56 protein-coding genes and 2 pseudogenes (2 of these 58 running past the window's edge) are annotated in these 57,671 nt (G+C 38.9%); 46 read left to right on the top strand and 12 right to left on the bottom strand.

What is annotated here, in order from left to right; all coding sequences use genetic code 11:
* Window positions 1-33, bottom strand: the 5' end (the start) of a protein-coding gene (locus tag LACDD01_RS05115; RefSeq protein ID WP_019293090.1) for a Cof-type HAD-IIB family hydrolase. Its footprint begins 792 nt before the window's first position; only the first 33 of its 825 coding nucleotides appear in the window; its start codon is at window positions 31-33; the stop codon falls past the left edge of the window.
* A 363-nt stretch (window positions 34-396) separates the two neighbouring features.
* Here LACDD01_RS05115 and LACDD01_RS05110 point away from each other — a divergent pair, with 363 nt between their 5' ends.
* From LACDD01_RS05110 to alaS, 7 genes are all read left to right on the top strand, one after another.
* A complete protein-coding gene (locus tag LACDD01_RS05110) occupies window positions 397-1,818 on the top strand; it encodes an NCS2 family permease (RefSeq protein ID WP_061413537.1) in 1,422 nt (473 codons plus the stop codon).
* A gap of 76 nt (window positions 1,819-1,894) precedes the next feature.
* Window positions 1,895-2,995, top strand: coding sequence for a YdcF family protein (locus tag LACDD01_RS05105; RefSeq protein WP_061413535.1), 1,101 nt, complete (start codon window positions 1,895-1,897; stop codon window positions 2,993-2,995).
* A 75-nt stretch (window positions 2,996-3,070) separates the two neighbouring features.
* Window positions 3,071-4,075, top strand: coding sequence for a competence protein CoiA (locus LACDD01_RS05100; RefSeq protein ID WP_061413533.1), 1,005 nt, complete (start codon window positions 3,071-3,073; stop codon window positions 4,073-4,075).
* The gene (gene pepF / locus LACDD01_RS05095; RefSeq protein ID WP_061413531.1) at window positions 4,059-5,864 is read left to right on the top strand and encodes an oligoendopeptidase F; all 1,806 of its coding nucleotides are present in this window, start codon (window positions 4,059-4,061) and stop codon (window positions 5,862-5,864) included. The genes LACDD01_RS05100 and pepF overlap by 17 nt, the downstream gene beginning before the upstream one ends.
* Window positions 5,864-6,547 (top strand): O-methyltransferase, encoded by a 684-nt coding sequence (locus LACDD01_RS05090; protein WP_019292044.1) that lies wholly within the window; start codon window positions 5,864-5,866, stop codon window positions 6,545-6,547. The genes pepF and LACDD01_RS05090 overlap by 1 nt, the downstream gene beginning before the upstream one ends.
* Window positions 6,548-6,644: 97 nt before the next feature.
* Window positions 6,645-7,553, top strand: coding sequence for a peptidyl-prolyl cis-trans isomerase (locus LACDD01_RS05085; protein ID WP_019292043.1), 909 nt, complete (start codon window positions 6,645-6,647; stop codon window positions 7,551-7,553).
* Window positions 7,554-7,802: 249 nt separating this feature from the next.
* Window positions 7,803-10,421 (top strand): alanine--tRNA ligase, encoded by a 2,619-nt coding sequence (gene alaS, locus LACDD01_RS05080; protein WP_061413529.1) that lies wholly within the window; start codon window positions 7,803-7,805, stop codon window positions 10,419-10,421.
* Between the two features lie 140 nt (window positions 10,422-10,561).
* Here the strand turns inward: alaS and LACDD01_RS05075 are convergent, their stop codons facing one another.
* A complete protein-coding gene (locus LACDD01_RS05075; protein WP_061413527.1) occupies window positions 10,562-11,884 on the bottom strand; it encodes a PTS sugar transporter subunit IIC in 1,323 nt (440 codons plus the stop codon).
* A 277-nt stretch (window positions 11,885-12,161) separates the two neighbouring features.
* Here LACDD01_RS05075 and LACDD01_RS05070 point away from each other — a divergent pair, with 277 nt between their 5' ends.
* Window positions 12,162-12,953 carry a MurR/RpiR family transcriptional regulator gene (locus LACDD01_RS05070; RefSeq protein ID WP_061413525.1) on the top strand — a complete coding sequence of 264 codons (792 nt, stop codon included), beginning with the start codon at window positions 12,162-12,164 and terminating at the stop codon, window positions 12,951-12,953.
* Window positions 12,954-12,970: 17 nt separating this feature from the next.
* On the opposite strand, the gene LACDD01_RS05065 is transcribed toward LACDD01_RS05070, so the two are convergent.
* Entirely contained in the window at window positions 12,971-13,681 is a 711-nt protein-coding gene (locus LACDD01_RS05065; RefSeq protein ID WP_082779266.1) for an MIP/aquaporin family protein, read from the bottom strand.
* Window positions 13,682-13,750: 69 nt separating this feature from the next.
* Window positions 13,751-14,308, bottom strand: a complete 558-nt coding sequence (locus tag LACDD01_RS05060) for a histidine phosphatase family protein (RefSeq protein ID WP_061413523.1) — start codon at window positions 14,306-14,308, stop codon at window positions 13,751-13,753.
* A gap of 303 nt (window positions 14,309-14,611) precedes the next feature.
* On the opposite strand from LACDD01_RS05060, the gene LACDD01_RS05055 reads away from it, so the two are divergent.
* The 9 genes from LACDD01_RS05055 to phoU all read left to right on the top strand — a co-directional run bounded on the left by LACDD01_RS05055 (window position 14,612) and on the right by phoU (window position 22,872).
* The gene (locus LACDD01_RS05055) at window positions 14,612-16,045 is read left to right on the top strand and encodes a 6-phospho-beta-glucosidase (RefSeq protein ID WP_061413521.1); all 1,434 of its coding nucleotides are present in this window, start codon (window positions 14,612-14,614) and stop codon (window positions 16,043-16,045) included.
* 67 nt (window positions 16,046-16,112) lie between these two features.
* Window positions 16,113-16,580 carry an SsrA-binding protein SmpB gene (smpB, locus tag LACDD01_RS05050; protein ID WP_019292037.1) on the top strand — a complete coding sequence of 156 codons (468 nt, stop codon included), beginning with the start codon at window positions 16,113-16,115 and terminating at the stop codon, window positions 16,578-16,580.
* 179 nt (window positions 16,581-16,759) lie between these two features.
* Window positions 16,760-17,653, top strand: a complete 894-nt coding sequence (locus tag LACDD01_RS05045) for a PstS family phosphate ABC transporter substrate-binding protein (RefSeq protein WP_061413519.1) — start codon at window positions 16,760-16,762, stop codon at window positions 17,651-17,653.
* Window positions 17,654-17,889: 236 nt separating this feature from the next.
* Window positions 17,890-18,741, top strand: coding sequence for a phosphate ABC transporter substrate-binding protein (locus tag LACDD01_RS05040; protein ID WP_061413517.1), 852 nt, complete (start codon window positions 17,890-17,892; stop codon window positions 18,739-18,741).
* 14 nt (window positions 18,742-18,755) lie between these two features.
* Window positions 18,756-19,679 (top strand): phosphate ABC transporter permease subunit PstC, encoded by a 924-nt coding sequence (gene pstC, locus LACDD01_RS05035; RefSeq protein WP_004258934.1) that lies wholly within the window; start codon window positions 18,756-18,758, stop codon window positions 19,677-19,679.
* A complete protein-coding gene (gene pstA / locus LACDD01_RS05030) occupies window positions 19,679-20,566 on the top strand; it encodes a phosphate ABC transporter permease PstA (RefSeq protein WP_014024391.1) in 888 nt (295 codons plus the stop codon). Before pstC ends, pstA begins: the two co-directional genes overlap by 1 nt.
* Window positions 20,567-20,584: 18 nt before the next feature.
* On the top strand, window positions 20,585-21,388 hold the full coding sequence (pstB, locus tag LACDD01_RS05025; RefSeq protein ID WP_014024392.1) for a phosphate ABC transporter ATP-binding protein PstB: 804 nt from the start codon (window positions 20,585-20,587) through the stop codon (window positions 21,386-21,388).
* Window positions 21,389-21,401: 13 nt separating this feature from the next.
* Complete coding sequence (pstB, locus tag LACDD01_RS05020; RefSeq protein ID WP_004258923.1) at window positions 21,402-22,163, top strand: phosphate ABC transporter ATP-binding protein PstB; 762 nt, start codon at window positions 21,402-21,404, stop codon at window positions 22,161-22,163.
* Window positions 22,164-22,218: 55 nt separating this feature from the next.
* Window positions 22,219-22,872 carry a phosphate signaling complex protein PhoU gene (gene phoU / locus LACDD01_RS05015; RefSeq protein WP_003134981.1) on the top strand — a complete coding sequence of 218 codons (654 nt, stop codon included), beginning with the start codon at window positions 22,219-22,221 and terminating at the stop codon, window positions 22,870-22,872.
* 33 nt (window positions 22,873-22,905) lie between these two features.
* Here the strand turns inward: phoU and serS are convergent, their stop codons facing one another.
* On the bottom strand, window positions 22,906-24,177 hold the full coding sequence (gene serS, locus LACDD01_RS05010; protein ID WP_061413516.1) for a serine--tRNA ligase: 1,272 nt from the start codon (window positions 24,175-24,177) through the stop codon (window positions 22,906-22,908).
* Between the two features lie 341 nt (window positions 24,178-24,518).
* Between serS and LACDD01_RS05005 the strand changes: the two genes are divergently transcribed.
* On the top strand, window positions 24,519-25,196 hold the full coding sequence (locus LACDD01_RS05005; protein ID WP_061413514.1) for a YitT family protein: 678 nt from the start codon (window positions 24,519-24,521) through the stop codon (window positions 25,194-25,196).
* A gap of 71 nt (window positions 25,197-25,267) precedes the next feature.
* Here LACDD01_RS05005 and LACDD01_RS05000 read toward each other — a convergent pair whose 3' ends face one another.
* The 5 genes from LACDD01_RS05000 to LACDD01_RS11520 form a co-directional block, all read right to left on the bottom strand.
* Window positions 25,268-25,648 (bottom strand): DUF956 family protein, encoded by a 381-nt coding sequence (locus LACDD01_RS05000; RefSeq protein WP_061413512.1) that lies wholly within the window; start codon window positions 25,646-25,648, stop codon window positions 25,268-25,270.
* Window positions 25,649-25,753: 105 nt separating this feature from the next.
* On the bottom strand, window positions 25,754-26,851 hold the full coding sequence (locus LACDD01_RS04995; RefSeq protein ID WP_017368922.1) for a PTS system mannose/fructose/sorbose family transporter subunit IID: 1,098 nt from the start codon (window positions 26,849-26,851) through the stop codon (window positions 25,754-25,756).
* Window positions 26,852-26,873: 22 nt separating this feature from the next.
* Complete coding sequence (locus tag LACDD01_RS04990; protein ID WP_003134975.1) at window positions 26,874-27,677, bottom strand: mannose/fructose/sorbose family PTS transporter subunit IIC; 804 nt, start codon at window positions 27,675-27,677, stop codon at window positions 26,874-26,876.
* Between the two features lie 30 nt (window positions 27,678-27,707).
* A complete protein-coding gene (locus LACDD01_RS04985) occupies window positions 27,708-28,697 on the bottom strand; it encodes a mannose/fructose/sorbose PTS transporter subunit IIB (protein ID WP_017368923.1) in 990 nt (329 codons plus the stop codon).
* Window positions 28,698-28,949: 252 nt separating this feature from the next.
* Entirely contained in the window at window positions 28,950-29,153 is a 204-nt protein-coding gene (locus tag LACDD01_RS11520; protein WP_017368924.1) for a ferredoxin, read from the bottom strand.
* Window positions 29,154-29,198: 45 nt separating this feature from the next.
* Here LACDD01_RS11520 and LACDD01_RS04980 point away from each other — a divergent pair, with 45 nt between their 5' ends.
* From LACDD01_RS04980 to LACDD01_RS04965, 4 genes are all read left to right on the top strand, one after another.
* Window positions 29,199-29,708 carry an SAG1386/EF1546 family surface-associated protein gene (locus LACDD01_RS04980; protein ID WP_004258888.1) on the top strand — a complete coding sequence of 170 codons (510 nt, stop codon included), beginning with the start codon at window positions 29,199-29,201 and terminating at the stop codon, window positions 29,706-29,708.
* Window positions 29,709-29,737: 29 nt separating this feature from the next.
* Complete coding sequence (gene cmk / locus LACDD01_RS04975; protein WP_061413510.1) at window positions 29,738-30,400, top strand: (d)CMP kinase; 663 nt, start codon at window positions 29,738-29,740, stop codon at window positions 30,398-30,400.
* Window positions 30,401-30,473: 73 nt separating this feature from the next.
* Window positions 30,474-30,998 (top strand): GNAT family N-acetyltransferase, encoded by a 525-nt coding sequence (locus LACDD01_RS04970; protein ID WP_061413507.1) that lies wholly within the window; start codon window positions 30,474-30,476, stop codon window positions 30,996-30,998.
* A gap of 125 nt (window positions 30,999-31,123) precedes the next feature.
* On the top strand, window positions 31,124-32,170 hold the full coding sequence (locus LACDD01_RS04965) for a VanZ family protein (protein ID WP_061413505.1): 1,047 nt from the start codon (window positions 31,124-31,126) through the stop codon (window positions 32,168-32,170).
* 53 nt (window positions 32,171-32,223) lie between these two features.
* Here LACDD01_RS04965 and LACDD01_RS04960 read toward each other — a convergent pair whose 3' ends face one another.
* On the bottom strand, window positions 32,224-32,493 hold the full coding sequence (locus LACDD01_RS04960; protein WP_061413503.1) for a bacteriocin immunity family protein: 270 nt from the start codon (window positions 32,491-32,493) through the stop codon (window positions 32,224-32,226).
* A 59-nt stretch (window positions 32,494-32,552) separates the two neighbouring features.
* Between LACDD01_RS04960 and msrA the strand changes: the two genes are divergently transcribed.
* Complete coding sequence (msrA, locus tag LACDD01_RS04955) at window positions 32,553-33,095, top strand: peptide-methionine (S)-S-oxide reductase MsrA (RefSeq protein WP_040086548.1); 543 nt, start codon at window positions 32,553-32,555, stop codon at window positions 33,093-33,095.
* Window positions 33,096-33,172: 77 nt separating this feature from the next.
* Window positions 33,173-34,543, top strand: coding sequence for an LCP family protein (locus tag LACDD01_RS04950; RefSeq protein WP_061413501.1), 1,371 nt, complete (start codon window positions 33,173-33,175; stop codon window positions 34,541-34,543).
* Window positions 34,544-34,583: 40 nt separating this feature from the next.
* Here LACDD01_RS04950 and LACDD01_RS11825 read toward each other — a convergent pair.
* A pseudogene (locus tag LACDD01_RS11825) lies at window positions 34,584-34,676 on the bottom strand (sugar ABC transporter permease); the annotation flags it as partial.
* Here LACDD01_RS11825 and LACDD01_RS04945 point away from each other — a divergent pair.
* The 22 genes and pseudogenes from LACDD01_RS04945 to LACDD01_RS04835 form a co-directional block, all read left to right on the top strand.
* Window positions 34,675-35,820 (top strand): annotated as a pseudogene (locus LACDD01_RS04945) (glycoside hydrolase family 13 protein); the annotation flags it as partial. The pseudogenes LACDD01_RS11825 and LACDD01_RS04945 overlap by 2 nt on opposite strands.
* 254 nt (window positions 35,821-36,074) lie before the next feature.
* Window positions 36,075-37,682: an alpha-glucosidase gene (locus tag LACDD01_RS04940; RefSeq protein WP_061413499.1), complete on the top strand. Its 1,608-nt coding sequence runs from the start codon at window positions 36,075-36,077 to the stop codon at window positions 37,680-37,682.
* A 24-nt stretch (window positions 37,683-37,706) separates the two neighbouring features.
* A complete protein-coding gene (locus LACDD01_RS04935; protein WP_061413497.1) occupies window positions 37,707-39,971 on the top strand; it encodes a glycoside hydrolase family 65 protein in 2,265 nt (754 codons plus the stop codon).
* Complete coding sequence (pgmB, locus tag LACDD01_RS04930) at window positions 39,964-40,629, top strand: beta-phosphoglucomutase (RefSeq protein WP_061413495.1); 666 nt, start codon at window positions 39,964-39,966, stop codon at window positions 40,627-40,629. The genes LACDD01_RS04935 and pgmB overlap by 8 nt, the downstream gene beginning before the upstream one ends.
* Before the next feature lie 26 nt (window positions 40,630-40,655).
* Window positions 40,656-41,636, top strand: coding sequence for a LacI family DNA-binding transcriptional regulator (locus tag LACDD01_RS04925; RefSeq protein ID WP_061413493.1), 981 nt, complete (start codon window positions 40,656-40,658; stop codon window positions 41,634-41,636).
* 179 nt (window positions 41,637-41,815) lie between these two features.
* Window positions 41,816-42,484 carry a response regulator transcription factor gene (locus tag LACDD01_RS04920; RefSeq protein ID WP_213438991.1) on the top strand — a complete coding sequence of 223 codons (669 nt, stop codon included), beginning with the start codon at window positions 41,816-41,818 and terminating at the stop codon, window positions 42,482-42,484.
* Between the two features lie 5 nt (window positions 42,485-42,489).
* Window positions 42,490-43,902, top strand: coding sequence for a sensor histidine kinase (locus tag LACDD01_RS04915; RefSeq protein WP_061413491.1), 1,413 nt, complete (start codon window positions 42,490-42,492; stop codon window positions 43,900-43,902).
* A gap of 63 nt (window positions 43,903-43,965) precedes the next feature.
* A complete protein-coding gene (locus LACDD01_RS04910) occupies window positions 43,966-45,708 on the top strand; it encodes a 1-deoxy-D-xylulose-5-phosphate synthase (protein ID WP_061413489.1) in 1,743 nt (580 codons plus the stop codon).
* Window positions 45,709-45,717: 9 nt separating this feature from the next.
* Complete coding sequence (gene yidD, locus LACDD01_RS04905) at window positions 45,718-45,984, top strand: membrane protein insertion efficiency factor YidD (protein WP_019293801.1); 267 nt, start codon at window positions 45,718-45,720, stop codon at window positions 45,982-45,984.
* A gap of 291 nt (window positions 45,985-46,275) precedes the next feature.
* The gene (locus LACDD01_RS04900) at window positions 46,276-47,058 is read left to right on the top strand and encodes an ABC transporter ATP-binding protein (protein ID WP_061413487.1); all 783 of its coding nucleotides are present in this window, start codon (window positions 46,276-46,278) and stop codon (window positions 47,056-47,058) included.
* Window positions 47,048-47,998 carry a FecCD family ABC transporter permease gene (locus LACDD01_RS04895; RefSeq protein WP_061413485.1) on the top strand — a complete coding sequence of 317 codons (951 nt, stop codon included), beginning with the start codon at window positions 47,048-47,050 and terminating at the stop codon, window positions 47,996-47,998. The genes LACDD01_RS04900 and LACDD01_RS04895 overlap by 11 nt, the downstream gene beginning before the upstream one ends.
* Window positions 47,995-48,933 carry a FecCD family ABC transporter permease gene (locus LACDD01_RS04890; protein ID WP_061413483.1) on the top strand — a complete coding sequence of 313 codons (939 nt, stop codon included), beginning with the start codon at window positions 47,995-47,997 and terminating at the stop codon, window positions 48,931-48,933. Before LACDD01_RS04895 ends, LACDD01_RS04890 begins: the two co-directional genes overlap by 4 nt.
* Window positions 48,934-48,944: 11 nt before the next feature.
* The gene (locus LACDD01_RS04885) at window positions 48,945-49,886 is read left to right on the top strand and encodes an iron-hydroxamate ABC transporter substrate-binding protein (RefSeq protein ID WP_061413481.1); all 942 of its coding nucleotides are present in this window, start codon (window positions 48,945-48,947) and stop codon (window positions 49,884-49,886) included.
* A 437-nt stretch (window positions 49,887-50,323) separates the two neighbouring features.
* Complete coding sequence (locus LACDD01_RS04875; RefSeq protein WP_004258807.1) at window positions 50,324-50,764, top strand: MarR family winged helix-turn-helix transcriptional regulator; 441 nt, start codon at window positions 50,324-50,326, stop codon at window positions 50,762-50,764.
* Complete coding sequence (locus LACDD01_RS04870; RefSeq protein WP_061413478.1) at window positions 50,764-51,741, top strand: beta-ketoacyl-ACP synthase III; 978 nt, start codon at window positions 50,764-50,766, stop codon at window positions 51,739-51,741. The genes LACDD01_RS04875 and LACDD01_RS04870 overlap by 1 nt, the downstream gene beginning before the upstream one ends.
* Window positions 51,742-51,828: 87 nt before the next feature.
* A complete protein-coding gene (locus LACDD01_RS04865; protein ID WP_003135454.1) occupies window positions 51,829-52,050 on the top strand; it encodes an acyl carrier protein in 222 nt (73 codons plus the stop codon).
* 98 nt (window positions 52,051-52,148) lie between these two features.
* Window positions 52,149-53,072 carry an ACP S-malonyltransferase gene (fabD, locus tag LACDD01_RS04860; protein ID WP_061413476.1) on the top strand — a complete coding sequence of 308 codons (924 nt, stop codon included), beginning with the start codon at window positions 52,149-52,151 and terminating at the stop codon, window positions 53,070-53,072.
* A gap of 78 nt (window positions 53,073-53,150) precedes the next feature.
* Complete coding sequence (fabG, locus tag LACDD01_RS04855; protein WP_061413474.1) at window positions 53,151-53,882, top strand: 3-oxoacyl-[acyl-carrier-protein] reductase; 732 nt, start codon at window positions 53,151-53,153, stop codon at window positions 53,880-53,882.
* A 58-nt stretch (window positions 53,883-53,940) separates the two neighbouring features.
* Window positions 53,941-55,158, top strand: a complete 1,218-nt coding sequence (gene fabF, locus LACDD01_RS04850) for a beta-ketoacyl-ACP synthase II (protein ID WP_019293792.1) — start codon at window positions 53,941-53,943, stop codon at window positions 55,156-55,158.
* 92 nt (window positions 55,159-55,250) lie between these two features.
* On the top strand, window positions 55,251-55,724 hold the full coding sequence (gene accB, locus LACDD01_RS04845; protein ID WP_019293791.1) for an acetyl-CoA carboxylase biotin carboxyl carrier protein: 474 nt from the start codon (window positions 55,251-55,253) through the stop codon (window positions 55,722-55,724).
* A gap of 13 nt (window positions 55,725-55,737) precedes the next feature.
* On the top strand, window positions 55,738-56,172 hold the full coding sequence (gene fabZ / locus LACDD01_RS04840; protein ID WP_004258779.1) for a 3-hydroxyacyl-ACP dehydratase FabZ: 435 nt from the start codon (window positions 55,738-55,740) through the stop codon (window positions 56,170-56,172).
* Window positions 56,173-56,367: 195 nt separating this feature from the next.
* Window positions 56,368-57,671: the 5' portion of an acetyl-CoA carboxylase biotin carboxylase subunit gene (locus LACDD01_RS04835; protein ID WP_019293790.1), read on the top strand. It continues 61 nt past the right edge of the window; the window shows 1,304 of its 1,365 coding nt (coding positions 1-1,304); it begins with the start codon at window positions 56,368-56,370; the stop codon falls past the right edge of the window.

The following is a 57,671-nucleotide window of genomic DNA, read 5'->3' as shown; positions in this document are numbered from 1 at the left end:
AATGGCAATCAATTTTCTATCTTTGTTTTCCATACTTAATCCTTTAAAATATTTCTTATTTTTTATTATACCAGAAAAGCAGTAAAGCTGCTTTTGGTCTAGGTTACTTTTTAAAAAATAAGATGTGGAGTGTTCATTATTAAGTAATCTACAAGACACTATGAAAAATAAAATTTATGTTTTTGACAACAATTATTAAAATGGACGAACTTTTATAAATATTTATAAGCCTTTAGTTCGGTATTTACGAACATATACGGACTTGTTTTTTTAAATGACTCGAAATTCCTTGTTTCAAACTTAAAATTTATTTATACTGAACATGTATCATTTTATGACGTGTGTCACGAAAAACGAATGTGGCATGCAACTTTTTATTAAAAGGAGAATTTATTCGTGAACAAGTTCTTTAAACTTGAAGAAAACGGCACTACTGTGGGCCGTGAAATTATGGCAGGTATTACTACCTTCTTTGCTATGAGCTACATCTTGTTTGTCAATCCTGATGTTTTAGGATCAACAGGGATGCCCGTTCAGGCAGTTTTCTTAGCTACTATCTTAGCTTCAATTGTGGGTTCGGTAGCTATTGGTTTAATCGCCAATGTTCCTTATGCCCTTGCACCAGGTATGGGAATTAACGCCTTCTTTGCTTATACTGTTGTTCTTTCATTAGGCTACACTTGGCAAGAAGCTTTAGCAATGGTCTTCATTTGTGGTATTGTCAATATTATTATTACATTTACTTCAATTCGTAAAGCAATCGTTTTAGGAATTCCTGAGAGCTTACAACACGCTATTGGTGGTGGTATCGGTATTTTCATCGCTTATATCGGTATTAAAAACGCTGGTATTCTTGAATTTATTGCATCACCAGGTACTTATACGGATAACCACGGCACTATCACTGCAGATTCAACAATTGTACCTGGCTTAGTTAAATTTGATGATCCTGGTGTTCTTGTTGCTTTAGTTGGTATTTTAGTAACAATGTTCTTTGTTCTCCGTAAATGGAAAGCAGGGATTCTCTTGTCAATCGCAGTAACGACTGTACTTGCACTTTTAACAGGTGTTACAAAAGTTGATATGTCTACACTTTTTGCAGACAACAATCTCGGGACAGCAATCAAAGAGATGGGAACAACTTTTGGTGCTGCTTTTGGTCCTAAAGGTTTTGGTAGTTTATTTTCTGATTCATCTCGAATTATTGAAGTTTTGATGACAATTTTGGCCTTCTCGTTAACCTCAATCTTTGATCCGATTGGTACGTTCATTGGTACAGGTCGTAGCACAGGAATCTTTACAGATCAAGATTTTGTGGATATGGCAAATAGCAAAGGTTTCTCATCTAAAATGGACAAAGCACTCTTTGCTGACATGATTGCTACACCAATCGGTGCGATTTTCGGAACTTCAAATACAACTGTTTATGTAGAATCAGCAGCTGGTATTGGAGCAGGCGGACGTACAGGATTGACTTCGATTGTCGTTGCTGTGATGTTTGCGATCTCAAGTCTTTTCTTACCATTACTTGCCATTGTTCCAACGCAAGCAACGGCTCCAATTTTGATCATTGTAGGTATGATGATGTTGTCATCATTCAAGGAAATCAACTGGTCTGAATTGAGTGAAGCTATTCCAGCCTTCTTTGCTTCAGTATTTATGGGTCTTGGCTACTCCATCTCATATGGTATTGCTGCTGGCTTTATCACTTATATCTTCTCAAAACTCTTTACAGGTAAGATTAAAGAAGTAAAACCAATTATTTGGGTTGTCGCAATTGCATTTGCCTTAAATTTTGCAGTACTTGCTATTCTCTAAAAATAACTCTATAATTTGTACACTATCATGAGAGAAATCCGCTTTTATCAGCGGATTTTTATGTTAAAATAAAGACATGGAGACACCACTTATTATTGCATTTTCGGTGATTAGTTTTTTAGCTTTAATCCCGACCGTCATTTTTTACACAAAGTCGCATCGTTTGAAGGATATGAGAACTTTACGTTTAGGACGACTTACTATTGGTTTTTTAGCCAGTCTTTTTGTACTGTTTAACGGTATTATGGGGATTCTTTTTTCGGCTAATTATAATTCACATTCCAATATCATTTTAGTCATAATTATTATTGAGCTTGCCCTCTTTTTGATTCCTACTTTTATGATTAGTTTTGTCGTACCTGTGGGGATTGTGGTTTTAACGATTAAAATGTGGCGGCGTGAATCACATAGTTTAGCGAATTTGATTTTGCCGGCCATTATGTTTGTCTTTTTTCTAGTCGATTGGCTCTATATTCGAGTTTCTACTTTATCTGAAGGTTGGCTTTGGCTACAGCTCTTGAGCTACGTTTATCCTGTGTTGGCCTTTTATCTTGTCTGGCAATTCACGGTTTTCTTTTTTGCTAGCTGGACATATGGACGTCGTTTCCGTAAAAAGTCTTCAAAATATCACGTGGTTCTAGGCTCTGGACTGATTAATGGCCAGTTTGTTAGCCCCCTTTTAGCTAACCGTATCCGTGCAGGAATAAAGGCTGCAAATGATAAAACTATAATGGTTTTCTCTGGGGGACAAGGTAGTGATGAACAACTTGCGGAAGCACTAGCGATGCAAAAATACGCTGTCGAAGAACTGGGCTTTCCCAAAGAACGAACCTTGGTTGAAGATCAATCAAAAACAACTTTTGAAAATTTAAAATTTTCATCTCAGTTGATTGAAAAAATTGAACAGAAAGCCGATGAAGAATTTCTCTTTTTCTCTTCGGACTATCACGTTTTCCGAGCGGCTCTCTTTGCTGCTCAACAAGGATTAAATGCGCAAGGAGGGATTGGAGGAAAAACACCTTTGTACTTCCGTCTTCCAGCATTTATTCGTGAGTTTATCGCAGTGATGAACAGTCAAAGACGTAAACATATTTTTTGGGTTGGCTTAATCACAGGTGTATTCATAGCATTTGCTCTTTTTATTCTTTTTATGGATCACTTTGTACTTAACCGTTAAGATATAAAGACTCGGATTTTCCGAGTTTTTTTGTTTGCCTTGTGACTTTTAGAGCTATTCTTCGTACTATTTGATATGTTAATAGCTTTGGATAAAGACGGAAAAACAATTAATCTCCTTGACAATTCTTCAATTAGTGGCCCTTTTTATTGCCCAGCCTGTAAGTCGCCCCTTCGTTTAAAAAAAGGGAAGATAAAAATTCCTCACTTTGCTCACATATCCGTAAAAAATTGTGACTCTTGGAGCGAAAATGAATCTGCACAACACTTGGGCTTAAAACTCAGTTTGTATCAATGGTTTAAGAAAAAAGAGAAAGTTGAGTTGGAAAAGTATGTGCCAGAGATTAAGCAAACGGCTGATTTGTTAGTAAATGATAAACTTGCTATTGAAATACAGTGTTCGCCGCTTTCTTTGCAACGTTTAGAAGAGAGAACGGTAAGTTACAAAGAAAAAGGATATTATGTCCTTTGGCTTCAAGGAAGGGACTTATGGCTTAAGAATAACCTATCATCTTTGCAGAAAAATTTGCTCTATTATTCAGCAGTGAGAGGTTTTTATTTTTGGGAATTAGACTGGAACAGAAAAAAACTACGGTTGAAATCATTGATTTATCAAGATTTGAAAGGACGACCGATTTATCTTACTGAAGAGTTTGACTTCTTTCAAGAGAATCTCTTAGAGATCTTACGCCAACCCTTTCGAGAAGGAGAAGATCTTAGTTTAGATGCTCCAAAACAGGAAGAGTTACAGTTGTTTGTTCAGAAACAACTGTATTATCAAGTGCCAAAATGGCTTAAAATGCAAGAAAAATATTATGAACAAGGAAAAAATTTGCTAGACCTCAATTGGAATAAGAGCTACTGGAGTCCTCCAGGCTTAAACTTATTGACCTTTGACTTTTCCGATGATACGAGAGAAAGCTTTTTTCAAGTAGATACTCCCTTGGAAAAATATTATCACAGCTTCTATGAAAGTTTTCAGTTACAAGAACACGAAAAACTGCATACACCAAGCTTCTATGCTATAATTAAAGATAAAAATAAAGTGAAAAACGGAGAATGGAATGGCAAAAAAACGTGATGAAATAGCTGAAAACTTAACTTGGGATTTGTCAACTGTGTTTGAAAACGATGCCGCCTGGGAACTAGAACTTAAAAGAGTTTCGGAAAGATTAGGGACGGTAAAGCACTACGAAGGACATCTTCTAGATAGCGCTCAAAGCTTATTAGAAATCACGGAAATTGAGCTGGAAATCTCGCGTGCTGTGGAGAAGGTTTATGTTTATGCCTCAATGAAACATGACCAAGATACGCAAGTGAGTCGTTACCAAGAATACGAAGCCAAAGCCACAAATTTATATGCCAAGCTTGGTGAAACCTTTGCTTTTTACGAGCCGGAATTCTTAGCTTTAACGCCAGAACGTTATGCAAGCTTTAGAAGAGAAGAACCCAAACTGGAGCAATATTCTCATATGTTTGAGCGCCTTTTTGCTAAAAAGGAGCATATCTTAAGTCCAAAAGAAGAAAAACTCTTAGCCAGTGCTAGTGAGATTTTTGGTGCAGCCGCCGAAACTTTCGAAATTTTTGACAATGCTGATATTGAGCTTCCGATGATTAAAGATGAAAAAGGGCAGGAAGTACAGCTGACACACGGTAATTATATCTCGCTCATGGAAAGTAAGGAACGTCAGGTGCGAAAGGCAGCTTATCAAGCCCTTTATAGCAACTATAAACAGTATCAGCACACTTATGCGAAAACGCTACAAACAAATGTAAAAGTCCATAATTTTAAGGCGAAGATGCGTGGCTACCATTCAGCCCGTCAAGCAGCTTTATCAAGTAATTTTATTCCGGAAGAAGTTTACGATAAGCTTTTGGAGTCGGTTAATAAATATTTGCCTCTTTTACATCGTTATATTAAATTGCGTGAGCAAATTTTAGGGTTAGAGAACGATTTAAAGATGTATGATGTCTATACACCCTTATCGGACTTGGATTATAAGTTTAACTACTCCGAGGCAGTGGAGAAAGCAGAAGAAGTTCTTCAAATTTTTGGACCTGAATATGCGAACCATGTTAAAAAAGCCTTTGAAGAGCGGTGGATTGATGTAGCTGAAAATAGCGGTAAACGTTCGGGTGCTTATTCAGGGGGATGCTATGATACAAATGCTTTCATGCTGTTAAACTGGCAAGAAACTTTGGATGATTTGTTCACCTTAGTACATGAAATGGGCCACAGTATGCATTCCACATTTACACGAGAAAATCAACCTTATGTTTATGGGGACTATCCAATCTTTCTTGCAGAAATTGCTTCAACAACCAATGAGAATATCTTGACTGAAAGTTTACTTGCGGAGTCGACAGATGAAAAAGTGCGATTTGCTATTTTAAACCACTGGCTTGATGGTTTCCGTGGCACTGTTTTCCGTCAAAGCCAATTTGCTGAATTTGAACATGAGATTCATAAAGCTGATCAAGAAGGAAAAGTTCTGACTAGCGAATTCATGAACCAGCTTTATGCGGGGCTGAATGAAAAATACTACGGTTTAGCTGCTCAGGAAAATCCTGAAATTCAATATGAGTGGGCTCGCATTCCGCACTTCTATTATAATTTTTATGTCTTCCAATACGCAACAGGATTTGCCGCAGCAACTTATCTTGCTGAGGCTATCGTTAATGGTGGCCCAGATGCGCGTGAAAAATACCTCACTTATCTCAAAGCAGGATCAAGTGATTATCCGCTGGCTGTGATTGCTCAAGCAGGTGTGGATATGGAAGAAACAACATATTTAGAATCAGCATTTGCTGTTTTTGAAAAACGTTTAATTGAGCTAGAAAAATTAGTCGAAAAAGGAGCCCATTTATAATGGTTTTAACATACAAGAGAACAAGTAATCCGATGATGAATCGTCCCGTAGTCAAGGAGGAAATTGTTGACTTCATGCGCGAGCGTCAAACGCAAATTACTGGTCCACTAAAGAATGTTGAGACCTTTGCTCATGAGAACAATATCCCGATTATACCTCATGAAACAGTAGTGTATTTCCAAATGCTTTTGGATTTAATGAAGCCCCAAAGAGTTTTGGAGATAGGAACTGCTATTGGTTTTTCTGCACTTATGATGGCAGAAGCAGCACCAGATGCTGAAATAATTACTATCGATCGTAACCCAGAAATGATTGCCTTGGCTAAGGAAAATCTAGCTACCTATGATTCAAGAAAACAGATCACTCTCTTAGAAGGTGATGCTGCCGATCTTTTGGCAGATTTGCAAGGGGAATTTGATTTTATCTTCATGGATTCAGCGAAATCAAAATATGTAGAATTTCTGCCTCGTGCCATGGAGTTGCTTTCGGAAAATGGTGTGATTATCATGGATGATATTTTCCAAGGCGGAGAAATACTTATTCCAATTATGGAAATTAAACGGACGCAGCGTGCACTTGAACGTGGGCTTCGTCGTCTCTTTGATGAAGTTTTAGACAACCCTAAATACCGCGCAAGTATGGTTCCTTTAGGAGATGGAATATTAATGATTAAGAAAGTTTGACATTGTAAATCAGTTTAGGTTTATTTAATGTTTTGTGTTATAATATTGTTACAAGAAACAAATGTATCAAGGGAATATACCCAACAAGGAGAAAACTTTGAAATTTAAAAAATTGAACATCTTACTCGCAACAGCTGTTGCGGCTTTAGGACTTGTCACACTTTCAGCTTGTGGAAATAATAACTCTACTGGAGCTAATATTATCACAATGAAGGGTGACACAATCAATGTAGAAGATTTCTACAGTGAAGCTAAAACTTTTCCAAATATGCCTGCCACATCTCTTTTACAAAATTTGACAATGTCGAAAATGTTTGAAAAAGATTTTGGCGATAAGGTTTCAGATAAAGATGTTCAAGCGAAGTTTGACGATACTAAAAAACAAATGGGCGAACAGTTTGCTGCAGCTTTGCAACAACAAGGATTTACTGAAAAAAGTTATAAATCTTACGTTCGTCTTCAACTCTTGCAAGAATATGCCATTGAGAAAAAAATCTCAGACACACAATTTACAGATGCTAACTTGAAGGCAGCTTGGGCAGATTTCCATCCAGAAGTTGAAGCGATTGTTGTTCCAGAAACAACTAAAGATGCAGCAACTAAGGCAGTAAAATCTGCGAAATCAGATGCAGCTAAGTTTGAGAAAGACAATGCAAGCAACAAGCAAAAATTTGATTCAACAAGTACTACAATTCCAAAAGAAGTTCAAACTGCAGCCTTCAAATTGAAAAATGGTGAAGTTTCTGATGTTATCGAATCAGCAAATGCCTCAACTGGTGCAACAAGCTACTATGTTGTGAAAATGATTAAAACTTCAGATAAAGGTTCAGATATGAACAAGTATAAAGATAAACTTAAAGATGTAATCAAGGCAGAAAAAATGGCAGATACAACTTATGTTGCTGGTGTGATTGGTGAATACCTTAAAGCACATAATGTCACTGTGAAAGAAGAAGCCTTCTCAACAATCTTCTCACAATTTACATCAAGTTCATCATCAAAATAAATGAATGAAATGACTTTACAGAGAGTCGACATGTGGTGAAAGTCGATAAGTCAACGTGCTGAAAACCTCAAGGTTTTCAAATAGCAGGGAAACTGCTTTACCAAGCAAAAAGAGACGATGGATTCATCGTGAATGAGGGTGGTACCGCGTGAGTGACGCCCCTCGTTTACGATGAATTTTTTGTTTTTATATTGTGTTTTTATTCACAAATCGAAAGTAAATGAAAATTATTTTATTAGGAGAATAGCTATGAAAAAAATGACTTCAACAGAAGTACGTCAAATGTTCCTTGATTTCTTCAAATCAAAAGGGCATTCTATTGAACCTTCACAATCTTTAGTACCAGTGAACGACCCAACTTTACTCTGGATCAACTCTGGTGTTGCGACATTGAAACAATATTTTGACGGTTCAGTTGTGCCAGAAAATCCACGTATTACAAATGCGCAAAAATCGATTCGTACAAATGATATTGAGAACGTAGGTAAAACAGCGCGTCACCATACAATGTTTGAAATGCTGGGGAATTTCTCAATTGGTAATTATTTCCGTGAAGAAGCTCTAGCTTATGCTTGGGAGATGCTTACAAGTAGTGAATATTTTGATTTTCCAGCAGAAAAACTTTACATTACTTACTACCCTGATGATAAAGATACATTTAACCGTTGGGTGGAGCTCGGTGTTGATGCAAGTCATTTAGTTCCAATCGAAGACAACTTCTGGGAAATTGGTGCAGGACCTTCAGGACCAGATACAGAAATTTTCTTCGATCGTGGTGAAGCTTACGATCCTGAAAACATTGGCTTGAAACTCTTGGCTGAAGATATCGAGAACGACCGTTATATCGAAATCTACAATATCGTTTTGTCACAATTTAATGCTGATCCAGCTATTCCACGTAGCGAATATAAAGAGTTGCCACAGAAAAATATTGATACGGGAATGGGACTTGAACGTATGGTTTGTATCATCCAAGGTGGTAAAACAAACTTTGATACGGATCTTTTCCTCCCTATCATTCGTGAAATTGAACGTATTTCTGGTAAAACTTACAATCCAGATGGCGACAACATGAGTTTTAAAGTTATTGCGGATCATATCCGTGCACTTAGCTTTGCTATCGGTGACGGTGCTTTGCCAGGAAATGAAGGACGTGGCTATGTTCTTCGCCGTCTCCTTCGTCGTGCTGTTATGCACGGTAAAAAATTAGGCATTGAAGGTAAATTCTTGGCTCAATTTGTACCCGTTGTAGGTAAAATTATGGAGTCATACTACCCAGAAGTCCTTGAAAAACAAGATTTTATCATGCAAATTATTGACCGTGAAGAAGAAGCTTTTGGCCGTACAATTGATGGTGGAAGCAAACTCTTAGATGAATTGCTTGCCAAACTTAAAGAAGAAGGCAAGACAATGCTTGAAGGGCAAGATATCTTCCGTCTTTATGATACTTATGGTTTCCCAGTAGAGTTGACTGAAGAATTAGCTGAAGATGCTGGTTTCAAGATTGACCATGAAGGTTTTAAAGCAGCGATGAAAGAACAACAAGATCGTGCACGTGCTGCTGTCGTTAAAGGTGGTTCAATGGGCGCACAAAACGAAACACTTCAATCCATCAAAGAAGAATCTGAATTCCTTTATGATGTTGAAAAATATGATGGCAAACTTCTTGTGGCAGTTAAAGATGATGAAAAAGTGGATACCGTCAGCGGTGAAGCGCAACTTATTTTCGATAAAACACCATTCTACGCAGAAATGGGTGGACAAGTTTCTGACCACGGTGTAATCAAAAATGCTGCAGGCAAAGTTGTTGCAGAAGTTAAGGATGTTCAACATGCACCAAATGGTCAAAATCTTCATATGGTTGACATTCTCTCTACTCTTGTAGTCGGTGAAACTTACACACTTGAAATTGATGCAGAATGCCGTCATGGTATCATTAAAAACCACACAGCAACTCACTTGCTCCATGCAGCATTGCACAATATTGTAGGTGAACATGCACTTCAAGCAGGATCACTTAACGAAGTAGAGTTCCTTCGCTTTGACTTTACACACTTTGCTCCTGTAAGCAAGGAAGAATTGGCTGATATCGAACGTCAAGTTAACGAAGTGATTTGGCAATCATTAGCTGTGGAAACGGTAGAAACTGATATTGAAACTGCTAAAGAAATGGGCGCAATGGCTCTCTTTGGCGAAAAATATGGTAAAAATGTCCGTGTCGTTAAAATTGGTGATTACTCTGTCGAACTTTGTGGTGGTACACATACAGCAACAACAAGTGAAATTGGTCTCTTCAAGATTATCAAAGAAGAAGGTATCGGATCAGGCGTTCGCCGTATTGTTGCCGTAACAGGCCAAAAAGCTTATGAAGCATTTAAAGATGCTGAAAATACGCTCAATGAAGTCGCAGCAGTTGTGAAAGCACCACAAGCTGCTCAAGTCGTGTCAAAAGTAACAGCTATGCAAGAAGAACTTAAAGCGGCTCAAAAAGAAAATGACGCATTAGCAGGTAAATTAGCTGCAAGTCAATCTGATGAAGTCTTTAAAAATGTTCTCAAAGCAGCAGGTACAAGTTATATTGCTAGTGAAGTTGCAGTACCAGATGTAAATGGTCTACGTAATCTTGCAGACATCTGGAAACAAAAAGAGTTGTCCGATGTTCTTGTCCTTGTTGCGAAGATTGGTGAAAAAGTGAGCCTATTAGTGGCAAGTAAAACAGCTGATGTTAAAGCTGGAAACTTGATTAAAGAGCTTGCACCTTACATTGACGGCCGTGGAGGTGGTAAACCAGATATGGCCATGGCCGGTGGATCTAAAGCCGCTGGAATTCCAGAACTTATCGAAAATGTAGGTTCAAAACTTTCTTAATAATAAAATAAAAAACTTTTAGTGGCAAATCAAGCCTAACTAAAAGTTTTTTATGTTCTCCGGATATCTCAGAATATTAATATGGGATACAGAGGAAAAGCGCGACCTAAAAAGCTCCGAAGTGGGAGCTTTTATTCAATTTAGTTTTCCTTTTTCACTTCTGCTTCTTGCTCGAGCAAGATATTATCGTATTTCTTAGCGAATGGCCAGTAGATGACGATAGATAGAAAGAGCATAGCAGCTTGCCAGATGGATAATTGCCAACCTCCAACCAATAAACCGGAGAGGATTGGTGGAGTCGTCCAAGGAGCGACCATACCTGTAAACGGTGGAATAATTCCCATACTCATCGCAAAGTAAGTCAGCAGTCCTAAAATTGTTGGTGTGAAGATAAAAGGAATTGCAAGAAAAGGATTCAAGACTACTGGCATACCAAAGAGGACGGGTTCGTTAATATTGAAGACACCGGGCCCAGCACCCAGTCGACCAATAGATTTCATTTGGTCAGACTTTGCACTGAACAAAGTAAAGATCAGTAAACCGATGGTGATGCCGGCACCGGACATGGTCATGATTTGATCCCCCATAGCAGCCGTTACGATATGTGCACCATTTTCAAGAGACAAGCGGCCTTCAGCCAAGAGTGCCGCATTGTCTGCTGCATTAGCCAGAAGAAGTGGGCCCATAACACCTGAGATAATCGCAGAGCCATGAACCCCAAACCACCACATGACTGGACCAAGTCCCATCATGAGAATCCCACCAGGGCCATCTACTGCGTGTTGCAAAGGTATTTGGATAACTTCGTAAACCCATTCAATAAAAGTAGTATTTAAGACAATTGTGAAGAGACCGTGAAGTGCGCCGAAGAGTGAAATAACAACTGCCGCGGGAATTAAAGCTGTAAATGAAGCGGCAACGTTTGATGGTACGGAGTCAGGCAACTTGACAGTAATGTTTTTCTTGACTAAAGTTGAGAAAATCCACCCTACCAAGAGTCCAACAATGATTGATAAAATCATTCCTTGTCCACCCAACCAAGTACGGTCAATGATACCTGAAACTTGCCAAGCATCTGAAGTCTGTGTGGGATCTGCAATATTGACGACATTCGCAATAGAATTTGGTTGCAATAGGATATGGACGATAACAGCAGTAAGGCCAGCACTAGCTCCTTCTAGTCCCTCCTCTTTCATCCATGAGTAAGTAATACCAAAGGCTGCGATAAGCGCCATAATACCGAAAGAGGCATCATTGATTTGCAAGAAAAGTGTCCCCAATCCAATAGAGAAGAGATAATCCTGTGCCGCTTGGATAGGCAACTGTCCCAAAATTAAAAATACGGAACCGACAATGATAAAGGGAATCGGGTATATCATCCCGTTCTTGATGGCCACCATAGGTTTGGTGTTCAAGAATTTCATAATTGGCGGCAGTACTTTTTCATTAATAAATCCATTCATAAAGTAACTCCTTTGTAATAAGTTCTATGTGACGAAATGTGTCACACGTAATTAATAAATCGATAAACTAATTGTAATCTAACTGACACGTAAATGCAAGCGTTATCATTGTATTTTGTTCCATAAAAGATTTTTTCTATGAAACACGTTTAAAGAGCTATTTTTAAAGGATGTTTATAAAAGATTGAACTTGATTCTTTTTATTTGTTCCTGAATTTTGTAACAAAAATGTGATATACTGGAAGTAAAGCTAGGAAGAAGTGGAGGAGAGAAAAAGATGCTTGAAGATAATAAGCTTAATGCGCTCAATGATTTGGAAAGTAAAATTTTTGAGGAAGTTGTTAAAGCACCAGAAATTATCATGAACATGACCATTCGTGAATTTGCTTCGACTGTCCATGCTTCGCCTACGACAATTGTACGTATGACACATAAGTTAGGTTTTTCAGGCTGGAATGAACTCAAGACTTATTTGCAAAAACAAAAACACCAAATTTCGCTGAAAGCAGAAGATCCAAAGTATGATAATCTTCTTGCCTTTGAGCTCTTTACTAAACGTTTATTGAGTCCTGAATATACTGCTCTTATTGGTGAGGCTGCAAAGCTTCTAGAAGAAACCGAGTATACGGTTTTTATGGGTGTTGGAACTTCAGGTGCCTTAGCGGATTATGGCACAAAATATTTTAATAATGCCGGATTACCTGCTTTTGAAGTCATTGATCCTTATCAACCACTAATGACAAATAATGCCAAAACAATGACAGTTGTAGCACTCTCTATTTCTGGGAAGACCAACTTTATTATTGCTCAGATTGTTGCCTATAAAAGAGATGGCGTTAAGGTTATTGCAATCACTAATGAAGTAAATAACACAATGGCTAATATGGCCGATATTTCTATCCCCTATAATGTGGCACATGAGGGTTCAAAGGTACACGCATTGGGGAATTTAACGACACAACTTCCTGTGATGGCTATTTTAGAACAATTAGCGCATAAGACACAGGAAATACGTCAAAATAAGAAAAATAAACTGATCGATGACACATTTAAAAGCAACTTTGTTTAAAGTTGCTTTTTATTTGTTTAATAAATCAGTTGCTTGAATAATAAAGCGGCCAGAACAGCGCCAACAAGAGGTGCAATTGCCGGAATCCAAGCATATGCCCAATCAGAAGTCCCCTTATGTTTAAGTGGTAAGAGTGTATGCACAAGACGAGGACCTAAATCTCGTGCAGGATTAACTGCAAAGCCTGTTGTTGAACCTAAAGATAGGCCTAAAGACATGATAATAGCGGCGATAAAACCAGTACTTACTCCTGAAGGAAGTTCGCTTTGTCCCACAGCTAATACAGCCAGAACAAGAAGTGCTGTCCCCATAGCTTCTGCAAAAAAGTTAGATAAGCTATGTTTAATGGCAGGTGCTGTTGCAAAAACAGAAAAGATCGCTTCAGCATCTGTTGTTTGTTCCCAATGAGGATAGTAATGCAACCAGACCAAGAAGGCTCCGAACATTGCGCCTAAAAACTCCGCAATAATAAAAAGAAAAGCTGAAATTAAAGAAATTTCTTCGAGAACAACCATTGCAAAGACAATAGCGGGATTGAGGTAGGCAGGAGAAAAGAAACCCACTACAAGAGAAGCAAACATTACGGCTAAGCCCCAGCCGAAAATAATCACGAGCCATCCTGCACCTTCTGACTTTGTCTTACGGAGCATATTTGCTGCGATAACGGCACCACCGAGATAGAGCAGAATAGCTGTTCCCAGTAATTCTCCCAAAACTTCACTTATCATTTTTATATCCTTAAAATTTTCTAGAAAGTTCAAAAGGCACCGGCTATGCTCGATGAGAAAGATGCCTTTTTATAACAGTGAGATTGATTCGATAAAGGTAAAGATTCCTTCATCATAAGTAAAATGAAGACAAGCCAAGTTACCGAGTGGCACAGGAGGTTGACTCTCAAAGTTAAAAACCTTCTCCTGAGTAAAAAAATGCATTGCTGCACCGTGAGAAAGGGCGAAAACCTTATCGTGCTTGTTTAAACATTCTGATAAACTTTGGTACATCCGCTCAGAGACCTGATGACTGCTTTCACCACCAAAATTTTTGAAGTATGTCGTTTTATCTATAGGTTCCAAGTAATCACTATGCCCCTCATAGGCTCCAAAATTCATTTCTTTAAGACCTTTCAGGCGGCTATATTCTTGATTGGGAAATAACAATTCTAGAGTGTCAGAAGCCCGCTCTTGTGTGGAAGAGTAGAAGGCATCAAAGCAAAGTCGTTTTGCTCGAAGTCGTTCTCCTGCCTTAAGCGTATCATCGATTCCTTTTGGTGTCAGTGGCGAATCACTCCAACCTTGCGTGCGCCCTTGCACATTAAATAGAGTTTGAGCGTGGCGCATTAAATACAATTCTTTCATTAAGAGCTCTCCAGTTTTTTATTTGTGCATTTATTATACTTTTTTCAAAAAATGGAAGCAAACGCTCTCAGGTACTCTTTCGTATTATTAAGGAATTGGTTGGAACAGCGTGATATGTATATTTAAGAGAAGTTAACAAAATAATATGGGTTGTTTTTTAGCCTTTTGTTTCGAGAAATAGGAACAGACTTTCCATATTTCCGACAGATTGCTCTGATAATTTTTGCTATAATGAAAATATTGATAACGCATACATTCCGATGATGTATCTACAATAATCTAAATTATACAAAGGAGCATATAATGCCATTATCTAAAGATTTTCTCTGGGGCGGTGCAACAGCTGCCAACCAATATGAAGGCGGCTGGGATCAAGGTGGTCGCGGACTTGCCAATGTGGATTTGGCCCCACATGGCTCACGCCGTGAAGCTATTATTTTAGGACTTGAAAAGCATTTGCAGCCAGAAGAAGGACTTTTCTATCCTGGACATGAAGCTATTGATTTTTACAATCACTGGCAAGAAGATATTGCCTTGTTTGCTCAAATGGGATTTAAAACTTTCCGTATGTCTATTGCTTGGTCGCGGATTTTCCCAAAAGGTGATGAAACTCAACCTAACGAAGAAGGCTTAATGTTTTATGAAAAGGTCTTTAAAGAGCTACGTAAGTATGATATCGAGCCTTTAGTGACCATTACGCATTTTGACATTCCAATGCACTTGGTAACAGAATATGGGGGCTGGCGTAATCGTAAGTTGGTTGGTTTTTATGAAAACTTAGTCACTGTCCTCTTTACACGCTACAAAGGTCTGGTCAAATATTGGCTTACCTTTAATGAAATCAATGTGCTCTTGCACGCTCCGTTTATGGGTGCAGGTGTTTATATTGAAGAAGGAGAGAATCGTGACCAAGTCCTCTTTAATGCAGCACACCATGAACTTGTTGCCTCAGCCTTGGCGACAAAAATTGGCCACCAAATAGATCCGGAAAATAAGATTGGCTGTATGGTAGCTGCTGGAGATTACTATCCTTGGGATTCTAAACCAGAAAATGTTCGTGAAGCGCTCGATAAAAACCGTGAGAATCTTTTCTTGATTGATGTACAAGCACGTGGCAAATATCCAAATTATTTCTTGAAACAGCTGGAACGTGAGGGCCTTACTTTGCCTATTCTTGAAGGTGATGAGGAACTTCTTGCTCAGAATACTGTTGATTTTGTATCCTTCTCTTACTATTCAAGCCGCGTTGCGAAAGTTCAGGAAGAAGGGGATGAAGAAACATCAGGTAATATCTTCGCCTCAGTTAAAAACCCTTATCTCAAAGCATCTGAATGGGGCTGGCAGATTGATCCTGTGGGGCTACGCACAACCATGAATACACTCTACGATCGCTATCAAAAACCACTTTTCATTGTTGAAAATGGTTTAGGAGCTATAGATAAACCAGATGAAACGGGTTATGTAGCAGATGATTATCGTATCGCTTATATGGCTGAACATATAGCAGAAATGATTAAAGCAGTCGAGTTGGACGGAATCGAGCTTCTTGGCTATACTTCATGGGGGTGTATTGACTTAGTATCTGCTGGAACAGGCGAGATGTCTAAACGTTATGGTTTTATCTATGTTGATCGTGATGACCAGGGAAATGGAACCCTAAAACGTACACCGAAGAAATCATTTGACTGGTATAAAAAAGTGATTGCTTCAAATGGGCAAGATTTAAGCAATAACTAATCGAAAAATTTGAAGCTAAACTTTTGAAAGAAAAGCAACATCCCTACTTTTTTGCTATAATAAAATTATGGTAAAAAATACAGTAGATAAGCCCCTGGCCCAAAATAAAAAGGCCCGGCATGATTATGAAATTTTTGAAACGTTTGAGGCAGGGATTGTTCTAACAGGAACAGAAATCAAATCGGTTCGTCAGGCAAAAATTCAACTTAAAGATGGTTTTGCTCGGGTACGAGATGGTGAAGTTTGGCTTTCAAATGTTCATATTGCACCTTTCGAGCAAGGAAACATCTTTAATGTGGATGAACTTCGCACGCGTAAACTTTTACTTAAGAAAAAAGAAATCGTGAAGATTGAGAAGGAGTTGACAGGAACCGGAATTACTTTTATTCCTTTAAAAGTTTATCTGAAGAATGGTTTTGCTAAGGTTTTAATGGGACTCGCGCGAGGAAAAAAACAGTACGACAAGCGTGAAACACTCAAACGTAAAGAGCAAAATCGTGATATTGCTCGTCAAATCAAGGCCTACAATCGCTAAAAAGTAAGAGACAATTGTTTCTTGCTTTTTTTGTAGCAATAATAAAAAGTAAAACCGTTTACTTAGCGTTTACCTAGTATTTACTAAGCATTTACAATTAGAGGTTGCCAACAGTGTTAAGATAGTATTGTAAGCGAAAGAGCTTACGGAGAACATAGAAAATTATTGGAGAAAATCTCATGAATAAAAAGTTACTTTCTGGAATTATCGCTGGTGCAGCTCTGTTGACGCTTGCAGCTTGTGGGAATAGCAATTCATCGTCTAATAGCAGCTCAGGAAGCTCAACGCCAGCTTCAGGTAAAATCATCGCTGGAGGTTCAACAGCCTTGCAACCTATGGCACAACAAGCTTCAACTGAGTACACAGCTAAAAAACCAGAAGTTCAAATCACTGTACAAGGTGGTGGATCCGGTGTAGGTTTGACTCAGGTCTCAACAGGAACCTTCCAAATCGGCAACTCTGACATCTTTGCAGAAGAAAAATCAGGAATTGATGCTTCTAAATTGAACGACCATAAAGTAGCTGTCGTTGGTTTTGCTCCAATTGTAAATAAAGATATTAACATTGATAATCTCTCAACACAACAACTTAAAGATATCTTCACAGGTAAAGTGAAGAACTGGAAGGAAGTTGGAGGTCCGGATGAAAAAATCACAGTAATTGGGCGTGCAGCAGGTTCAGGAACACGTGTGAACTTTGATAATTTAGCTCTTGGTGGAGAAAAAGAAGTAGAGGGTCCAACGCAAGATGCCTCAGGTACGGCGGTAACTATGGTCTCTCAAACACCAGGTGCAATCTCCTACGTTGCCTTTTCTTACCTTGATAAGAGTAAAGATATCAAAGCAGTCAGTATTGATAATGTAAAACCAACAGATGAAAATGTTGCAGACAATAGCTACAAAGTTTGGTCATACGAACACATGTATACTAATAAAGAAAAAGAAACAGCAGCCGAAACAGATTTTATCAAATACGTGACTGAAGATACAAAAACAATCAAGGAACTTGGCTATATCCCGGTTTCTGATATGAAAGTTGAACGTGACGCTCAAGGAAAAATCACAAATAAATAAGAAATAAGAAATAAGAGTGAGCAGAGTAAAGCATTAAAATTTTCTTTTCATACCTTTGGTTTTACTTTACAAAACCTTATTCTTTTAGAAAATCCTTGTTCTTAATGATGATGCAAAGAGCAAGAGTACTTGAGCCGTGTCTCAGGTGCTCTCTTTGCCGTTCCATTTACAAACTGTTTACATTGTAAGCGGTAAGCTTTTGCTTATTTATGGTTGATTTATGCTAAAATAAGGATATGAAAAAGAAAATTTTAATGGCTTTATTTGCAGCAATGAGTCTTGTGACTTTAGCGGCATGTGCGCCCAACTCAAATCAAGTCACAGTAGGTGGCTCAACGGCAATGAAACCACTGGTTGAACAAGTTTCCTTGGACTATATGAAGAAATATCCAGAAGATATTATTATGGTTCAAGGTGGAGGCTCAGGTGTTGGACTTGCACAAGTGGTCGCAGGTTCTTTCCAAATTGGTAACTCAGATATCTTTGCGGAAGAAAAATCAGGAATTGATGCTTCTAAAATTACAGGAAATAAGGTTGCAGTCGTTGGCTTTGCACCAATCGTAAACCGAAATCTGGACCTATCCAATGTCACTCAAGACCAACTTATTGATATTTTCACTGGAAAAGTAAAAAATTGGAAAGAAGTTGGCGGTCCAGATCAGGAAATTACGGTTATCGGACGGACAGCAGGTTCTGGAACACGTGTTAATTTTGATAACCTTGCCTTGAATGGTGCGCGTGAAATTGATGGCCCTACACAAGATGCTTCAGGTTCGGTTGTACAATTGGTTGGTCAAACACCAGGTGCAATCTCTTACGTTTCGTTCCCTTATATCCATAAACCAGGGATTAAACCATTGAACTTAGACGGGGTTGAACCTACAGATAAAAATGTAACAACCAACAAGTGGAAAATTTGGTCTTACGAACATATGTATACCAACAATAAAAATGAGAACTTTGTAGAAAATCGCTTTATCAGCTATGTCAAAAATGACAAAGTAACGCTGAGAAAACTCGGCTATATCCCAGTAACGGAGATGAAAGTCGATCGTGATTATAAAGGTAAAGTTACACCAATTAAATAATTAGTAAGGTAGTTATGGAAAACTCAAAAATTAAAGAAAAATTACTTTCAAGCTCAAAAGATTCGCGCTTGGAAAAATTTGGTAGGACATTGACATTCTTGTGTATCGCAATTATCGTTTTTGTCGTTGGACTTATTCTGGTCTTTGTCGCTCAAAAAGGTCTTTCAACTTTTTTTGTGGATGGTGTGAATCCGTTCCGTTTCCTCTTTGGAACACATTGGGAGCCTGGAGCAATCGGCCCTGACGGGAAACCTGCAGTTGGTGCTTTACCAATGTTTGCGGGCTCTTTAATCGTTACTGTGCTTTCAGCTTTGGTGGCAACTCCTTTTGCCATCGGAGCAGGAATCTATATGACAGAAATTTCGCCAAAATATGGTGCGAAAATTTTGCAACCGGTTATTGAACTTTTGGTAGGTATCCCTTCAGTTGTTTATGGATTTATCGGTTTGACTGTTGTTGTACCTATTATCCGTAACACATTTGGTGGAACAGGCCTTGGTTTGCTTGCGGGGGTGTTCGTACTCTTTGTTATGATTTTACCAACAGTTACTTCAATGACTGTCGATGCGCTTAAAGCCATCCCACCTCATTATCGTGAAGCTTCCCTTGGTTTAGGGGCAACACGTTGGCAAACCATTTGGCGTGTCTTACTGCGTGCCGCAGCACCTGGGATTTTAACTGCAGTAATCTTTGGTATGGCGCGTGCCTTTGGTGAAGCCTTGGCCATCCAAATGGTTGTTGGTAATGCCGTAACAATGCCACAAGATTTGGTTTCTCCGGCTTCAACTCTAACTTCAATTTTGACATCAGGTATTCCAAATGCTACACCAGGTATTCAATTGAATGCCCTTTGGTCACTTGGCCTCCTCCTTCTCCTTATGTCATTGGTATTTAATATTGCGATGCGTGCTATCGCTAAGAAAGGGAGCCTTAAATAATGAATGCAAAACGCACAGATAAAATTGCCACTGGCGTGCTCTATGCACTTTCAGGTATCATTGTTGCAATACTCGCTTTTCTCTTGATTTATATTTTAGTTAAAGGTTTACCTTTTGTATCTTGGGAATTCTTAACAACACCGTCAAATCCATTGACTGGCGGCGGTATCGCTATTCAACTTTTTAACTCAGTTTACTTATTAGTTGTGACTTTAATTATCTCAATTCCACTTTCATTGGGTGCGGGAATTTACCTTTCAGAATACGCCAATCAAAAACATTGGTTGACTGGAGCAGTTCGCTCAGCGATTGAGGTATTATCATCACTTCCTTCCATCGTTGTGGGTCTCTTCGGTATGTTGCTCTTCGTTATTCAGTTTGGCCTTGGTTTCTCTGTCTTATCCGGTGCCCTCGCTCTTACAGTCTTCAACCTACCTTTGATGACACGTAATGTTGAGGAATCACTCCGTGCCATTCCGACAATGCAACGTGAAGGTGGCTTGGCTCTCGGTTTATCAAAATGGGAAACAGCCACTAAAGTCATTTTACCAGCAGCAGTACCGGGGATTTTAACAGGGGTTATCTTATCTTCAGGACGTGTATTCGGTGAAGCGGCAGCTTTGATTTATACTGCGGGTCAAACCAACTTGCCAATCAACTGGGCCAACTGGAATCCTATGTCATTGACAAGCCCATTGTCACTCTTCCGTCCTGCTGAAACATTGGCCGTACATATTTGGGCTTTGAACACTGAAGGAACAATCGCAACAGCAACTCAGATTTCTGCAGGAGCTTCTGCAGTACTGATTATCTTTGTATTGCTGTTCAACCTTGGGGCACGTTTCCTCGGAAATCGCCTCCACAAGAAACTCACATCTGGAAATTAGTAAGGAATATAGAAAAATATGGCAACTTATGATTGGAACGAACGTCACATTTTGACTTTCGACAAAAATATCGCTCTTTCAACAAACGATTTGCGGGTTTTCTATAATGGCACAAAAGAAGCAATTCATGGTGTCTCTATGCAATTTCCTAAAAATCAAGTGACGGCTTTAATTGGCCCTTCAGGTTCTGGTAAATCAACTTATCTCCGCGCGCTTAACCGTATGAATGATACGATTGATGGCGCACGAGTTACAGGTGAAATCATGTATGAAGGTGTCAATATCAGTGACCCTAAAGTCAATGTTTACGAAGTCCGTAAGCAAATCGGTATGGTTTTCCAAAGACCAAATCCTTTCCCAAAATCAATCTATGAAAATATCGCTTTTATCCATCGTCGTGAAGGCATAAAAGATAAGAAAAAATTAGATGAAATCGTGGAAACATCGCTTAAGCAAGCAGCTTTATGGGAGCAAGTCAAGGACAACTTGAACAAGTCAGCCTTGGCACTTTCTGGTGGTCAAGCACAGCGTTTATGTATTGCACGTGCCCTTTCGGTTAAACCGGAAATTATCTTAATGGATGAGCCAGCTTCAGCTTTGGATCCTATCTCTACAATGCAAATTGAAGAAACAATGACCGAACTTAAGAAAGACTATACGATCATTATCGTTACGCACAACATGCAACAAGCCAGTCGTGTTTCTGACTATACAGCATTCTTCTATTCAGGCGACTTAATTGAATACGATGAGACAAGCAAAATCTTCACACAGCCAAATCTTAAAGCGACAGAAGATTATGTTTCAGGACACTTTGGATAATCGAGAGGACAATATGACAAAAGAAGCAATTTTAACAGTCAGCGACCTTTCGCTGTATTATAGTAAGAAAAAAGCGCTCAATCAAATCAATATGGAATTCTATCCTAATGAGATTACAGCACTTATTGGCCCTTCTGGATGTGGAAAATCAACGCTTTTGCGTTCAATTAACCGCATGAACGATTTAATTCCAACAGTAACAATTACGGGCGCAATTATGTACAAAGGACATAACATCTACAGTCCAAAAGTGGATACCGTAGATCTTCGTAAAGAAATCGGCATGGTCTTTCAGCAACCAAATCCTTTTCCATTTTCGATTTATGAAAATGTTGTTTATGGTTTGCGTCTCAAAGGTGTAAAAGACAAAGCTTTGCTCGATGAGGTCGTTGAAAATTCACTTAAGGCTGCAAATATTTGGGATGAAGTAAAAGATATTCTTCATACTTCAGCGCTTGGGTTATCTGGCGGACAACAACAACGTGTGTGTATCGCACGTGTGCTTGCTGTCAATCCTAAAATCATCTTGCTTGATGAACCAACGTCAGCTCTAGATCCAATTTCGGCAGGGCATGTAGAAGAGACACTTTTAGAACTTAAAGAAGATTATACTTTGGCTATTGTTACGCACAGCATGCAACAGGCTTCACGTATCTCTGATCGTACTGCCTTCATGCTTAATGGTGACTTGGTTGAAATGGACAATACGAAAAAAATCTTCCTTAACCCTGAAAAACAGGAAACAGAAGATTATATTGCTGGTAAGTTTGGATAATATGGTATGATGTAAGGAGCACCTATTGCTCTGAGCTTAGTTAAGAGGAGAAAAAATGTTACGTACACAATTCGAAGAAGAACTCAATAAACTTCACAACCAATTTTATTCAATGGGAACACAAGTATCTGCACAATTGAATAAAGCAGTTCGTGCCTTTGTGAGTCATGATCGTGAGTTGGCAGAAGATGTCATTACAAGTGATGAAATGATTAACCAATTGGAAACAAAATTAGAAACAAAATCACTGGAAATGATTGCTTTACAACAACCAGTGTCAGGAGACTTACGTACGATTATCACAGTGCTTAAAGCCTCAAGTGACTTGGAACGTATGGGCGATCATGTAACTTCAATCGCTAAGGCGGCAATCAACCTTAAAGGTGAAGAGCGTATCCATGAAGTCGAAGAAGACATTTCCCTGTTAGGTGAAAAAGTGAAATCAGTCGTTGATGCTTCATTGAATGCTTATATTCAAGGCAATGATAAACGTGCGCGTGAAATCGCAGATCAATACCAAACGGTTAAAAATATGAGCGGTGAAATCCAAGAAAAAATCTTGGAAGCAATGAAAGAAAATACAGAAACAATCACGACAGGTAAAGATTACTTGATGACTCTTGTATTCTTGGAACGCATTACCGGCTATGCGGTTAACCTTTGTGAATGGATCGTTTACTTGAAATCTGGGAATATCGTTGAGTTGTAAAATAAAAAACTTGCATTTGCAAGTTTTTTTGTTTTATTTAATAACTTCTAAACCACCCATGTATGGACGAAGAACTTCAGGGACAGTTACTGAGCCGTCTTCGTTTTGATAGTTTTCAAGGATTGCAGCAACTGTACGGCCAACAGCAAGTCCAGAACCATTTAAAGTGTGAAGCAGGTTAACTTTGCCGTCTTCATCACGATAGCGGATTTGGGCGCGACGTGCTTGGAAATCTTCACAGTTTGAACAACTTGAAATTTCACGGTAAGTATTTTGGGCAGGGATCCAAACTTCCAAGTCATAAGTTTTAGCGGCAGAGAAGCCCATATCGCCTGTAGAAAGTGCGATTACACGATAAGCTAAACCGAGTTTTTGGAGAATGTTTTCGGCATTGACAACCATTTTTTCTAGTTCATTGTAAGATTCCTCAGGGCGTGCAAATTTGACCATCTCAACTTTATGGAATTGATGCAAACGAATCAAGCCACGTGTATCACGGCCAGCTGAACCAGCTTCAGAACGGAATGAAGGAGACATTGCTGTGAAGTAGATTGGGAGTTCAGCATTATCCAAGATTTCACCACGGTAGTAGTTAGTCAAAGGTACTTCAGCAGTAGGAATGAGCACAAAACCACGATCATCATTTACTTCAAAAGTATCTTCTTTGAATTTTGGATATTGACCTGTACCGAACATAGAATCTTGATTGACCATATAAGGCGTAATCATTTCAGTATAACCTTCTTTAGCATGTTCGTCCAACATAAAGTTATACAAGGCGCGCTCTAAACGCGCACCAGCGCCTTTATAAAAGAGGAAACGAGAACCGGTAACTTTACCGCCACGTTCCCAATCAAGGATACCAAGAGACTCTCCTAAGTCCCAATGAGGTTTAGGTTCAAAGCTGAATTCAGGCGTTTGACCATGACGACGAATTTCAACATTATCATCTTCATCAGCACCTACAGGCACATCATCATGTGGCAAGTTGGGAAGCGTTGTTGTGTAAGTGGTCAACTTTTCTTCAATATCAGCAAGTTCAGCATCAATAACTTTAATATCAGCAGAAACTTGTTTCATGGCAGTGATTTTTTCAGATGCATCGCCTTTTTCACGTTTAACCAACGCAATTTCATCAGATACGGCATTACGTTCTTTTTTTAAGTTCTCAGATTGTACGATCAGTTCACGACGGCGTACATCAAGTTCATGGAGTTCTTGCAGTGTTTCTTTTTTAACACCACGTGTTTCCAATTTTGCGGCTACTCCGTCAAAGTCTGCACGGATTTTTTTGATATCAAGCATAAAATCTCCTTTTAATATAAAATAAAAAGCCCTAACTCTCCATAAAGAAGAATTAGGGCGCTATAAGCACGGTTCCACCTAAATTTCCTATCATAAGGATAGGACTTTAGTTCCCTTATCGCGAGAAACACGTTCCTATTTTCATAGGATAAAATCAAACAAGAAGCAGAATGTTTAAAGAATCTTTACTTGTTTTCACCACCCACAAGCTCTCTCGAAAAAGATAGTCTCAAAACTGACTTCTAATGTCATTCTATCAGAAAATTTAAAACTTTGCAAGCGCCTCATAAATCATTAGTTCTTTAAATTCCTAAATGGTATTATAGAATAAAGGGGGTCCTATGTCGATCATTGGAGTAAAGATAGATAAGCAGTTTATAAAAGATTTAATTGTTCTTATTGTAGGAGTGGGTTTTTATATTTTATCGGTAAGACTTTTTGTTATTCCTAATTACTTAGCAAGTAATGGGATTGCAGGTTTTTCAGTATTTGTTGATTTTGTTTTTGGAATCAACCCAGCACTGACTTTCTTTGTAGTAAATATTCCCTTGTTTCTCTTTGGGTGGAAATTGTTGAGCCGAAGAGAGCTTTTGCTGAGTGTTCCTGGTGCAGCTGCGATGAGTTTATGGATGCTGGCTTATGAGGCGATGGGAATTAACGGTTTTCAATTTAATCAAATTATTTTCGCTGGTATTTCTGACGGTATTTTATCAGGAATAGGGGCAGGACTTGTTGTAGTATCCAACGGGACTTTTGGCGGTTCAATCCTCTTGAGTCGAATTATGGAAGATCGCTGGCAATTTACGATTGACCGTGTCTTGTTTGGTATTGATATCGTCGTTATGGCACTATCTTTAGCGACTTATCTGGCCTTTCCAAACTTTGCTGTCACTCTCTTGTCATGTTATATTTTCAGTAAAGTCACACGCTTTATTGGACGAAAGGACTACCGTGACAAGATTTTAGATCGTCTATATTTTAATTTATTTAGACGTGAACGAAACGGAACAGATACTTAATCTAGAAAATCATGGTGCATGTGCAGTATGTTTTTTTTTATAAAAAATAGCCCCCCGATGGAGGCTATTTCTTAATTCTTTTTACGGCGGAAGAGGCTAAAGAATTTATCAAAGAATCCTTTTTGACGGACGACTTTTTCATTTCCAATATATTGTCGGATGTATTTTAAGACAGTTCCAGACTCTTTGGCAGCAAAACGAACTTTTTGCTCATTACGAAAGACGATGATAAACTGACGTCCAATTTTTACTTTTCCGTTTTTGGAAACAGAAACATCACCTTCCACACGTTTAATAGAGGCCCAAGGGAATTGCATGTTCTTTTCAACATTAGTATCATTGAAAAACTCGAAAGCTCGGTCTCCAATCATAATTTTACCATATTCAGCAAAGCCAAGATAAGCAATACCAGCAGTGGTAAAGTCGACTTTAGTATTCAGTGATTGTGCCAATTTAGTGCTCCTAACGATATTATAATATATTTATTATAGCAAAAATAATCTTAATAAAAAATCGCCGCGAGTACACGACGATTTTGTTCTTGTTTTAAAATCTTATTAAGCAAGACCTGCAACGTGAAGTACGATACCAAGAACGAACATACCAATGATGATGAACAATGGTGCATTTTTGTTTTTCCATTTGCGCAAGATCCAAAGCACAAGGAAAGTCAAGAGCAATGCGATAAATCCAGGAATTAATGAATTGAACACGTCTTGAAGTGATTGTGTTTGTTCTGGGCTCAAGCCAAGACCAGATGATACTTGACCTAAGATGTTGTGCAATGTAGAACCGTCAACTGTGTTAAGTTGATCAACAGTTACGTAATGTGCGAAACCGTCTTGACCAGCAACACCGTTACCAACAACGTTACCTGCTTGGTCTAACCAATCAAACTTAGCAACACCGTCGCCTGTAGTACCTGTTTGGGCACCTTGAACAACGACTTTACCTGCTTTGTCGATCCATTCACCAACGTAAGCACCATCTGCCAAAGGTTTAGATGGGAGCATAGCGTTAGGACCAGTGAAGCTGATGTTAACCCAACGTTGGATCAATACACCAAGGATGAACATACCAAGGATAGATGCACCTTTAGTAATTTGTTGAAGCATTCCTCCACCGAGGTCGCTTGTAATTGCAGTACCTTGTTTGTAACCAAACTCTTGTGTATACCACAAGAAAGCGATACGGATTGCATTCCAAACAACGAAGAAGAAGATTGGAGCGATAATAGAACCACCAGTTGCAAGTGAGGCAGCGATGGCACCAACGATAGGACGTACTGTGAACCAGAAGACTGGGTCACCGATACCAGCGAGAGGTCCCATCATACCGACTTTCACACCTTGGATAGCTGCTTCATCGATTTCAACACCGTTAGCGATTTCTTCTTCAAGGGCCAATGTAACACCGACGATAGGTGCGGCTACATATGGGTGAGTATTGAAGAACTCCATGTGGCGTTTCAAAGCTTCTTTAGCTTCTTCAGAACCTGGTTTGTAGAACTGTTTCAATGCAGGGATGATTGAATAGAGGAAACCAAGGTTTTGCATACGTTCGTAGTTCCAAGAACCTTGAAGGAACATTGAACGGAACATAACGCTCAAACGTGTGTTTTTAGAAAGGCTAAACTTTTTATTTGTATTTTCCATTTTTATAAAATCTCCTTCCTAATTAATAATCGTTGAGAATATCGCCGATTGGGTCACCACTTGAAGAAGCAGTTCCACCGTTACCAGCAGTATTAGAAAGATTGAGGTAGATAAGAGCGATAACAACACCAAGGATACCCATACCAATCAAAGTGATTGAAGAAAGTGGTGCGAGTACAAATCCGAGGAAGAAGAATGGCCATAGCTCTTTAGTTGCCATGAGGTTGATAACCATTGCGTAACCAACAACAACAACCATACCACCACCAACAGCAAGACCTTTAGAAACCCAATCAGGAATTGAGTTCAAGGCAGCAGTTACTGTTTCAGCAGGGATAGCAAGGATGATTGCAGCAGGGATAGCAATACGCAAACCTTGAAGAAGGAGTGCGAACATGTGCCAACCAGCAACACCTGAGTAAGAACCTTTTTCAGCAGCAGCATCAGCTAAGTGAACGATACCAACTGAAAGGAAACGAACCAATGTAGTAAGTACGAGACCAGCAGTTGCCAACAAGATAGCGGCAGGTACGATAACACCAGTGATGTGTGTCAAGTCAAAGTTACCACCTTGAACCATCAAGATAGCAGAAGCGACAGAAGCAAGTGCAGCGTCAGGTGCGACAGCGGCACCAACGTTAGCCCAACCAAGGGCGATCATTTGCAATGAACCACCCAAGATGATCCCTGCAGCCATGTGACCAGTAGCGATACCGATCAATGAGCAGGCGATAATTGGTTGGTGAAATTGCCATTGGTCCAAGATACCTTCAAGTCCAGCTAAGAACGCGAAGATAAGAACTAAAATGATTGAAATAATACTCATTTTATAAATTTCTCCTAATAATATTTAATTTTACTTAACGTCTGCTTTGTTAATCAAAGCAAACAAGTCAGATTTAGAATCGTTAGGGACTTTACGAACGTCAAATTTAACGCCGAGATCACGTAACTTTTCAAAAGCGGCAACATCATCTTTGTTTACAGACAATACTGAGTTAAGCATTGTTTTACCTGTACTGTGTGCCATAGAACCCACGTTAAGTGTTTCTACAGGTACGCCACCTTCAATAGCAGCAAGTGCGTCTTGAGGAGTTTCAAACAAGAGAAGAGCTTTAGTTTCACCAAAACGTGGATCTTTAGCAACTTCAATCATTTTCTTGATAGGGACAACGTTGGCTTTAACACCTGGAGGTGCAGCTTGTGTGATAAGTGTTTTACGCATCTCATCTTTGGCAACAGCGTCAGAAACAACGATGATACGGTTTGCTTTTGAATCTGGAGTCCAAGCAGTAGCAACTTGACCGTGGAGAAGACGTGAGTCGATACGTGCAAGATTAATTTTAATCTTACCATCACCAACAACAGTACCTTCTGGGATAGCGGCAGCGTTTACGCCAGCTTCAGCTGGTGTAGCGCTTTCTTCAGCAGGATTAAGCTCTTCTGGCAATGCTTTGATACCAGCTTTAGCTTCCTTAATAATGTTTGCAGCAACTTGTTCAACACCAGCAGAAGCATCCATCATACGTTCTGTGTAGGCTTGAATAAGCATTGGCAAGTTGAGGCCTGTGATGATAGCTACCTTGCGTTCTGGATTGGCACCCATAACAGCACTTGCTTGGTTAAATGGAGAACCGCTCCACAAGTCAGCAAGGACAAGGACTTCATCTTCAGCATCAAATGTTGCGATAGCGGCTTCGATTTTGGCGCGTAAGTCGTCTGGTCCTTCGTTAGGCATGAAAGTAACAGCTTGTACTTTCTCTTGCTCACCGAAGATCATTGAACCAGATTGCTTGATGCCCGCAGCGAATTCACCGTGGCTCGCAATAACAATTCCGATACTCAATTGAGTAACCTCCTTATAAATTTTTATATAATATAATTATTACTGTCCTAGTATACTACAAATTGAAAACATTTGCAAAAATTTGTGAAACTGGTTTCATAAATCTGATTTTTTAATTTAAATAGCGAAAATAAAAACAACTTGTCAATCAAAAACAAGCTGTATATATAATGAAAATACCTAATTAAAAATCACGAAATAGTTAGATAAAGAAGTAATTTTATGGTAAAATAAATATCAGAGTTTAAGGTTTTAAGATTTGGTAATCTTTATCGCAGCTGTTGGGCAAGCCTTGGCTGCACTTATTATTTTATCATCAGAAATATATTCTTTTTCCAGTTTATCGGAATTATTAAATTTAACGATACCGTTATCATGGTAATCGAAGACATCTGGAGCATGTAAATAACAAAGGCCGCATGCAATACAATTTTCTGGTATTATGTTTACTTTCATACAATGATGATAATATAAAAAAATAAAAAAGGAAAGGAAAAAGATGTGGCAGAAAAAGAACCGTGGGATAAAGAAATCTATAAGGCCATGAAAGCAGATTCCGAAAAAAGTCGTTCGGGCAGCAAGCCAAGAAAAAAACACAATAACAAGTCATTAACTTCACGTGCTTTAACCTTTACTGTCGTGACGATGTTTTTACTGGTTGGTTTCATGATTGCCTTTATTCTTTGGAATAATCAAACGCAACATAGCGGTGGATTTGCTCAGGAAAATCCAGAAAAAACTGTAGAGCAAACCACGGAGCAACAAACAGAACAGACTACTGAAGAAGTGAAACCAGAAGAAAGTACTGTAGCTCCACCGCCAACCACTGAAGAATCTTCCACTGAAGAGGGTGGAACTTATGTTATTGTAGCTGGAGACGATCCAAGTAAGATATCAGCGAAGACAGGCGTTGCATGGTCTGTAATTGCCAGCCTTAATAATATCTCAGCAACAGGATACAATGCCGATGGTTCACCAATATCACCTGGGCAAGTATTAAAATTAAAATAATAAAAAGTATTCATATATAGGAAAGAAACATGATAAAGTTACAAATTGCTGTTGATGGTCCCGCCTCAAGCGGAAAATCAACTGTCGCTAAAATCGTTGCACAAAATCTTGGGATTATCTATTTAGATACAGGTGCGATGTACCGTGCTGCAACTTTGGTTGCCCTCCAAAACAAAACGGAGGATCCTCAAAAAATTATTGATGTGATCAAGAAAAAACCAATTTTCTTTAAAAATACGGCTGATGGACAACTTGTATTTTTAGGAACAGAGGATATTACTAAGATTATTCGTACAAACGAAGTAACACAGAATGTTTCAAAAATCTCTGCTTTAGCTCCAGTACGGGAATTTTTAGTTGCTGAGCAACAGCGCATTGCTGACGAAGGTGGCATTATCATGGATGGACGTGATATTGGTACGGTTGTCCTACCTCATGCAGATTTGAAGATTTTCCTCGTGGCTTCTGTGGATGAACGAGCAGAGCGACGTTATAAAGAAAATTTACAAAAAAATATTCCTACTGATTTGGAAAAACTCAAAGTGGAAATCGCCGAACGAGATCGTAAGGATAGTACACGAGCAGTTTCGCCTCTAAAACAAGCAGAGAATGCTATTTTACTAGATAGTACAGGAAAAACGATTGATCAAGTGGCAGGTTTCATCGAAGAAAAAGCACGAGAACTCTTGTAATCAATCAATTTTTAAAGGAACAAACGGAGTAAAGGTATTCCGTTTGTTTTTCTATAAATGAAGGAGGGCAACTTTGGAAATAAGAAGTATTGGGCGAAAAGACTATAGAGAAGTTGAGCAGTTAATTCGTCAATCATTTAGCAGGTCCGAACATGGTTATGGTAATGAAGCAGAGCTCGTGGAAAAGATTCGGACAGATTCTAGCTATGTCGATGGTTTAGAAGTTGTCGCCGCTGAAGGAGCAAAAATTATTGGTTATGGTTTACTAAGTGAAGTCAAGATTATCAACGATAAAGAAAGTTTTACAGGGCTGGTTCTTGCGCCATTAGCTGTTTTACCTTCTTGGCAAGGTAAAAAAGTGGGAGAAAATTTGCTGAAAGAGTTGGAAAAGCGTGCCGTTCAACAAGATTTCCCTTTTATAAGTATTCTGGGGCATCCCCAATATTATTCTCGTTTTGGCTATGTATCTGCTGAAAAATATAAGGTTACGGCACCATTTGACGTTCCAGCAGAAGCTTTTATGATTCGTCCTTTACAACCCAATGCACTAAAAAATATTTCGGGGTGTATCAAATATGCGCAAGCCTTTGATGTATAAACAGGGTGTGAGCAGCAGTAATAATATCAACTTCCACTTGATTTAAGCTATTTCTTTAAACTGGCTCACAATCTCCATTTATAAATTTTGTTATAATAAAGATAAAATTTTAAAAAAGGATTTCTATGCTTACTTATCTCCATGCTATTCAAATAGGTGTATTGCTCTTCTTTGTTTTTTTCTTGCTGAGCCTTATTCCTTATATGATTGTTCAATATCGTAAATATGGACGTGTTAACCCTTGGCGGTTTATTGTCAATTTTTCTTTTGTCCTTTATATAGTTTGTGCTTATGCGATGACTATTTTTCCTTTGCCTGATGTGGCACAGGTTGCACAGATGACAGGTCCTAAGCAAAATCTTGTTCCCTTTGAATTTGTACGTCAGTTCATCGCTTACAACCCGCTGGTACTTAACGAGCCTTCTACATGGCTAATGGCCTTGAAAGCACCAAGTTTCATCCAACCTTTTTTTAATCTTCTTTTGACGTTGCCATTTGGGATATATTTGCGTTACCTCTTTAAGCGTAATTTTTCGCAAACCTTAATGTGGAGTTTCATGCTCACCTTATCGTTTGAACTTTTACAGCGTTCGGCTCTTTTTGGTCTTTATCCTCGTCCTTATCGTCTTTTTGATGTTGATGATTTAATGATTAATACGCTAGGAAGTTTGCTTGGTTTTGGGATTGCTTGCCTACTTGTTAAGGTTTTACCAGATTTGGATGCCAAACAAGCCATTCCTGCTCAGATTGGGATGATACGTCGAAGTATTGCCTTTGGCGTAGATTTTGTTTTAGCAAATATTATTGCAAACATTGTACCTCATTTCTATATAGCAATGCTTATTACATTTGTGGGGATTCCAGTCATTTTTGGTGTCACTTTTGGCCAAAAACTTCTTAAGATAAGGATAGAAGGAAGTCGTTGGAAGATTTTAAGTCGACAACTCTTATCTTTCGTTAATTTTGGGATTATTGGTCTCTTGTCTTATTTCTTACAACGTTCAGGCTATATTCCACAAAAAGAATTGGGACAAAATTTCTTAATGGTAGTCCTTTCTTTCATTCTTCTTCTGTTACCTCTATTAGATATTCTCTTTGCCACACTTTCCCGTACACGAAAGCTGTGGTATGAACGCTTGAGTCAAACAGAGTTAAGTGCAAAAGAAATTTGAAATAAAAAAATGTTAGTAGGTCTAACGTTTTTTTTTACTAAAAAGATGATTATTTATAAACGATGCCCGACACCGCGGCCAAATAAACCCGAAGTGGATATTTTGTTATAAAATTCGGTTGTCATAGGCGTTAAATTATAGCGAAGAGCTAGTGGACGTAATTGAGCCTCTAATTGGGTTAAGGTTTCTTCAAGATTACCCTGACTTTCAATGCGATTTTTAGCTTCCAATATTAAAGTACGTTCCCACTCACGAATATGTTTACTCAAGATTAAATTATACATTTCGTTCAATATTTCAGTCTGATTTAACGGTTTTTTCATAGTTAAATTATAGCATGCAAGCCTTTTCGTTGTGCTATAATGTGCTTGGAGGAAGAGCTATGAGTAAAGAAATTGCAGTTTTTGCTGGTGGATGTTTTTGGTGCATGGTTGAACCTTTTGAAACTCGTCCAGGTATACTGTCTGTTACTAGCGGTTATACTGGGGGGCATGTCGATGACCCGACATATGATGAAGTATCGGGTAAATATACGGGACACACTGAAGCTGTGGAGATAATTTTTGAAAATACCGTTATTTCTTACGAGACCTTACTGGGAATTTACTGGAATCTTATTGATCCGACGGATGGAGAAGGTCAATTTTACGATCGAGGCAGTAATTATAGACCAGTTATCTACGTTGAGAATGATGAGCAACGTCAAACTGCTGAGAAAAGCAAGCAGGAATTGTCGGAGTCGGGGCTTTGGGATAAACCAATCATAGTCCCTATAGAAAATGCGCAAACATTTTGGCCAGCTGAAGATTATCACCAAGATTTTTATAAAAAGAACCCTAAAAGATATAAACAGATGCACAAGGCACGTGAACAGTTTCTGAAAGTTAAACGCTTCAGAAATAAATTTTTTGGCAAAAAAGCTTAAGAAAAGGATCTGTATTTTGCTGAGAATTATGAAAGGCTTTTATCAAAAATAAAAAATCATGATATAATAGACAGATAATGAAAGATAATAAACAAAAACGTTTTGAATACTTAAGAGCAAATAAAGCTTACTTAAGTGAACGCGAAAAGCAAGAATATTATGAACTAGTAGAAGAAATAGAAGGGGGGCAGGCCCTTGAAGAAGAATATGCGGCTGACATAGAAGAAGAGCGCGCACAGTCTGAAAGTTCTTCTTCTGAGAGACGGAGTAGATCCAGCCGTTCTTTAGATTCAGCACCAGCGCCCTTTTTATCCAAACGTGGGAAAAAGAAAGATAACCGTCGTGCGGAAGAGAGCATTGATGATGAAAGGCCTGAGGAAGCAGCAAGTAAAAAGCCAAAGAAAAAGAAAAGTTGGATAAAACGGATTTTCTTTATCTTAATCGCCTTGATTTTGATTATGATTGGTTTCTTCATTTATGGTTATCAGCGTGGGATTAGTCGAGAAGGTGGCGCGATCAAAGCCGAACAATTCAATGGTGCTGCCAATGCGGATGGCTCAGTCAATATCCTTCTCTTAGGTGCTGATCAACGACCAGGACAAAGCTCAGGAGTGGCCCATTCAGACAGTATTATGGTTTTGAATATTGGCAAAAGCGGCAAAATGCAATTGGTGAGCTTTATGCGTGATACTTTGGTCAACATTCCAGGAGTTGGTGATGCAAGCCAAGGACCTAACATGAAGCTTAATGCAGCCTTCACGATTGGTGAGCAAAATGAGAATCAAGGTGTTGAACTTGTGCGTCAAACCTTGCAACAAAATTTTGGTATAAATGCCAAATATTACGCTGTGGTTGATTTCTCAAGTTTTGCAACAGTGATTGACTCAATGTTCCCTGGTGGAGTAAAGATTGATGCCAAATTCGCCACAATTAATGGTCAAAAGTTTGATGAAGTCCCTGTACCGGATGATTTAGCAGAAACTGAAGGGATGGCTAAAAACGATAAGGAATTGAGTGCAGAAGAAGCCGCGGCCTTGGGCTATCCTGATGGTGGTGGAATCTTTATGATGATTAAGCAAGGCCCACAACGAATGGATGGACGTACACTTTTGAACTATGCACGTTTCCGCCACGATGATCAAGGAGACTTTGGCCGTGTGCAACGTCAACAACAAGTGATGCAAACTCTCACATCGAAAGTTAAAAATCCGTTGACACTCTTTACTGGTGCAAGTGCCTTGGGTACAGCTCGAGCTGTTACAATGACTAATCTTTCTAACACATTCCTGATCACAAAAGCTTTACCGGCAATGTTTGGCGGTATAGAAAACACAACCATCCCATCCGACAATGATTGGCAATCTGCCTATGATATGTACGGAGGTTCAGGTATCCTCATTGATATGGACAAGTATAGTGCAAAAACACAAGAACTTTTAGGACAATAAAAAAAGCATTCAACTATAAGTTGAGTGCTTTTTTAGTTTGTTATCCTTTATCTGCACCAGCAGTGATTCCTTTAACATAGAATTTTTGCATAACAATGAAGAGAATAGTGATAGGAATGGCGATAATCACACACTTTACTCCTGTTTTCCAAGCCTATTCTAACCATAAGTATGATACGGAAGATTATTTGAAAATTGATCAGTATTTTGGTGATTTAGAAGTTTTCAAAACATTAGTGAAAGAGGCACACCAACGAGGGATTAAAGTAATGCTTGATGCTGTCTTTAATCATATCGGTGATACTAGCCCGCAGTGGCAAGACGTTCTCAAGCATCAAGAAAATTCAAAATATGCAGATTGGTTCCATGTTAACGAATGGCCAGCAACCTACACACCGACCGAGGATTTTGAAGTTTCTGAAACAGCAACTTACGATACATTTGCTTTTACACCACATATGCCGAAACTAAATACTGCCAATCCAGAAGTTCAAGAGTATTTGCTCAATATTGCAGAATACTGGATCAAGGAATGTGATATTGATGCGTGGCGTTTAGATGTAGCAGACGAGGTCGATCATGCCTTCTGGAAGAAATTCCGTACAACATGTGATTCAGCAAAAGAAGATTTCTATATCTTAGGAGAAGTTTGGCACTCAGCACAACCTTGGCTCGTTGGCGATGAATTTTCAGCAGTTATGAACTATGCTTATACCAATGCAATCATTGACACTTTTGTGAAAGAAGATCTAAGTTTAGAACAAATGGTTTCGACAATTAATGCGCAGCTTATGCTTTATCGTCAACAGACGAATCAAGTCATGTTTAACATCTTAGATTCACATGATACACCACGTCTTTTAACACAAGCCAAAGGAAGTAAAGACTTGGTCAAACAAGTTCAAGCCTTTATGTACCTCCAACCCGGTGTTCCATGTATCTATTACGGTGACGAATATGGTCTAGATGGTGGTGCTGATCCAGATTGCCGCAAATGCATGCCTTGGACTGAAGAACACCAAGATTTAGAAATATTTGCTTTCTTCAAAGCCTTGGTAGCTTTCCGTAGAGACTACGCAGAGACACTTAGTCAATCTGATTTAGAGTGGCAGAGTGTTGATGACACTCAAGGAGTGGTGAAACTGGAACGTGGCGCACTTAAGGCAGTCTTTAATAAGGGTGAACAGCCGGTTAGTGTTGAAGAGGGAGAAATAGTCTTGGCCCACTTGGTTGAAGACAATCATGTTCAGAAAAACGGATTTATAATCTATAAATAGTAGAAATTAAACAAGAGATAGAGATGAAACGATAGCTCATTCTTCTAAAAGATAACTCTGCCCAGATATTGCTTCTTATATGGAAAAATTTTGACATAATAGAGAAAAAGCCCCTCGGTTTCGAGTGAGTGGGTGCAGGGAAACACCTAGAGTAAAATATTTAAGCAGAATTATAGACAAATGTCTTTCTGACTCTATTTATTGTTTGCGAAGGACTGGCTTTAATTTCAAGAGAGATAATCAAAAGGAAAAAAATGAAAAAAGACGATTTTGCGAATTGGACAGGTTACCAGATTTATCCTAAGTCTTTTAAAGACAGTAATGGTGATGGTATGGGGGATTTACAGGGAATTATCGAAAAGCTGCCTTACTTGAAAGATTTGGGGATAGATTTTATTTGGCTTAACCCCATTTACACAAGTCCACAAGTGGATGGCGGCTACGATATAGCTGATTTTTATAGTATTGATGCTCGCTTTGGTAGCTTGGAAGATTTAAAAGAACTTCTGCAAAAAGCGCATGATAACGGCTTGAAAGTGATTATGGATTTGGTTGTGAATCATACTTCCGATCAGCATCCTTGGTTTATTGAAAGTCAAAAATCAAAGGATAATCCCTATCGAGATTACTATCACTGGGCAGATGCAACACCCGAAAAAATGCCGAATGAGTGGCAATCTTTCTTTGGTGGCTCTACTTGGACTTATGATGAGCAGACGCAACAAGCTTATTTTCATGTTTTTGCGAAAGAACAACCTGACTTGAACTGGAAGAATCCCCAAGTGCGTCAGGAAATCTATACGATGATTAAATGGTGGTTGGAATTAGGTATAGATGGTTTTCGTTTGGATGCGATTTCTCATATTCAAAAGGAAGACTGGTCTTTTAATATCAAGTCTCTAAGAGGGAATGACCCTTGGCAGCCTTTTATGAATGTGTCAGGTATTGAAAATTATATGGCTGATTTAAAAGAAATATTTGACCAATATGATGCTTTAACAGTTGGGGAAGCTTCAGGTGTGACTTCAACTGAGGCGCCTGATTGGACGGATGCAAGGTCTGGCTACCTTAAGATGATTTTTGAATTGGAACACAATGTACGTCAGAAGAATTACGCAGGACGTGGCTGGATGTATGGTTACAAAAAGACAATTATACGTTGGCAAAAGGATATGCTTGCACGAGGTTGGAATGCACTTTATTTAGAAAATCATGACCAACCACGAGCAATCAGTTGTTTTGGTGATGGCAGCATCGCGTCGGCTAAAGCTTTAGCCGTATCTTATATGCTTCTTCGAGGGACTCCATTTATCTATCAGGGACAAGAAATTGGAATGAGTAATTTTCCTTTTACAGATATCACCCAGACAGATGCAACTGAAATCAAGCAGGCTTATGAAGCGTTAATTTTTCAGGGGATGACTAAAAGTGAAGCTTTGGATACAGTGATGGCAAACAGCAGAGATCACTCTCGTACACCGATGCAATGGGACACGAGCCCAAACGCAGGATTTACCAGTGGCAAACCTTGGATGCCTATTCATCCAGATTATAATGAAGTAAACACAGAAAAATCACAGGAGCTTATAGAGCTTTATAAAGTCTTAATTCATCTTCGCCATGAGGAAGAAGACATTGCGCGTGGGTCAATAAAGTTTTGGTTTGAGCAACATCTGACAGCCTTTGTTTACGAACGTGACTCATTTTTGATTATTACGAATTTAGGTACTAAAAAAGCACATCTGGACTTTAACCAAGTAGAAATAGAAGATTACCAGCATATTTTAGGAAGCCGCCCAAGAAAGTTGGAAAAGAAGATGACTTTCCTTCCTTGGGAATATCAAGTGTTTAAGAAAAAGTAAGAAAAGAAAAAGATAGGAAAAAAGATGAAAAAAATCAGCAGAATTATGGAAATTGATCCTTGGCATATCCAATCCAGTAAATTAGAAAAGGAAGAACGCCGTCTTCAGGAATCTTTAACCTCAATTGGGAATGGTTACATGGGAATGCGCGGTAATTTTTCAGAAAAGTACTCAGGCGATCACCATCAAGGTACATATATTGCAGGTGTCTGGTTTCCAGATAAAACGCGTGTGGGGTGGTGGAAAAATGGTTACCCAGAATATTTTGGTAAGGCAATCAATGCTTTGAACTTCTCGGGAGTTTCACTTTTTATCGATGATGAAGAAGTTGACCTTTATACTGATAGTATCACTAATTTCCACCTTTCCTTAGATATGCAAAAAGCAGTTCTCTCTTATTCTTATGAAAAAGCTGGCGTTGCTGTTTCCGTTGAGCGTTTTATGTCGATCGTTCATCCAGAATTAGCTGTCTTCTCCTTCAAATTCTCTAGTGTGGATGGTCAATCGCACAAAGTACGTACTGCTTCATTTATTGATGCTGATGTGCACAATGAAGATTCCAATTATGAAGAAAAATTCTGGACTGTTTTAGATAAAGGAGGCGACAAAGAAGGAACTTACATTGCCAATCAAACGATTGCTAACCCCTTTGGCGTAGAGCAATTTACCGTACTGGCAGGGCAAAGTTTTAAGGGAGATTTTCAAGCTCAAGGGCAAGAAACTCAAGAAGAAAAAGTTATTAATTACCATGAAGCAACTGTGGAACAGGAAACACTACATTTTGAAAAACGTGTGCTTGTTCTGACGAGTCGTGATTATAGTAATTTAGCTGCAATGCATGAAGCCTTAGCAAGCCTAGAAGAAGTAATTCAAGTGAAATCTTATACACAACTTTTACAAGAGCATGCAGAAGCTTGGGGCGAACGTTGGGAACTTGCGGATGTGGAAATTAAAGGTTCTGATCAAGCACAACAAGGTATTCGTTTCAATCTCTTCCAACTTTTTGCAACTTATTATGGTGAAGACGAGCGCCTCAATATTGGTCCTAAAGGCTTTACAGGGGAGAAATATGGCGGAGCAACTTATTGGGATACTGAAGCCTATGCAGTTCCGCTTTATCTTTCTTTAGCAGATCAGCAAGTGACGCAAAACTTATTACGCTACCGTCATAAACAATTGCCCCAAGCACAACACAATGCAAGACAGCAAGGTTTGGCTGGAGCACTTTATCCAATGGTGACTTTTACAGGTATTGAGTGCCATAATGAATGGGAAATCACTTTTGAGGAAATTCATCGTAACGGTGCTATAGCTTATGCTATTTATAATTGCAGCAATTATACTGGCGATGAAACCTATTTGGCTCAGGAAGGTCTTGAAGTACTTGTAGAAATTTCACGCTTCTGGGCAGACCGTGTTCACTATTCGGAGAGACAAAAAGCTTACATGATTCATGGGGTTACAGGACCAAATGAATATGAAAATAATATCAATAATAACTGGTATACCAACACATTGGCAACTTGGGTTTTGAATTATACAATGGAAGGTTTGAAAAAATACCCTCGGCCAGATTTACAGGTTTCGACAGAAGAATTATCGCAGTGGACTGATATCACTACCCATATGTATTATCCGACAGATGAAGAGTTAGGGATTTTTGTCCAGCATGATGGCTTTTTAGACAAGGATTTGACGCCAGTTGCGGATTTAGATCCCAAGCACTTGCCTTTGAATCAAAACTGGTCATGGGATCGTATTTTGCGCTCACCATATATTAAGCAGGCAGATGTTTTGCAAGGGATTTATTTCTTTGGCAACCAATATAGCTTGGAAGAAAAACGTCGTAACTTTAACTTTTATGAGCCATTAACTGTTCATGAAAGTTCACTTTCTCCATCCATTCACGCAATTTTAGCTGCCGAACTTGGAATGGAAGATAAAGCAGTTGAAATGTATGAACGGACTGCACGTTTGGACCTTGACAACTACAATAATGATACAGAAGACGGTTTACATATTACCTCAATGACAGGTTCTTGGTTGGCGATTGTGCAAGGTTTTGCCCAAATGAAAACGTGGAACGGTCAGTTAAGTTTTGCGCCTTTCATTCCAAATGCTTGGGATGCTTATAGCTTCCGTATTAATTATCGTGGGCGTCTGCTCAAAGTCAGTGTAGGAGAAAAGCTTCAGATAAAATTGCTCAAAGGTGAACCGATTGCCTTAGAAGTTTATGGTGAATCAGTCCAATTGGAAGGTACTTATGAAGCAGAGGTGAAGCATGTTTAAAGCAGTATTATTTGATCTTGACGGAGTAATTACCGATACCGCAGAGTATCATTTTCAAGCCTGGAAAGCTTTGGCTGAAGAATTAGGAATAGCTGGAGTAGATAGAACTTTTAATGAACAGCTCAAAGGTGTATCCCGCGAAGATTCTTTGAAAAAAATATTGGAGCTTGGTGGAAAGAGTGAAACATATGATGCCGAAAGTTTTGCTCAGCTTGCTAAGCAAAAAAATGATAACTATGTCCAAATGATTCAAAAGGTAGGAACAGAGGATATTTATCCTGGCATATTAGATTTGCTGAAAGATTTACGCGCCCAAAATATCAAGATTGCTTTGGCTTCTGCCTCAAAAAATGGTCCATTCCTTCTTGAAGCGATGGAGTTGAGTACGTATTTTGATGCCATTGCTGATCCGGCAAAAGTTGCAGCTTCAAAACCTGCACCAGATATCTTTTTGGCTGCTGCAGCCGGTGTTGATGTTCCTATTACTTCATGTATAGGAATTGAAGACGCCCAGGCTGGTATTGTAGCGATAAAAGCAGCAGGTGCATTACCTATAGGTGTGGGTTCTGCTGAAGACTTAGGAACGGATATTGCTTTAGTTTCAAATACAAACAGTCTGTCTCTTGAATTATTAACAAAAGTTTGGGAAAATAAGTAGAAGAGAGTAGAATCAGGAGATAGTATATGGCCGTTACGATAAAAGATGTAGCAAAAAAAGCGGGTGTGAATGCTTCAACAGTTAGCCGTGTTCTCAAAGATAGTTCGGAAATCAGTGAGAAGACAAAAGTTAAAGTAAGAAAAGCAATGCAAGAACTCGGCTACACGCGAAATGTGGCGGCTCAGATTCTAGCATCAGGGAAATCTAATACGATTGGAGTCGTCTTTCCTCCTGTCGAAGACAAATCAAACCAACCTTTTTATATGAAAGTTTTGACTTCGATTAATGAAACAGCACGCAAATACGATGTTTCAATTGCTGTTGTGACTGGTTATCAAGAGAGTGAGCTGAAACAACAAGTTGAGTTGATGTATTCCGAGAAGCGCGTGGACGGTTTTATTGTCCTTTATGCGGGGAAAGCAGATAGTGTTCGCAATTATCTTTTCGATAACAAGATTCCTTTCGTTCTTTTAGGCACGCCAACAGAAAAGCAAAATGAAATTACACATGTGGATAACGACAATGTCTTGATGGGGCATGAGGCGACCAGATATTTGATGGATTTGGGGCATTCGGAGATTTCTTTTGTGACCGATACGAAAGATGGTGAAGTCTTTGAGGAACGCTATCAAGGCTATCAAGATGAGATGCTGAAAAAACAAAGCAAGCCGAATTTACTCGTTTTTGAAGAAAACATGACCTTGAAAGATGAAACAGGCCTTGTTGTTATGGATGAAGTCTTAGCTTTGAAAGTAATCTCTCGCTTGTCAGAGCAAGGTGTGAAAGTACCAGAAGATGTTAGCGTGATTACTTACAACAACTCTGCCTTTTCAACACTTGTTCATCCTTATCTGACAACCTTTGACATCAATATCGTACGTCTTGGAGCAGCAACAGTCGAGAAGTTTCTTGGGCTGACACAAAATGAGGAAGCCTTCCATGATAAAACAATTATTCCTTTTGAGCTTATCTTAAGAGAAACGACAGCGCCTAAAGAAAAAGAGTAAAGAAAAACAGTGAAGAAATCCCTTCACTGTTTTGTAATGAGTAAATTTCAAAAAAAGATTGGCTTTCACCTTCTTTTAGCTTTAAATAAGAAAAAAAGGTCATAATAGTGTAAAATAAAGGGAAGGATGGGCAAATTTCTCGTGTAAATTTTCCCGTTAGTGTAAGAAAGATGGATGCGATGATTAAAATATTATTAGTTGAAGATGACCTCTCTTTGTCAAAATCAGTTTACGATTTCTTGAAATCTTTTGCTGAGGTAAAGCAAGTTTTTGATGGCGAAGAAGGACTTTATGAAGCAGAAATGGGGATTTATGATTTAATCCTCTTAGACTTAATGTTGCCTGAGAAAAACGGATTCGAAGTACTCAAAGAATTACGTGATCAGAATATTGATACACCAGTTTTAATTATGACTGCAAAAGAGTCTTTAGATGATAAGATGCACGGTTTTGATGTTGGAGCAGATGATTATTTGACGAAACCTTTCTATCTTGATGAGTTGAAAGCGCGTATTCAGGCGCTCTTAAAACGTACAGGAAAACTGGAAGATGCTAACGGTCTTTCTTATGGCAATGTGCGTTTGAATTTGACCAATAAGTCAGCATTTGTGAATGACACACCAGTGGAATTAATCGGTAAAGAGTTTGATCTTGTAGTTTATTTGATGCAAAACCAAAATGTCATCTTGCCTAAAGAACAAATCTTTGACCGCATTTGGGGCTTTGACAGTGACACGACAGTAACTGTAGTTGAAGTTTATATGAGTAAAATCCGTAAAAAACTTAAAGATACAGACTTTGCCCAAAATCTAGCTACATTGCGTAATGTCGGCTATATTTTACGGTAAGCTTTATGAAAAAGATAATTGAAAAAATAAAATCGATGCCAATTGTGAAAAATGATGGGAAAAATTTCCTTCATTTTTTTCTAGATTTCACGATCATCTTCTTTGCACTCACAGTAATTATTTTGCAAGTGCTCACAAGCGGGGTCTATAAGTCCACTGACCAAAATTTACGGGATTTAGCAGCTAATCCCGATATATTAAGAGCGCTGGCACTTGATCAGGCGGGAGTTAATCAAGGAACATTTGAAATTAATCAAGGCAATTACAGTCCAACAAACAGTATCGTCATGTACGATGAAAAGGGCAATGTCTTAGGACCAACAGGCAGTGTTGATGCAACAACGAAACCAGGAAGCAGCAGTCAGCAACAAATCATACGTGTCGACCTCGTACGTTATCAACTTGAGAAGACAGCTAAGTTAGACAAGGACGCCCTTGGACAAATCAAGTCGATTTCTATTCGGAATCCTTATGGTCCTGATTGGCATTATCGATATGTTACCTTGGCGATGCCACAATCAAACCTGGACACAACCTATGGTGCAAGTAACATTGCTTATATTCAAGTTTTTAGTAACGTGGATCAACTTCAAGATAGCTTGAGCCGGAGTAATTTTATTATCATTACAACAATGGTTATGTTCTGGTTTATTTCCGTGATTATTAGCTTGTATCTTGCCAACTGGACGCTGCGTCCTGTTATGGTTGCCTATGAAAAGCAGAAAGCTTTTGTCGAAAATGCAAGTCATGAGCTAAGAACGCCTCTCGCTATTTTACAAAATCGCTTAGAATTACTTTTCCAAAATCCGAATGCAACAATAATTGAAGAATCTGAAAATATCTCGGAGAGTCTTTCGGAAGTACGTAATATGCGACTTTTGACGACTAATCTGTTGAACATGGCGCGACAGGACAATAACATTAAAACAAATCCTGAGCCAACAGATAAGGAATTCTTTGAAGCCATCTTTAGCAATTACCAGCTCTTGGCAGAAAGTTCTGATAAGTCTTTAAAAACTTCCTTAAAATTTGAAGGAGCTTTAAGTCTAGATCAAAGCTTAGTGAAGCAACTTTTAACGATTTTGTTTGATAATGCGATGAAATATACAGGCGAAGATGGTGAAATTCAAGTTGATGTTCAAAAAAATGGAGCAACCCTTCTACTGAGTGTGTCTGATAATGGAGAAGGAATTACAGCAGCTGATAAGAAAAAAATATTTGACCGATTTTACCGTGTGGATAAAGCAAGAACACGACAAAAAGGTGGCTTAGGTCTTGGCTTATCCCTTGCACAGCAAATAGCTGAGGCACATAATGGCCGAATCACGGTTGAAGATAATCAACCGCGTGGTACAAAATTTACTGTCCGTTTACGGACAAGTCCATCTCCCAAATCAGCAAAAGTGAACAAAAAGTAATAGAATAGATTGTAAACTTATGCACTATGAATAAAAGTGAAAAATGAGTAGAAAGAGGCAAAGATGACTATTTTAGATAAAGTAAATGCGCCAGCAGATTTAAAAAAGCTAAGCGCTGCTGAATTAACCGAACTTGCTCAAGATGTTCGAGGAGCAGTGCTCAATAAAGTCAGTCAGATTGGGGGACATACAGGACCAAATCTGGGTGTCGTAGAATTAACCATTGCTTTGCATAAAGTCTTTCAATCGCCTGTGGATAAATTCGTTTGGGATGTTAGCCACCAAACTTATCCACATAAAATTCTAACAGGACGTAAACACGGTTTTCAAGATGGTCATTTTCATGACATCACGGGTTATACAAGTCAACATGAATCAGAACATGATTTTTTCACTGTTGGACACACCTCAACGTCTGTTGCAAATGCGATGGGGCTGGCTAAAGCACGTGATTTAACAGCGCAAAAAGGTAATATTATTGCTATTTTAGGTGATGGTTCACTTTCTGGTGGCTTAGCATTGGAGGCAATCAGCAATGCAGGTGCTTATGATAAAAATTTCATCCTGATTCTCAATGATAACCAAATGTCAATCGCTGAAAATCATGGTGGGATTTATAAAGGATTAGCTGAATTACGCGCAACAGATGGACAATCACCAAATAATCTGTTTAAAGCATTTGGATTAGATTATAAGTATTTAGCAGATGGTAATAATCTTGAGGCGCTCATTTCTCTTTTTGAAGAAGTAAAGGATATTGACCATCCGATTGTTTTACATGTCAATACCGAAAAAGGGCATGGTTATCAACCTGCTGTTGACATGAAGGAAGCCTTCCACTGGCGCTCTCCCTTCAATTTAGCAGACGGCTCTTTGAAAAATATAAGTTCAGCGAAAAATTATACCCGTATTATTCTTGATTATATGGAAGAAAAAGTTGCTGAGGGTATGCCTTTAGTCGCAGTCAATGGTGGAATTCCAATGGTGAATAACCTAAAGGAATTTGCTGAAAAGCACCCAGAAAACTATGTTGACGCTGGGATTGCTGAACAATATGTGACGACCTTTGGCGGAGCGGTTGCAGCAGGTGGGGCACGTGCAATGATTTTTCACAATTCGACCTTCATGCAACGTGCTTATGATCAATTTTTACATGACTTGGCAATCAACAAGGAACCAGCGGTCGTTATTGTAAAATCAGCCTCCATCTCTGGTTCGGATAAAACTCACCAAGGGAGCTTTGCAATAGGTATGCTCTCTAACATTCCTGATTTGGTCTACTTGGCGCCAACGAGTGAAGAAGAGCTTGTAGCAATGTTGGATTGGGCACTGACACAAAAAGACCATCCAGTGGTACTACAAATTCCTGAGCATGGTGTGGAAAATCGTTCAACCGTGTTGACTGATTTCAGTAAAGCACAGTATGGAATTGTGCGTAAAGGTGAAGAAGTTGCCATTCTGGCCTTGGGCGGTCTTTTTAGTCACGGTCAAAAAGTAGCAGAAGAACTGGAGAAATTACAGATCAATGCTACACTAGTTAATCCAATGTTCGTTGCAGAACTTGATAAGAAAACCTTGAAAGAATTGACTGGGGACCATAAAGTCTTTGTGACCATCGAGGATGGTATTCTTGATGGCGGTTTTGGTCAAAAAGTTGCTGGTTATCTTGGACAATTTGGTGTGAAAACATTGAATTATGGTGCAGATAAGGAGTTTAATGACTCTGTTGCTGTGGATGAACTTTATGATCGTTATCATTTGACGCCAGAACTGATGATTGCAGATATTCTAGAAGCCCTAAAATAAAAGGAAAAAATGAAAAAAGTTTTAGTCAAAACTGTACATGGTTATCAGAGATTTATTTCCCCTCTGTTACCGCCGGCTTGTCGTTATTATCCAACTTGTTCGAATTATATGATTCAAGCTATTGAGAAGCATGGAGCGACCAAGGGAATTGCAATGGGAACCTCAAGGCTTTTACGATGTCATCCATTTTGTAAACCAGGTTATGACTTGGTACCTGATAAGTTTTCCCTGCGAAGAAATTACGAGACACCTGAGGACAAAAAGAAGAAATCTTGAAAAATTTGTTATAATCATAGGTGAGGATGAATTTCCAAGACAGATTTAAACAAATCCATAATTAAAATAAGTAAACAGGACAACCTTCAAGTCATTGGGCTTGGGGGTTTTACTCTTGTAATTCTTGCATCATAAGTAAAACGATAAAAGATCAAGATAGGGAAAATATCTGACTTAAAATAATTTAGAAAGTACTTGTTAAATTATTTTAAGTATGCTTTAATTAAATATGTAAAAAGTATTTGACATTATTGGCATCTTCGAGTGACTAGAGCTAAAAAGGAAGAACTCATGTATTTTGGGGCAAAAAATTTAAATGTATATTACGGTAAAAAGCAGGTTCTAAGAGATGTATCTTTGGAAATTGAGCAAGGCAAAACGACAGCGATTATCGGAATAAATGGCTCAGGGAAGTCGACATTACTCAAAGCCTTGGGACGTTTAATCAAGTATGAAGGGGAAGTTATCTATAAAGATGAACGTCTTTCTAATCGTAAAAATCTAGAAATCGCTAAAATATTGACCTTGCTCCCACAAGCCATGCAAGCCCCGAGTGATATAACTGTGTATGAGCTAGTCAGTCTTGGCCGCTTTCCACATCAAAAGCTTACTCAACAGAACTTATCTGAAGCAGACAAGCGCTTTGTGGAGCAAGTCATGAAGGAAACTGAGATTTGGGAGTTACGTAACCAAAAAGTTTCCCAACTTTCTGGTGGACAGCGTCAGCGTGCTTTTATCACGATGATTTTAGCCCAAGACAGTGAAATTATTCTTTTGGATGAGCCGACAACGTATCTCGATCTTTTGCACCAACTTGATATTTTAAAACTGTTAAAAACTTTTGCGAAAAAGATGAACAAAACAGTAGTTTACGTCATCCACGATTTAAACCACGCTGCGCGTTTTGCAGATAATTTAGTTATTGTAAAAGAGGGTGAAATCTTTGCTTCAGGCCCGGTGGAAGAATTATTTACAGAGGAAATTATTCATGAGAGCTTTGGATTACACGTTCGATTAGGTCGTGATCTTTTCTGCCAAACTCTTATGATTACAGGGGTTAAAAATGACGATTAGGAAGTTTTCTTATCAAGTTGCACTGGCTTTGGTGACAATTATGGTCTTGTCTTTCCTATATCTCATGCTCGGTGATCAAAACTATAGTTTCAGCCAGATTTGGCACGAGAGTGTCGTCTTGCACTTGCGTTTACCGCGCTTATTGGCCTTAATGTTTGTAGGAATTCTCCTCTCCAGTAGCGGACTTCTGGTTCAAAGTATGACAGGCAATCCTATTGCCGAGATATCCACATTGGGGATATCAGGTGGTGCAAGTTTTGCACTTGCTTTGCTTTTAGTGTTCAATCTTTCCACAGGTGGTTGGTTGGGCACTGCTGTAGCAAGCTTAGGAGCATTTATTGCTCTCGTTACTGTAGCTGTCCTTACCGTGAAAAGTAAATTTCAACCGATGAAAGTTGTTCTTGTGGGAACTTCTGTTGGCCTTTTTGCAACAAGTCTTGCAAGTATTTTGACCTTTTATAGTAAAAATATGCAGTCTTATTTTTTATGGATTGTGGGTTCCTTTTCCGGAATCACTCCACTAAAATTGGAAATTTTAATGGTTGTGACTGTACTGTTTGTATCAATGGTTCTCTTATTTGCAAATCAAATAAAAGTTTTATCCTTTGGTGAAGAGATGGCAACCAGTCTAGGTATTTCTGTAAATCGTCTCAGATTGTTGATTATGGCTATGGTGGCTCTGGCAAGTGGGGTGACGGTTTCGAGTGTCGGTGTGATTAGTTTTGTCGGACTCATGGCGCCACATTTGGCAAGGCGACTGGTAGGAGGACATTTTTTAAAAAGGTTCTTTATGAGCAATTTATTAGGCGTGATGCTATTACTTGTAGCAGATGTGTTGGCCCGTAATTTGTTCAAGCCTTATGAATTCCCAGCAGGCAGCTTAACTCTTTTATTTGGCGCAATTTTCTTCATTTATATGATGAGTAAGGAGGAAAAATGAAAAAGAAATTTTTATTTTTAATATTCCTCTTGGTTGCCTTTATTATTATCGACTTGACGCACTTTTCGACAGATTGGGATTTGCTATCCATATTGATTCCTCAGTTTAGAATGCCAAGGACACTTGTGGTACTTATTGCAGGAACTGCTTTGGCTATGGCTGGCTATATTATTCAGACTGTAGTGGATAATCCTTTAGCAGATGCGGGTACACTTGGAATTACAAGTGGGGCCAGTGCAGGTGCGGTACTGTTCCTTTTTCTTAGTCAGTGGTTGAAACTTTCGGGCTCTTGGATCTTTATGTATCCTTTATTTGCCTTGTTGGGAGGACTTTTTTCCTTTACCTTGCTCTATCATCTTGCGCTAAAGAAAAATGTAAGTAATATCCAAGTCCTTCTGATTGGGTTAGGAATTACCGCTCTATTTCAGGCCTTGATTACCTTAGCTCAACTTTCCATTAATCGGTTTGATTTTCAGCAAGTAGCGGTTTGGTTATCCGGAGACATCTGGCAAACAGATAAAACCTTTATTAGTGTGAATCTTGTCCTCTTGATAATTGGTCTGGTTATTTTCATTTTTTTCCGAAAAGAGCTAGACTTACTAAGTTTGGGTCAAGAAATGGCAACAAGCCTTGGATTAAATGTGAAAAAGAGTAAAATGCAATTTTATATATTGGCACTACTTTTTGCATCAATTGGCGTTTTATTAGTTGGCGGTCTTGCCTTTATTGGCTTGATTGCACCACACATAGCCCGCGAACTGGTGGGATTTGAAAGTAAAAAACGAGCTTTGATGACTGCTTTGGTCTCAATGATTATTTTACTTTTAGCAGATAGTTTATCGCAAATTATTATTGCACCGTCAAGCTTACCGCTTGGTTTTGTGGTTGCTCTTATAGGTGCGCCTTACTATATATACTTAATACAAAAAATTTGAAAGAGGATTTCATGAAACACCTTAAATTATATTCTATAGCTTTAGCAGCAGTTAGCCTTTTGGGCCTTTCTGCATGTTCAAACTCAGATGTATCACAATCCCAAAAAGAGGAAAAGGTAACCTTCACTGCCTTAAATGGTGAAGTAGAAGTTCCTGCGCATCCGGAACGTATTGCAGTACAGAATTATCCGGATGATGTTGCAACCTTAGGTGGAAATGTAATTGGGACGGATTCTTGGGCTTTTCCTAATCCTTATTTGTCAGATAAACAAAAGGAAAATATGGTTGATCTTGGTTCGCCAAGCCTTAATATTGAAAAACTTATTGGTCAAAAGCCTGATTTGATTGTGACAGTGGATAAAACTCAAGTTTCTGATTATGAAAAAGTAGCACCTACTGTACTTGTTAACTATCAAGATTTGAATGATATGGATAAATCTTTGGATTTCTTTGCCAAATTGTTGAATCGTGAAGATGAAAAGAAAGAGTTTCTCAAAACTTTTGACAAAAAAGCTGAAGAGCAAAAAACAAAGCTAAAAGCTCAAGGCATAGATACTGCACAATCAAGCATTTCCTTGCTAGAGCTCCAAGGCGATAAAATTTACGCTTATGGCGATAACTTTGCGCGCGGTGGTCAAGCACTTACGCGTGGTCTCGGATTCCAAGAATCGCCAAAAATGTCGGAATTATCCGAAGGAACAGGATATGCAGAAGTCAACGCTGAAAGCCTCAAAGATTTTGATGCAGACTATATTTTTATCGATTTTAAAAATGCAGATAAAGCACAATATGAAGCACTTCAAAAAAATCCTGTGTGGAAAAATCTCAAGGCAGTTAAAGAAGGGCATGTCATCACAATGGATTATGAGAAGGTCTATTTCTTTGGCGGTCCCACAGCTTCAATGGCGCAGCTGACTGATTATACAGATGCACTATTAAAACAAACGAAATAAAAATTTGGATACATAAACTCTTGGAAGCTTTTTCGAGAGTTTTTTTAGACAAAAAGAGGGATAGTGTTATTTAAAACTCTTTTTTTGAGCAAAATTCACAAGAAAACAAGAAAAACAGAAAATTTTAGACTTTTATTTTGCTATAATGAAAATAAGCATATAGTAGATGTGTTAAAGTCTCAAATGTTAAAAATAAAAAGGATTTTGCGATCCTTTTTAAAAAGGAATTTTTTCATAAAAAAAAAGATGAAATACCATGATTTCATCTTTTTGCTGTCGACTACATTTGGAAATTTTTCTTTATGAAGCAGGATAAAGAGGTTATCCAAGCCATCAGAGGCATTTTTCAAATCTACTTAGCACTTGCAAATTATTTTTATTATGGTACAATTTTGTATTGTAAATGGTTTGTATCATCAAAATATCAGGAAGTACAAATGAAAACAGATTTTGACAAAATTAATGAATGGTTGATTCAACTTTTCCACGACTGCATGAACTTAGAAGAACAGTTCTTGAAGGATTCTGATTACCCAGATGTAACTGTGAAAGAACTTCAACAAATGACACTTATCCATACTTTGGGAACTTGCCGCGCTACAGACATTGCAAGGAATCAAAAATTAGCCCTTTCAACAATCACCATTACACTCAATCGCTTGGAAACTAAGGGATATATCAAGCGCGAACGATCAGATCGTGACCGTCGTGTGGCTTATATCGTATTGACTGAAAAAGGTATGGCTCTCTGTGCATCGCACAGCGAATTTTTCCGTAGCATTTCAGAAAAACTTATGTTAAGTGTTTACGGGACTACCGAAAACAAACTTGCAGGCGAACTTGAAGAATTACATAAGTCATTGGAGAATATGAAATAATGCCTTTCGCTAAAATTACCCAGGTGGCACACTATGTGTCCGAAAATATTGTGTCAAACGATGATTTGGCAAAAATCATGGACACGAGTGACGAGTGGATTTATTCACGGACGGGTATTAAGCAGCGACACATTACAGTTGACGAAAATACCAGTGATCTGGCTGCTAAGGTTGGTGAACAACTCTTAGCTCAAGCTGATTTGTCAGCAGACCAGATTGATTTTATTATCGTGGCGACTATCTCACCTGATAGCAGTATGCCAAGTACGGCAGCCTTGGTCCAAGCAAAAATTGGTGCACATCGTGCCTTTGCTTATGATTTAACAGCTGCTTGTTCGGGTTTTGTTTTTGCTTTATCAACGGCTGAGAAGCTGATTGCCGGCGGCTACAAACGTGGTATGGTTATTGGTGCAGAAGTTTTGTCTAAATCTTTGGATTGGTCGGATCGTTCTACCGCTGTTCTTTTTGGAGATGGTGCAGGTGGTGTTCTTTTGGAAGACACAGGTACACAATCTTTGATTATCGCAGAAAATCTAAGAACAGATGGCTCTCGAGGTGATTCCCTTACCTCAAATTATTTAGCACTTAATCCTGAACTTAGTGGTCAAGTTAACCATGTTACAGAGTTCATAAAAATGGACGGACGGGCGGTCTTTGACTTTGCGACACGTGACGTTCCAAAGAATATCCAAGAAACCTTGGAAAAAGCAAATCTGAAACCTGAAGATATTGACTATTTTTTATTGCATCAAGCAAATTCTCGAATACTTGATAAAATGGCCAAGAAATTAGGTGCTGAACGCAGTAAATTCCTGCAAAATATGCAAGAATATGGCAATACAAGTGCAGCTTCGATACCTATTCTCTTGTCAGAATCGATAAAAAATGGTAAACTTTCTTTGGACGAAAATTATAAAATTGTCCAGACAGGTTTCGGTGGCGGCCTCACATGGGGGACGCTCATTATTAATCTTTGATAAGATTGATAACATTTAAATTTGGTTATATGAGTGATTTATCACGCTATAATATATATACTTTCTACACATTAAAGGAGAAATAACATGGCAGTATTTGAAAAAGTACAAGACATCATCGCTGACGAACTCGGCAAAGAAAAAGAAGAAGTAACACTCGAAACTTCATTTGAAGAACTCGATGCTGACTCACTTGACCTTTTCCAAATCATTAACGATATCGAAGACGAATTCGATGTTGAAGTAGATACAGAAGCGGACATGAAAACTGTTTCTGATCTCGTTAAATATGTTGAAGCTCAACAATAAGAGAATTAATGGGGTGAAAGCCCCGTTTTTCACTTATAATAAATTTTGAAAATTAGGAAAGTGTCACAAAAATCTAAATTTTGTGAAATCTTAAAAATATGAAAACAGCATTTCTTTTTTCTGGTCAAGGCGCTCAAAAATTGGGTATGGCTAAAGACCTTTATGATGAATTTGACATTGTCAGAGAAACTTTTGATCAAGCAAGTCAAGTCTTGGGTTATAATCTTCGGGAGTTAATCGATAATGATGAAACAAAACTCAACGAGACACAATATACACAACCAGCTATTTTAACAACATCTGTAGCAATCCTTCGTTTGCTTTCAGAACAAGGTATTAAGCCAGATCTTGTGGCTGGACTTTCTTTAGGCGAGTACTCTGCATTGGTAGCCAGTGGTGCACTTGATTTTGCGGAAGCTGTTGCTTTAGTAGCAAAACGTGGTCAATATATGACTGAAGCTGCACCAACAGGATCAGGTAAAATGGTTGCTGTGATGAATACTGAAGCTGCTTTGATCGAAGAAATTTGTGAACAAGCAGCGGAACGTGGAATTGTAAGCCCAGCAAACTATAACACTCCGGCTCAAATTGTTATTGGTGGTCAAGCTGAAGCCGTTGATTACGCCGTTGAACTTCTAAAAGAAGCTGGCGTAAAACGTCTGATTGAGCTGAAAGTATCTGGTCCTTTCCATACAGCCATCTTAAAACCCGCGAGCGAAAAGTTAGCCAAAGAACTTGAACAGGTTAATTTTAATAGTTTTAAGTTGGAACTGATTTCAAATACGACAGCGAAAGTGATGAAAGACTCAGAAGTAAAAGAACTTCTCACGCGTCAAGTTATGGAGCCGGTACGTTTCTACGAATCCATTGAAACAATGAAAGCACTTGGTGTACAGCGCTTTATTGAAGTTGGACCTGGTAAAGTTCTTTCTGGTTTTATAAAAAAAATCGACAAAGAAGCAAGCTTTACGAATGTTGAAGATCTTAATTCATTCAAGGCTTTGGTGACAGAAGAAGCTTAAACTTATTTAATGAGTAAAAGTTGTCACTGTAGCACTTGGTTTGAGAGCAATTAAAAATCATAAGAACAGGAAAAAATAATGGAAATTAAAAATAAAAATGTCTTTGTGACGGGCTCAACACGTGGTATTGGTAAGGCGATTGCTTTACAGTTTGCTCAAGCTGGGGCAAACGTAGTTATCAATGGACGTTCTGCCATTTCTGAAGAACTTTTGTCAGAGTTCACTTCTTTTGGTGTTAAGGCTGTTGGCGTATCTGGTGATATTTCCCAGTCGGAAGATGCTAAACGTATGGTTGCTGAGGCAGTAGATGCTTTGGGGTCGGTTGATGTTTTGGTTAATAATGCGGGAATAACTCGTGATGGTTTATCATTGAAAATGAGCGAAGAAGATTTCGAAGCTGTTTTAAAAATAAATCTTACAGGTGCCTTCAATATGACACAGGCAGTTCTAAAACCAATGACGCGTGCGAGAGAAGGGGCAATTATTAATATTACTTCTGTTGTCGGTTTAATTGGGAATGCCGGCCAAGCTAATTATGCAGCTTCCAAAGCGGGATTGATTGGTTTGACAAAATCAATTGCACGTGAAGTTGCTGGGCGCAATGTCCGCGTCAACGCTGTTGCTCCAGGATTTATTGATTCTGACATGACTGAAGTCCTTTCGGATAAAGTCAAGGATACAATGAAGGCTCAAATCCCAATGAAACGATTTGGTCAACCAGAAGAAGTTGCTACAGTTGTGAAATTCCTTGCAGAGCAAGAATACATGACAGGGCAAGTATTGTCTATTGACGGTGGTATGGCAATGTAGCCTTATATCAGATTAGACTAAAAAGAAGTTTGTAACAAACTCCAAAGGAGAAAAAAATATGAATCGTGTAGTCATTACAGGTTACGGTGTAACCAGTGCTATCGGTAATACACCAGAAGAATTTTGGAATGGCCTAAAATCTGGTCAAACAGGTATCGGTCCAATTACGCGCTTTGATGCTGAAGCGACAGGAATCAGTGTAGCAGCTGAAGTTAAAGATTTTCCATTTGAGAAGCATTTTGAGAAAAAAGATGCCCGTCGTATGGATACTTTCTCACTTTATGCTGTCTATGCGGCTCTTGAAGCTATGGAAATGTCAGGCATAACTCCAGAGAACACAAATTACGATCGTTTGGGTTGTATCATGGCCTCAGGCATCGGTGGCTTGGAGCAGACACAAAAGAACTCACAAGCACTTCTTAAAGGTCCACGTAAAGTAACACCACTTTATGTACCACTGGCAATTGCCAACATGGCGACAGGTAATGTTGCCTTGCGCACAGGTGCTCGTGGTGTGTCGCGTGCTGAAGTAACAGCATGTGCAGCAGGGGCAAACTCTATTGGTTCAGCTTTCCGTGAAATCAAACATGGTTATGCAGATGCTATTATCGCTGGTGGTGCTGAAGCTGCAATTTGTGAGCTTGGTATTGCTGGCTTTGCTAACTTGACTGCCTTGACAAAAGAGGCAGATCCTTCAATTGCTTGCCGTCCATTCGATAAAGACCGTTCGGGCTTTGTGATGGGTGAAGGTGCAGGTGTCTTGATTTTGGAAAGTCTTGAACATGCTCAAGCACGTGGTGCAAATATCTTAGCTGAAATTGTTGGTTATGGTAACACAAACGATGCTTACCATATGACAACTCCATCAGGTGTTGGTGCTGAAAATGCGATGAAGCTTGCTTTAGAAGAAGCAGGGATTTCTGGAGCAGATGTTGATTATATCAATGCACATGGTACATCAACACATGCTAATGAAGAGACGGAAGCAAAAGCCATCCACAATGTTATTGGGGATAAAGCTCTGGTTTCATCAACAAAAGCTTTGCACGGGCATGCTCTCGGAGCCACAGGAGCTATCGAAGCAGTAGCAACTGTACAAGCCATTTTAAATCAGTTTGCACCAGTTAACGCTGGAACAAAAGAATTGGACGAAGGCATGACAATTAATGTCGTTCTTGGCCAAGGTCAAGATGCTGAAATCAATTATGCATTGTCACAAGACTTTGGGTTTGGTGGACACAATGCCGTATTGGCCTTTAAAAAATTCACAGATTAGTTTAAAAGAAAGATAAGCACTCTGCTTTCTTTCTCAGAGTCTAAGTGCACTTTAACTTAGATTGTGGAAAAGAAAGCGAGCGGGATATAAAAATGAATATTAATGAAGTAAAAGATTTGATGACACAGTTTGATGGTTCGAGCTTGCGTGAATTTTCTTGGCGCACAGCAGAAGGAGAACTGTCTTTCTCAAAAAACGAAAATAAAATTCTTGCAGCGCCCACAGGAACAGCACTTCCAGAAACAAAAGTAAGTGCACCAATGCCTGTAAGCGAAAGTTCTACAGAACTTGCAGTAGAAACAGAACTTGTAGAAGAAGTTGCTACAGTAGAAGGTGAAGCAGTAACAAGTCCTTTAGTTGGTGTAGCTTACTTACAACCAGCTCCAGGTAAACCTGAGTTCGTTAGTGTAGGAGATTCAGTTAAAAAAGGTCAAACCTTACTCATCATTGAAGCAATGAAAGTTATGAACGAAATTCCAGCCCCTAAAGACGGTGTTATCACTGAAATCATGGTTAATGCTGAAGATGTAGTTGAATTCGGTCAAGAATTAGTACGCATTAAATAAAGGAGCGGTAAAAATGGCAGAAGTAAATATTGACGTCACAAAAATTATGGAGGCATTGCCTCACCGTTATCCTTTCCTTTTAGTGGATCGTGTTATTGATATCGCGGATGATGAAATTACCGCCATTAAGAATGTGACGATTAACGAGGAATTTTTCCAAGGGCATTTTCCCCAATATCCAGTAATGCCGGGTGTTTTGATTATGGAAGCCTTGGCACAAGCTGCAGGTGTTTTGGAACTTTCAAAACCTGAAAACAAAGGAAAACTCGTATTTTATGCAGGAATGGACAATGTAAAGTATAAAAAACAAGTTGTACCTGGCGATCAATTGATCTTGCATGCAAAATTTATCAAACGTCGTGGGCCAATTGCTGTTGTTGAAGCGGAAGCTAAGGTTGATGGTAAATTAGCTGCAAAAGGCACACTAACTTTTGCTTTAGGAAAATAAAAAAATAATCAATGCCACAGTTAGTCTGTGGCAACTTTTAAAAGTAAATATACTTTGAAGTTTAAAAGCTTTGAGTTTACTGATCGTGGCTTTTGCCACTATAATCCCAAATAATGCACCGAGCTCAAGGCCTGGTGACACTCTTTTATACCAGAAACAGAGGATAAAAGAGAAATTGGTAGGAGTTATCAATCTATGTTTAATAAAATTTTAATCGCCAATCGTGGTGAAATTGCTGTACGTATTATTCGTGCGGCACGCGAACTCGGTGTCGCTACTGTTGCCGTATATTCAGAAGCTGACCGTGATGCATTACATGTAGCACTGGCAGATGAAGCTATTTGTATTGGCCCAGCCCGTGCAACAGAGTCTTATCTGAATATGAATAATATTCTAGAAGCCGCTGTTGCTACTGGAGCCCAAGCTATTCATCCAGGTTTTGGTTTTTTGAGTGAAAATTCAAAGTTTGCACGTCTTTGTGAAGAAATGAATATCAAATTTATCGGACCCTCAGCTCAGGTCATGGATATGATGGGAGATAAAATTAACGCGCGTGCAGAAATGGTCAAAGCAGGCGTTCCTGTTACGCCAGGTTCTGAAGGTGAAGTGTATACGAGTGAAGAAGCACTGGATTTAGCCAATAAGATTGGTTATCCTGTCATGCTGAAAGCATCAGCCGGTGGTGGCGGAAAAGGTATCCGTAAAGTCAGCAATGCTGAAGAACTCGTCCCCGCTTTCGAAGCAGCTACCGCTGAAGCCAAAGCAGCTTTTGGCAATGGTGCAATGTTTATCGAACGAATGATTTTCCCTGCACGTCATATTGAGGTCCAAATCTTAGCAGACCAACATGGTAATGTTATTCACTTAGGAGAACGTGATTGTTCCCTCCAACGTAATAACCAGAAAGTTCTTGAAGAAAGCCCATCTGTCGCGATTGGACATACTTTACGCGAACGTATCTGCCAAGCAGCTGTCAAAGCAGCAGCGCATGTGAACTATGAAAACGCAGGAACAATTGAGTTTCTCTTGGACGAAGCTTCAGGCGATTTCTTCTTCATGGAAATGAATACACGTGTACAAGTTGAACATCCCGTAACCGAGTTTGTTTCAGGTGTGGATATTGTTAAGGAACAAATTCGAATTGCAGATGGTCAAGAACTGTCTGTGAAACAAGAAGATATTGAGTTCAAAGGACATGCTATTGAGTGCCGTATCAATGCAGAAAATCCAAAATTTAACTTTGCCCCAAGTCCAGGTAAAATCACGAATCTGTTTCTACCAAGTGGTGGTGTAGGCTTACGTGTGGATTCCGCTATGTATACGGGATATACTATTCCACCTTATTATGATTCAATGATTGCAAAAGTCATCGTTCATGGCGAAAATCGTTTTGAAGCCTTGATGAAAATGCAGCGTGCCTTGATGGAATTCGATGTGGAAGGTTTAACAACTAATATTGACTTCCAACTGGAATTAATTTCAGATGATAATGTTATTGC

The sequence above is a fragment of the Lactococcus sp. DD01 genome (assembly GCF_001578715.1).
Taxonomy (GTDB): domain Bacteria; phylum Bacillota; class Bacilli; order Lactobacillales; family Streptococcaceae; genus Lactococcus; species Lactococcus petauri.
Note: the sequence above shows the minus strand (reverse complement) of the source record. Positions and strands in the feature narration are given on the sequence as shown.

Bases quoted from the DNA above. Each gene is read 5' to 3' on its own strand.
- LACDD01_RS05105 (WP_061413535.1), top strand. From the start codon at position 1,895: ATGGAGACACCACTTATTATTGCATTTTCGGTGATTAGTTTTTTAGCT.
- LACDD01_RS05100 (WP_061413533.1), top strand. From the start codon at position 3,071: ATGTTAATAGCTTTGGATAAAGACGGAAAAACAATTAATCTCCTTGAC.
- pepF (WP_061413531.1), top strand. From the start codon at position 4,059: ATGGCAAAAAAACGTGATGAAATAGCTGAAAACTTAACTTGGGATTTG.
- LACDD01_RS05090 (WP_019292044.1), top strand. From the start codon at position 5,864: ATGGTTTTAACATACAAGAGAACAAGTAATCCGATGATGAATCGTCCC.
- alaS (WP_061413529.1), top strand. From the start codon at position 7,803: ATGAAAAAAATGACTTCAACAGAAGTACGTCAAATGTTCCTTGATTTC.
- LACDD01_RS05075 (WP_061413527.1), bottom strand. From the start codon at position 11,884: ATGAATGGATTTATTAATGAAAAAGTACTGCCGCCAATTATGAAATTC.
- LACDD01_RS05070 (WP_061413525.1), top strand. From the start codon at position 12,162: ATGCTTGAAGATAATAAGCTTAATGCGCTCAATGATTTGGAAAGTAAA.
- LACDD01_RS05065 (WP_082779266.1), bottom strand. From the start codon at position 13,681: ATGATAAGTGAAGTTTTGGGAGAATTACTGGGAACAGCTATTCTGCTC.
- LACDD01_RS05060 (WP_061413523.1), bottom strand. From the start codon at position 14,308: ATGAAAGAATTGTATTTAATGCGCCACGCTCAAACTCTATTTAATGTG.
- LACDD01_RS05055 (WP_061413521.1), top strand. From the start codon at position 14,612: ATGCCATTATCTAAAGATTTTCTCTGGGGCGGTGCAACAGCTGCCAAC.
- smpB (WP_019292037.1), top strand. From the start codon at position 16,113: ATGGTAAAAAATACAGTAGATAAGCCCCTGGCCCAAAATAAAAAGGCC.
- LACDD01_RS05045 (WP_061413519.1), top strand. From the start codon at position 16,760: ATGAATAAAAAGTTACTTTCTGGAATTATCGCTGGTGCAGCTCTGTTG.
- LACDD01_RS05040 (WP_061413517.1), top strand. From the start codon at position 17,890: ATGAAAAAGAAAATTTTAATGGCTTTATTTGCAGCAATGAGTCTTGTG.
- pstC (WP_004258934.1), top strand. From the start codon at position 18,756: ATGGAAAACTCAAAAATTAAAGAAAAATTACTTTCAAGCTCAAAAGAT.
- pstA (WP_014024391.1), top strand. From the start codon at position 19,679: ATGAATGCAAAACGCACAGATAAAATTGCCACTGGCGTGCTCTATGCA.
- pstB (WP_014024392.1), top strand. From the start codon at position 20,585: ATGGCAACTTATGATTGGAACGAACGTCACATTTTGACTTTCGACAAA.
- pstB (WP_004258923.1), top strand. From the start codon at position 21,402: ATGACAAAAGAAGCAATTTTAACAGTCAGCGACCTTTCGCTGTATTAT.
- phoU (WP_003134981.1), top strand. From the start codon at position 22,219: ATGTTACGTACACAATTCGAAGAAGAACTCAATAAACTTCACAACCAA.
- serS (WP_061413516.1), bottom strand. From the start codon at position 24,177: ATGCTTGATATCAAAAAAATCCGTGCAGACTTTGACGGAGTAGCCGCA.
- LACDD01_RS05005 (WP_061413514.1), top strand. From the start codon at position 24,519: ATGTCGATCATTGGAGTAAAGATAGATAAGCAGTTTATAAAAGATTTA.
- LACDD01_RS04995 (WP_017368922.1), bottom strand. From the start codon at position 26,851: ATGGAAAATACAAATAAAAAGTTTAGCCTTTCTAAAAACACACGTTTG.
- LACDD01_RS04990 (WP_003134975.1), bottom strand. From the start codon at position 27,677: ATGAGTATTATTTCAATCATTTTAGTTCTTATCTTCGCGTTCTTAGCT.
- LACDD01_RS11520 (WP_017368924.1), bottom strand. From the start codon at position 29,153: ATGAAAGTAAACATAATACCAGAAAATTGTATTGCATGCGGCCTTTGT.
- cmk (WP_061413510.1), top strand. From the start codon at position 29,738: ATGATAAAGTTACAAATTGCTGTTGATGGTCCCGCCTCAAGCGGAAAA.
- LACDD01_RS04965 (WP_061413505.1), top strand. From the start codon at position 31,124: ATGCTTACTTATCTCCATGCTATTCAAATAGGTGTATTGCTCTTCTTT.
- LACDD01_RS04960 (WP_061413503.1), bottom strand. From the start codon at position 32,493: ATGAAAAAACCGTTAAATCAGACTGAAATATTGAACGAAATGTATAAT.
- msrA (WP_040086548.1), top strand. From the start codon at position 32,553: ATGAGTAAAGAAATTGCAGTTTTTGCTGGTGGATGTTTTTGGTGCATG.
- LACDD01_RS04950 (WP_061413501.1), top strand. From the start codon at position 33,173: ATGAAAGATAATAAACAAAAACGTTTTGAATACTTAAGAGCAAATAAA.
- LACDD01_RS04940 (WP_061413499.1), top strand. From the start codon at position 36,075: ATGAAAAAAGACGATTTTGCGAATTGGACAGGTTACCAGATTTATCCT.
- LACDD01_RS04935 (WP_061413497.1), top strand. From the start codon at position 37,707: ATGAAAAAAATCAGCAGAATTATGGAAATTGATCCTTGGCATATCCAA.
- pgmB (WP_061413495.1), top strand. From the start codon at position 39,964: ATGTTTAAAGCAGTATTATTTGATCTTGACGGAGTAATTACCGATACC.
- LACDD01_RS04925 (WP_061413493.1), top strand. From the start codon at position 40,656: ATGGCCGTTACGATAAAAGATGTAGCAAAAAAAGCGGGTGTGAATGCT.
- LACDD01_RS04920 (WP_213438991.1), top strand. From the start codon at position 41,816: ATGATTAAAATATTATTAGTTGAAGATGACCTCTCTTTGTCAAAATCA.
- LACDD01_RS04915 (WP_061413491.1), top strand. From the start codon at position 42,490: ATGAAAAAGATAATTGAAAAAATAAAATCGATGCCAATTGTGAAAAAT.
- LACDD01_RS04910 (WP_061413489.1), top strand. From the start codon at position 43,966: ATGACTATTTTAGATAAAGTAAATGCGCCAGCAGATTTAAAAAAGCTA.
- yidD (WP_019293801.1), top strand. From the start codon at position 45,718: ATGAAAAAAGTTTTAGTCAAAACTGTACATGGTTATCAGAGATTTATT.
- LACDD01_RS04900 (WP_061413487.1), top strand. From the start codon at position 46,276: ATGTATTTTGGGGCAAAAAATTTAAATGTATATTACGGTAAAAAGCAG.
- LACDD01_RS04895 (WP_061413485.1), top strand. From the start codon at position 47,048: ATGACGATTAGGAAGTTTTCTTATCAAGTTGCACTGGCTTTGGTGACA.
- LACDD01_RS04890 (WP_061413483.1), top strand. From the start codon at position 47,995: ATGAAAAAGAAATTTTTATTTTTAATATTCCTCTTGGTTGCCTTTATT.
- LACDD01_RS04885 (WP_061413481.1), top strand. From the start codon at position 48,945: ATGAAACACCTTAAATTATATTCTATAGCTTTAGCAGCAGTTAGCCTT.
- LACDD01_RS04875 (WP_004258807.1), top strand. From the start codon at position 50,324: ATGAAAACAGATTTTGACAAAATTAATGAATGGTTGATTCAACTTTTC.
- LACDD01_RS04870 (WP_061413478.1), top strand. From the start codon at position 50,764: ATGCCTTTCGCTAAAATTACCCAGGTGGCACACTATGTGTCCGAAAAT.
- LACDD01_RS04865 (WP_003135454.1), top strand. From the start codon at position 51,829: ATGGCAGTATTTGAAAAAGTACAAGACATCATCGCTGACGAACTCGGC.
- fabD (WP_061413476.1), top strand. From the start codon at position 52,149: ATGAAAACAGCATTTCTTTTTTCTGGTCAAGGCGCTCAAAAATTGGGT.
- fabG (WP_061413474.1), top strand. From the start codon at position 53,151: ATGGAAATTAAAAATAAAAATGTCTTTGTGACGGGCTCAACACGTGGT.
- fabF (WP_019293792.1), top strand. From the start codon at position 53,941: ATGAATCGTGTAGTCATTACAGGTTACGGTGTAACCAGTGCTATCGGT.
- accB (WP_019293791.1), top strand. From the start codon at position 55,251: ATGAATATTAATGAAGTAAAAGATTTGATGACACAGTTTGATGGTTCG.
- fabZ (WP_004258779.1), top strand. From the start codon at position 55,738: ATGGCAGAAGTAAATATTGACGTCACAAAAATTATGGAGGCATTGCCT.